This is a genomic window from Cohnella terricola, from assembly GCF_007786475.1.
GTDB classification, from domain to species: Bacteria; Bacillota; Bacilli; order Paenibacillales; family Paenibacillaceae; genus Cohnella; species Cohnella terricola.
Genome location: NZ_VNJJ01000022.1, coordinates 1 through 55,473, shown reverse-complemented (window position 1 = coordinate 55,473; position 55,473 = coordinate 1). Strand labels below are relative to the sequence as shown.

The window sequence follows — 55,473 nt, the reverse complement described above, 5'->3', positions numbered from 1 at the left end:
GCTAGAGAGAAGCTGCAGTCGACCGATCCGCTATTCGCAGCAGTGAAAGACGCCGGCATCATGTTGCGTGAATTGACGGGAACGGCGCGGGAAGCGACCGAAAGCCTATCGAATACGATTCGCAATCAAGCGGCCTCCGCGGAAACGGATAAATCGATATCGCCATGGCTGGAATGGGCGGTGCTAAGCGCGCGTCTCGTCATGAATATTCGGAAAGGGAGGAACTCCAACAACGAAAATTCCCGAATTCAAACCCGGGAGGGGATTTAAGTTGCCAAGGTGTTTCACTATCGAAGAATATGTTTAATAGGAAATAGTCTAGCACAACAAAATAGAGGGTTAGGAATTAAGCTCGGAAGCATGCGGGAATAAGGAATGAGGCGGATCCTCCGCTGCTCATTCCTTATTCGCGTTTGCTGCTCGGGCTCTGTTAAGGAGACGAGGATAGAAGATGGCCGTATTGATCGTGGACGATAATGCAATGAACGTAATGGTCATTCATGAAATCTTAAAGAGAGAAGGTTATAGCGATTTCCGGTTTGCCCATTCGGCGGAAGAAATGTTCGATTTGCTCGGAAGCGACGTCGGCCGGAATAACGCTGCCGTATCGCGGGTCGATCTGATTCTGTTAGATCTGATGATGCCGGCGATGGATGGAATCGAGGCGTGCCGAATTTTGCGAGCGACCCCGAGTTATAAAGACATTCCCGTAATCATGGTAACGGCGATCGGAGATTCCCGGAAACTTGCGGAAGCGCTCGACGCAGGAGCGATCGATTTCGTGACGAAGCCGATCAATAAAATCGAGTTGATGGCCAGAATACGCTCTGCTCTTAAACTGAAGCGGGAGTTGGACTGGCACAAAGAGAGGGATGCCCGTCTGCGCCAGGAGCTCATGCTCGCGCGCCAGGTTCAGGATTCTGTGCTTCCGGATGAAGTAAACGATTCGCGCATTTCCATCAAAGCTTATTTTCAGCCTTCGGAAGAACTTGCCGGCGATCTGTACGCTTGGCATAGAATCGACGACAATCGTTGGGCAATCGCGATTATCGACGCCATGGGGCACGGAATATCCTCTTCGCTCGTCAGCATGTTTATTGCTTCGATCCTCAAGGAGTCCATTCGAACGTTGTGGTCTCCGGAGAGAGTGTTCAAAGAGCTAAACCGAAGGCTGGCGGGGCTCCAATGGGAGAATGAGCTCATTCATTATTACTGTACCGGCATATACGCCACGATTGATCTGGACTTGAGGAAACTGGATTATGTCAATGCCGGTCATCCGCCGGGATTCGTATTCCGTTCGGAAGAGGGGCTTTCGGAGAAATTAGCCGTCAGTTGCCCGCCGCTAGGCATGTTCGACAATCTGGAAGTTGTATCCCGAAGCCTCTCGTTGTCTAAAGAAGACCGTCTCTACCTGTTTACGGACGGCATCCTCGGAGCTTTCTGCGGAGAGGACGGCGCTCGTCTCGAACAGTTGGGGGCCTTTCTCGATCGAGCATGGAGGGGCGAGACGAGCTTGGAGCAACTAGTCGGCTGCGTCCCTCTCGACGACCGCTCGGACGATCGCTGTTTAATCAAAGTCGAGTTGAATCCGGGAGGAGTCGCGCTTGAGAATTAAAACGAAACTTACCGTCGGCTATATTTTGCTGCTGCTGATCCTTGCGGGAATTACCTTGTTCGGCTATTCGCAGTTAAGTCAAATGAATCGTTCCATGAACCATTTTTACGATAACTTCTACAAGATCGATGCAGCCAAGCAACTGTATGCCGACCAGCTTAGCCCCGAACAAAGAGACGTCATTGACGGAATGGACGAGCTCGTCAACATGCAGGAGAACGCGATGAAGAAAGAGATGACGGATTCCCGCAACGCATATGATAGATCTGTTCAGATGGCAGCTTTGCTGACTTTCGTCGGCCTGCTGCTCGGACTCGCCATTGTCTTATGGATATTCCCCAGTATCACGAGAGGGTTGAATCTGCTGGGCAGAATGGCGGACCGCTTCGGCAAAGGACGCCTTAGAGGTTTTGCTCACCTGGAGATCAGGGCGAAAGACGAGCTCGGAGAATTAGGCAGAATCTTTAAGCGGATTGCGCTAGATCTTCAACACAAAAATGAGCGGGAAGCGATGTTGGCGGCTATCCAAAAGAGACAAGGGCGCATGAACGCCCAATTGGCCCGAGTGACCGAATTGCTTCAAGAGGGCTCGGACGCCAAAGCCGTCGCTCAATCGTTTATCTCGGAGTTCGCCCCGGAACTAGGGGCATCTTATGGGTTGATCTATCTGGCGGCCCCTGCCGCGGAAAACGCCCGGCTGGAGCTGTCCGGCACGTACGCTGTTCTGGGCGTCGGGGAGGAAGAGGAAAACCCGGGTGTTCGGAAGGTGATTCGGCCGGGAGAGGGCCTTGCGGGCCAGTGTTACCGCGATGCGAAGCGCATCAAGATCGAGGACGTTCCGGCCGGGTATGTCACAATCGGCTCCAGCCTCGGCTCGGCCGAAGCGAAGTCGATTATCGTTCAGCCGATCGTGTACGAGAATGCCGTCATCGGTGTGATCGAACTTGCGACCGTCTCCAGCTTCAATTCCGATAACGAGGAACTGTTGATCGCTCTGTGCGAAAAACTCGGCATGATCGTCAACAACATCCGTTCCCGTCAACGGGTAGAAGAGCTCCTGCGGGAATCCCAGGCGATGACCGAAGAACTGCGGATTCAATCCGAGGAACTCGTCTGCCAACAAGAGGAATTAAGGGAAACGAACGATAAGCTTGAGCTGCAGAACAAGCAAATCGCCCTGGCGAATGCCGAGCTGGAACGGCAAGCGTTGCAATTGGCGCTAACCACCAAATACAAATCGGAATTTCTCGCGAATATGTCCCATGAGCTTCGCACCCCTCTTAACAGCATGCTGATTCTGTCGGAGTTTCTCGCGGAAAACCGGGAAGGCAACTTAACGGAAAAGCAGCAGGAATATTCGAGGACGATTCATTCGTCTGGCAACGATCTGCTGAAAATGATCGACGAAATACTGGATCTGTCCAAGGTTGAAGCGGGAAAGATGGATATTCATCCGGAATGGTTGGTATTGGACGATATTTCCGCATTCCTCGATAACCTGTTTATGCCGCATGCAGATTCGAAGCAACTATCGTTCGTCATTAACCGTGCAGGCGATATTCCGGAATCGATTAATACGGACGGGCACCGGCTGAAACAAATTTTGCGAAATTTGCTGTCCAATGCGATTAAATTCACCGATGCGGGCTCCGTATCTCTGACGATGCGAAGGCCGCGCGCGAGCGAACTGGATCCGGACAAAGTAAGGGACGGTGCAACTTACGTTGCATTATCCGTCACGGATACCGGCATCGGCATTCCGGCAGATAAAAGGGAATTGATCTTCGAAGCATTTCGCCAAGCGGACGGAACGACAAGCCGCAAATACGGAGGAACCGGTCTGGGACTTACGATCAGCAGGGAGCTCGCGCATCTTCTCGGCGGATGGATTCTCCTGGAGACGGAGGTAGGCAAGGGAAGCGTATTTACGCTTGTCGTACCGTCATCGGTTCAAGACGGCTAGTTCGGGGTATACCTATATTGCAGGTTGATAATGGGTTATTCGAACGGAGGGACGGACATGGTCGTTGTCGGTATTTTCGATCAAGAGAGCGAAGTGTTGGAAGCGATGCGGTCGCTTCGCGAGGCCGGAGCGGCGCAGGAGGAAATTCGGGTCGTCGTCGGGAATCGGGAAGGCGCTCGGATATTGGCGTCCAGTCCGCAGGTCAATCTTGAAGAGCTGTATGAAATTCAGGAAACCCGCCAACGCGAAGAAGATAACAACTTTTTTGTCGGGAGCGCGCCGGTCGCTTTCGCCTTTTCTCCAGGCAATACGACCATGGGGAACGGAATGCCGGGCGCCATTGTGGCGGGCAACGTTTTTTTCGGGGACGGAGCGGGCAGCGAAAAGTTGCTCAAAGATATCGGAATCCCTGCGGGTTGCACCGATCTTTGCGCGAAAGCCGTCGAGAACGGGCAATATCTGCTCGTTGCCGATACGGTGTCGGAGATTGATGTGCAGTCGATGTTGGCCAAGGCCGGGGCAATCCACGTCAATTAGGCGATACAAGCTTGCGATACGCAAAAAGGAACTATTAACGAAAGACCTCCGATTCCACCGTTAGGCGGGATTGGAGGTTTTTATCGTGTGTGGATTTTCCGATCGGGGCGAACGATTTCGGCAACGGGATTGTCCGCTCCGAGCAAGCGATCGCGGATAAGCTCAGCTCCGATCAGGCTGTATATCGTGCCGTTGCCCCCATAGCCCAAGCAATAATACTGTCCCTGACGATCGGGGTCCTCGCCGATCCAGGGAAGACCGTCGGGAGACTCGCCGAACGTCGCGCACCATTCGTAACCGATTCGGGGGGCATATTCGGGAAACAACATGCGCAATTCCGTTAGCAGCCTCATGGAACGAGTATGCAGTTCGCTTTTCGTCAGAACGGGCTGCCGCACGTTCTCGTCCAGACCGCCCATGATGATCCGATTATCTGTCGTTGTCCTCAAGTACAAATACGGCCTTGCGGTCTCCCACAGAAGGAAGCGTTCATGCCAATCGGCGAGAGAAGGAACGGGCTCCGTTACGATTGCGTAGGAACGGTTTAAAGCGGCATTCACCCAACGGCCGCCGGCTTGTTCCGGAACGTATCCGACCGCGTAGATAATATGCTCGGTTTCGATTTCTCCGTCGTTCGTCTTGACCTTGTAGCCTTCCGACGTGGATTCGACGCTTAGCATTTCGGTGTTTTCGTAAATGTCCAGTCCGCTCCGGCAGGATTCCTCGGCTAACGCGTGAACGAATAAGAAGGGATTCACCTCGGCATCCCCGCGTGTGACGATCGCCGCCGCTTTTCGAAAGGGAAAAAGAGTTGCGATTTGCTCTTCCTCCAGCCACTCCGCGTCGAAGCCGTTCCTGTCCAACATCTCGTATTCCCGGCGCAGTGTAGGCACATCCCCGGGTGACGAGGCGTAATAGAGGCTGCATCGGCGTTTGAGATCCGCATTCCTGCTCAGTCCTTCGGCGATATCGCATAATTGTTCCGAGGCGTTCTTGCAGGCCCGATAGAATCGAACTGCGGCCTGTTCCCCGAGCGTGACGGCGAAATCGCTAAGCATCGCGTCATTGGAATATTGCAGCAATCCGGTGTTTGCGGAAGTGCTCCCCGAGGCAATTCTGCTCCGCTCGATCAGGATCGCGCTTATGCCGCTTTTGGCAAGCGCGAATCCGCAAGTTACGCCCGACATGCCCCCGCCGATGATGACGGCTCGGGTTGCTTTTCTCCCGCTTAAAGCCGGGTAACGCTGGGGATTCGGATAAGTGCCGGGCCAATACAACGAGCCGAAGTGTAAGGTCATGGACATCCTCCGCGATCTGCATAAATAAAGCTCCCAGGTAGAAGTCTGGAAGCTTTGGAAAGCGCGATATCAAATAGGATACCGCCATTAAGGAGCGGTTATGCGCCATGCGGTTGCAGATTATTTGTTTCAATCTCCCGGAAAAGGGGTTATAACAAGATTGGAGAGCGAATAAGGGATTCAAGATACGAGGGGAGACTTGTTATGGACGAAAACAAACTGACGTTACGCACGGAAAATCGAGACGATCAGACGATCGTATTTGTCGGGGGAGAATTCGACCTGGAGGTCGCCAGCCGGATTCGGTCGGCGCTGGAGCCTTTGATCGAAATGACCGATCGCAGATTAACTCTGAATTTACAGGATTTGAAATATATCGACAGCACGGGCATCGGAATTCTCATTTCCGTAGTGAAGGCTCGCCATTCGCGCAATGCTCCTTTCGATGTCGAACAAATTCCGTCGCATATACGCAAGCTGTTCGAAATGACGGGGATATCTCCGTTTCTGAAGTCGGATTCGCCATTATGAAGAGAGGATGAGAGAGAAAACCGATGCTAAAAGATAGAAATATAACGCTGACCGTTCCCGCAATGCCGGAGTACGTCGATCTGGTCCGCCTGACCCTTTACGGAATCGCGAGTAAAATGAAGTTTACGTTCGAGGATATCGAGGATATGAAGGTAGCGGTATCCGAAGCGTGCAACAATGCTGTTCTCCATGCTTACGATAAGGATGACGGGACGATCGAAGTAAGGTTTGCCTTCGTTAAAGACGAGCTTTCGATAACGGTACGAGATTACGGCAGCAGCTTTACGATTGAAGAGAACAAGGAAACGCCTGCGATGCACGGAAAGTCGATTGACGAAATCCAGTCGGGCGGATTGGGTCTCTACTTGATGCAGGCGCTAATGGATCGCGTGGAAGTCGAGCATGGGGGCGGAACCGCGGTTACATTAACGAAGAAAAGGCAGAGAACAGAAGAACCGGCATGAGTTTTTCTCATTCCGAGCGTTTGCCCGACGACGCGGTTGCGATATTGCTTGAATATCAGAGGACGCCGAGCGATGAATTGGCCGATTGGCTCATTCGGAACTACGAACCTATGGTGAGAATGGCCGCAGCCAAAATGTCGCGAAATCGGCCGGATTTGCACGATGATCTGTACCAAGTAGGGCAGATGTCATTGTTCCGTCTGTTGAAACAATTCGATCCGGGACTTGGGATGCCTTTCGAGCCCTACGCGATGAAGAGTATCATCGGTCACATGAAAAACCACTTAAGGGATAAATCATGGTACATTCAGGTTCCGCGGAGGATCAAGGAAAAAGGATTCGCCGTTCAGCAAGCCATCGACGAACTGACGTACAAGTTGGAGCGTTCCCCGAATGTTGAGGAAATTTCCAGCCATTTGGGGATAGAGGAGGAAGAGACGCTCGAGATTTTGGCAGGGCGGGATTTATACCATTACGTTTCGTTGGATACTCCGGTAGCGGATGACGATCATTCAGCCACATTAGGAGAGCTCATCGGTTCTCCGGAAGACGATTATGCGAATCTGGTTCTCAAGCTCGATCTTCAAGAAGCCATGGGCCAGCTAAAATGCGAGGAACGGGAGGTTCTGCGGATGGTATTCGAGAGCGGCTTGTCCCAGAGATCGATCGCGGACGAGTTGGGCGTTTCTCAGATGAGCATCTCGCGCATTCAGAAACGAGCGATCGACAAGCTTAAACGGTTCATCCGGAATACCGACGAGCCGACTTAATCGCTATTTCCATATCGCGGCACACGAAAGGACCTCGAATTCCACTGAAAAGTGGAGAATGAGGTCCTTTTCTCGCAGAAATCACAATTCAATATTGGATCGGATCGTCCACCAGTCCTTCCTCGTTCAACTCCTGACCGGTTTTCATGCGATCCATGTCGCGGCCGAGCCGCTGCATGTCCGCGAAGTCCTGCACCATGGACCCGTTCATGGCGGTGCACAATGGCTTGGAGCGAATAGGCGCAGACGGTATGCGATCGCCTCCTTGTTCAGGGGAGTAAAGCTGAGTTTTTGCATGGTCTATATCCGTTTTCATCCATTCATTCTCCCTTCACGATCGACATTAGCCGTCACCGGCAAAATGATGCCGGGACGGCCCGTCGTTCTTGCAGGATTAGCGAAGAATTCGTTCAACTACTGGGCGACTTGCTCGGTATCGTCCTTCATCTCGGCTTTTGCGTCGGTTTTCCAAGACTGTCCGACATGTTTGGCCATCTCCCGTGTCCTGTTGCCGGCTTCGGATAAGAGCTGTTTCGTGCGATCCTGCATGGAAGAGTAGCGGTCCCGAATGTCTCCTCGCAATTCCTTTCCCGACTTCGGCGCCAACAGGAGAGCCGCGGCAGCCCCGATGACTCCGCCGATCAGAGCTCCTTTAATGGTTCCGCGTGTTTCTGGCATAGTCATTCCTCCTTAGCAATCGATTACGTCCTTCTCGGAGAATTACCCGATTTCCATAAAATGAAACCGCCCTTTCCAGAGGGCGGCTGTTCGACTACAATAGGGACAGGTAAAAAAGCGTACAACAGGCGAAAGCGAGGACGGACATGGATTATAGAGAGAGTTACAGATCCAGTCCGGTTCGATGGGGAACTAGTTCCTACGATAACCGGGAAAATAGGCGATGGGGACCGTTGGATATTCTGTTGGTCCTTGTATTGACAACGATTTCGGCACTGATAACGTTTCATGATCTTGGCAACCGTTCGGCGCCCCAGACCTTCTGGATGCCGGCCAAAGCCGGCGATACCTTAACGGTCGATTTCGGAGAGGCGATGCAAGTCGACCGCGTCAATCTATATGAGGGACCCGGGGCCAAAGGCGATACGAAAATCGAATCGTCGAAAGACGGGCAAAATTGGGAACTCTATGTAGAGGTAGAGCATAAGACGAATCGCGTCTTTACTTGGAAAACGGAAGAGAAGACGGTAGAGGCGCGCTTCATGCGATTTACGACGGTTAAAACGGGATACCGGCTTTACGAGGCGGCCTTTTTCACGAAAGGCAACTCCAATCCGATTCCGGTCGCGGAGGTTGTATCCGGAAACCATAATTCGGCGGATTCGCAAGGAAGCGGATTAAACGTATTCGACGAACAGGATCTAGCTCCTTATCGCCCGGACTACCGGAACGGCATGTATTTCGACGAGATCTACCACGGGCGAACGGCATACGAATTCGTCGAATTAATGGAGCCTTACGAGAATACGCACCCTCCGCTGGGCAAAGTCATTCTGGCGATCGGCGTTAAAATGTTCGATATGACGCCTTACGGCTGGCGCTTCATGGCCGGCGTGGTCGGAACGCTGATGGTGCCGATATTCTACGCAGCGGCCAGAGGCATGTTCCAACGGACGAGATATGCATTCATCGCGGCGCTATTGCTCGTGCTTGAGGGCTTCCATCTTGTGCATTCCCGTTCGGCGAACGTGGATATTATCGGAGTCACGTTTACGATCGTGATGTTCTATGCGATGTATCGTTACGGCGAGACAAAGTGGGGCAACGGAGGGTTTAAGCGAAGTCTTGGATATCTCGCACTTAGCGGCGCGTTCTTCGGAGCGGCTGCCGCTGTTAAATGGAATTACCTATACGGCGGGGCGGGGCTGGCGATATTGCTGCTCTTCGCGCTTGTTCGCAGATGGAGGGAAGGACGCCTGTCCGGCGATTACGACACTTTGCGCCGGCTCGTTCTCACGCTGATGGCTTGCGTCGTCTTGTTCGTCGCAGTTCCTGCCGGAATCTACACGGCTTCTTACGAACCTTTCCTCAAAGCGACAAAAGCGGACGACAGCTACAAGGACTTGTGGAAGTACCAGAAAGATATGTACGAGTACCATAAAGGCGTCAAAGAAGAACATCCTTACGCCTCCAAATGGTATACGTGGCCTCTGATGCTCAGACCGGTCTGGTACTATGGCGGCAAGGATCTGGAGCAAGGCGAGGCCCAGAGCATCGCGGCGATCGGCAATCCGCTGATCTGGTGGGGAGGACTCGTGGCGATGCTCGCATCTTGGTGGATCGGATGGAGAAAAAGGGATAGGGTCGTGCTGACGCTGGCGGTCGCCTATCTGTCGTTCTACGTGCCGTGGATGATCGCGCCGCGAAGCATCACGTTCCTGTATCACTATTTCCCGATGGTGCCGCTGATTATTTTATCGATCGTATGGATGCTTCGCTGGTTAGAGGAGCGAAGCTATGAGGGCAGACGAATTACGCTTGCGTTTACGGTCGCGGCAGCAGCGCTGTTCATATGGTTTTATCCGATCTATACGGGAGTGACTATCAGCCGCGAATGGATGAACTTCGCGATTCGATGGCTTCCGAGCTGGGGTTTTTAGAAGGGAGATCATTTTGTGCGCAAGAGTTGCTTTCTTTCCGTTGTCGTGCCGATGTACAACGAGGAAGAAGTCATTGAAGTTACTTATCGCCGGTTGAAGGCGGTGCTGGACAAGCTTGGGGAAACTTACGAGATCGTATTCGTGAACGACGGCAGCCGAGACAAAACGTCGGACATCGTACGCTCCTTCTGCGAGGCGGACCGCAACGTGAAATTGGTGGAGTTCGCGCGCAATTTCGGGCATCAGATCGCGGTAACCGCCGGAATGGATCATTCGAGCGGCAGAACCGTCGTGCTGATCGATGCGGACTTGCAAGATCCGCCTGAGCTCATTGCAGATATGGTAGCCAAATGGCGGGAAGGTTACGATGTCGTCTACGGCAAACGGATCGAACGCAAAGGGGAGTCCTGGTTCAAGAAAACGACGGCGGCTATGTTCTATCGGCTTCTGCGTTCGATGACCTCCGTCAACATTCCGGTGGATACGGGCGACTTCCGATTGATGGACCGCAAGGTATGCGACGCATTGACTTCAATGCGGGAGCGCAGCCGGTTCATTCGCGGAATGGTGAGTTGGGTCGGTTTCAAGCAGACGTCGGTCGATTACGTGCGCGACGAACGGTTTGCGGGGGAGACGAAATACCCGCTTCGCAAAATGATCCGCTTGTCGCTCGACGCGATGACTTCATTCTCGACCAAACCGCTGAAGATCGCGGGCATTCTCGGCTTTATTTTGTCCGCTGTCGGATTCGTGTATCTGTTCGTCGTTCTCTATCAGCGGCTGTTCACGGATACGACAACGCAGGGATGGACGTCGATGATCGCGATTAGCCTGCTGTTCCACGGGATCACGTTATCTCTGCTTGGCGTACTCGGAGAGTACATCGGCCGGATTTACGAGGAAGCGAAGGGGCGCCCTTTATACCTCGTCTCGGAAGCGGTCAATTTCTCCGAAGAGAAGGAAGCGTCACGGGAGCCCGTCGTGCAGGGTATATTGTAAATAAGGATCTTGGCGGAAATCCAGACGGCGACGTCTGGATTTTTGTCGGATCGTCCATGACTCGGACGATAAACGGCAACGACCTCAACAAGAAGGAGTTCAGATGAACATGAATACGATAACGATGCCTGCGGACGTTCCATTGATTGCGATGAAAAGGGGCGGACAGATGGAAAACGTGCACAGGGGACGGATTAGCGTAGTTTCGGCGAAAGACGGCGAGCTTGTTTATGCTTGCGGGGACGTTCAAACTCCGGCGTACGTTCGTTCTACGGCTAAACCCGTTCAGGCGATTGCGTCGCTGCTTGACGGAACGGCGGAAACTTACGGCTTCGAAGACCGGCATCTGGCTTTGCTTGCGGCGTCCCATCGCGGGAGTCGGGAGCAGCTTGAAACGTTGGAAGATATTTTGCGGCTGACGGGCCTGGATGAGGACGCGCTTGCGATCCATCCGACTTTGCCGGTCGGACGGCGGGCTAGGGATGAATGGGTCGCAGCAGGGGGCAAGCCGCGCAAGCTGTTTCATACGTGCGCGGGCAAGCATCTCGGAGTGCTCGCTTGGAGCAAGCTGAAGGGGTGGCCTTTGGAAGGTTACATCCATCCGGATCACCCGGCGCAGCAGGAAATCTTCCGCCGGATTAAGCGATGGGCCGAAGCGGAGAACGAGCAAGTGACGCTGGGCAAAGACGGTTGCGGTTTCCCTGTCGCGGCGATGCCTCTGCGAAGACTTGCGTTGATGTACGGACGCCTGGCGAATCCGGAATTCGCCCAAGACCGGGAAGCCGCGCGAGTTGCCGAACGGATCGCATCGGCGATGAACGCGTATCCCGATCGTGTGGAAGGAAAACACCGGTTAGCCAGCATCCTGCTTGAAGACCCTAACGTGGTAGCCAAAAGCGGAGCGCACGGCGTATTCGCGCTCGGATTGCGAAGCGAGAAGCTGGGCGTCTCGATCGCGGTAACGGACGGTACCGAAGTCGCATGGCCCTACGTCATCAAGGCGATCTTAAAGCAAACCGGGGGGGTCTCCGCGGAGACGATGCGCAAGCTCGACCTCGTTTTCCCGGACGAATTCCTGAACGATGCCGGAGAGACGGCAGGCAGTTGGGAAGCCATATTTAAGCTTGACGCGATTTAGTCGGTTTTTGCCGGACTACAGGAGCTCATAACCCGATATCGCAAGATGTAACTCGGTTTCGCCGGACTACAGAAGCTCGTACCTCGATATCGCACGATGTAACTCGGTTTCGCCGGACTACAGGAGCTCGTACCTCGATATCGCACGAATTAACTCGGTTTCGCCGGACTACAGAATTGTAATGAGCATAAAAGAGGGTTCAACTGATTTAAGGTTACTTCAGCGCGTTCCCGACACTGGTTCGATAGTCGGTCGGCGATTGGCCGTACCAGCGTCGGAACTGCTTGGAGAAGTACAGCGCGTCTTGAAACCCGACGGACGAAGCGATCTGTTCCACGGTAAGCTCGGGCCGTTCGCGCAGCAACCGCCTGCCGTGGTCGACGCGCAGTTTCGTTAGGAACGTCGCCGGGGAAATCCCGGTCTGCCGTTTGAACTGCCGCGACAGATAGGCGCGGTTATAACCGAGCGCTTCCGCCATCCCTTCGATGGTGACGGGTTCGGCGTATTGCGTTGACAAATATCCGGCGACCTGTCGCGCCAGCTCTTCCAGATGCGATTCCGCTCGAGGCAAAGACGCCGCTTCGGTAACCGCGACTTCATGCAGGCATGCGAACAGCAGATGCAGATGTCCCGAAGCCGCGAGCGAAGCGGAGTTATCTCGCGTTTTGAACGCTTCGAATATCGAACGGCACCGTTCTCCCGGCGTACGGTTAGTCCCCGTATGCACAATCGGCCGTTCGAGGATAAGCCCCGCCTCATTCACCAAACTCCCCGAACCGTTCCCGGCAAAGGCGACCCAGCGATAACGCCAAGGGTCACCCTCGTCCGCGACATAATGAAATAACTGGCCGGGATGGATCAGGAAGCTGTCCCCCGGCCTTATTTCGGCTTCGAACTCCCCCATGCGGAACGTACCTTTTCCCGATAGCACATGGTGAAGCAAATAATAATCGACGACTTTCGGCCCAATTCGGTGCAAAGGATTCGTCTGGCTCTCTCCCGCGAACAAAACCGTCAGCTCGCGCGCTTGAAAACGGGTCGGGTTGGATGCGACGCGATAAGTAGCGATTTTGTTCATGGCGCAAACCCTCCAATACCGGCGATTTTCTATTATTATAGCACGTTGTCCCGTAATGCAATCTTCGAAAAGTCACATTTGTCCATACGAAAAGCATATCAAGCCATTACAAGGCTTGGTTTGTTTTCGTTATAATAAGGTCAAATACCGTTTATTCCAAGGAGAGAAGATTCCAGATGGCACAGCTTATAGAGTTGAAACAGCGGTTCGTTAAGCAATACGGTGGAACCGGGAGCGATATTTCCGTTTTTCAGGCTCCAGGCCGGGTGAATCTGATCGGAGAGCATACGGATTATAACGGCGGAGCGGTATTCCCCGCGGCTCTTACGTTCGGCACGACACTTCTCGTCGCTCCGCGCGAAGACCGGAAGTTGGGATTCGCTTCGACGAATTTTACGGAAACGTTCGAAATTCCGCTGGATAACGTCGCGTTCTCCGAGGGGGACGATTGGGCGAATTATCCGAAAGGCGTCGTATGGGAACTGAAACAAAGAGGAATCGATCTGAGCCGCGGGTATAACTTTCTGTACCATGGCGAAATTCCGAACGGTGCGGGTTTGTCCTCCTCCGCGTCCATTGAAGTCGTTACGGCATTTGCCCTTCTTACCTTGGAAGGAAAGCCCGTGGATACGGTGCAGATCGCGTTATGGTCGCAGCATGCGGAAAATGAATTCATCGGTGTCAAATGCGGCATTATGGATCAGTTCGCGGTCGCCAACGGGCGCAAAAACCACGCCATCCATTTAGATTGCGATTCTTTGAAATATGAGCTTGTTCCTTTCCGCTCGGGAGAATACAAGTTGGTTATCGGCAACACGAACAAACGCCGGGGTCTCGTGGATTCCAAATACAACGAGCGGCGTTCCGAATGCGAGCAAGCGGTTCGGGATCTCAAGGCCGCATACCCAGATCTTACTTTGCTCGGCCAACTGTCCTTGCAGCAGTTCGAAGAGAACGAAGGGCTTATCTCGGACGAAACGGTTCGTCGCCGCGCGCGTCACGTCGTGGAAGAGATCGATCGCGTCGAACGTTCCGTCGAAGTGCTGAAGAGCGACGATCTGGTCGCGTTCGGACAATTGATGAACGGATCCCATGATTCGCTGCGGGATCTGTACGAAGTTACCGGGGCCGAACTGGATGCGATGGTGGACGCAGCGCGTTCCGTACCGGGCGTTCTCGGTTCCCGCATGACAGGGGCCGGCTTCGGAGGGTGTACGGTGTCGCTCGTGCATGGGGATTCTGTCGAACGTTTCATCGAGGAAGTCGGAAGCAAATACGAATCGGCAACCGGATTAAAGCCGGCGTTCTATGTATGCGATATCGGCGACGGCGTCGGCGCGATTAAAGAGGAGGCGTAACTCATGGCGGTATTGGTTACGGGCGGTGCAGGTTATATCGGTTCTCACGCGGTAGCGGCACTGCTTGAAAAAGGCGAGCAGGTTGTCATCGTAGATAATCTATATCAAGGACATCGGGAAGCGTTGCTCGGAGGCAAGCTGTACGAGGGAGATCTGCGAGACGCGGATTTCCTGTCCAAGGTGTTTCAAGAAAACGAGATCGACGGCGTCATTCATTTCGCGGCGAACTCCCTTGTCGGCGAGAGCATGAAGGATCCGGGCAAGTACTATCATAACAACGTGTACGGAACGTTATGCCTGCTGGAAGAGATGAAGAAGGCGGGCGTGTCGCGCATCGTATTCTCCTCGACGGCGGCGACTTACGGCGAGCCGGAGCGGGTGCCGATCGACGAGTTCGACCGGACGGTGCCGACGAACGCTTACGGGGAAACGAAGCTGTCCATGGAGAAAATGATCCGTTGGTTCGACGTCGCCCACGGGATCAAATTCGTCTCTCTCCGTTACTTCAACGCGGCGGGAGCGCACGAATCCGGAAGCATAGGCGAAGACCACGCCCCGGAGACGCATCTGGTTCCGCTCGTGTTGCAGGTTGCGCTGGGACAGCGCGAACATATTTCCGTGTTCGGAGACGACTATTCGACGGAAGACGGGACTTGCATCCGCGATTACGTTCACGTCAGCGATTTGGCGGACGCTCACATTCTGGCCCTCGAGAAGCTTCGTCAAGGCGGGGAGAGCGCGGTATACAATCTCGGCAGCGGCAACGGCTACTCCGTGAAACAAGTGATCGACGTCTCCCGCGCGGTGACGGGACACCCGATTTCGGCGAAGATCGAACCTCGCCGGGCAGGAGATCCCGCCGTATTAATCGCGTCTTCGGAGCGCGCCCGCCGCGAGCTCGGATGGACGCCGCGCCGCGAGAAACTGGAAGACATCGTCAAGAGCGCTTGGGCGTGGCACAGCGCGAATCCGAACGGTTATCAGAAGTAACGGGAGGTTAGACAAGATGACAACGGCATCGTTCCCAACCTCCGGAACATCCGAACAATCGATTGCGGAGGCCATAGATCAATTGCTGGCGTTCGCGCTTCATAACGGGCTCATCGATGAGCTTGATTACGATGACTCGCGCAACGCTCTGCTCGACTTATACTCACTGAAAGAACCCGCCGAAGGGAATCGCCCGGCAGCGTGTGATCTCCCGGACAGCCCGGTTCCGCTGCTCGAGCCACTTCTCGACGCGGCCGTATCCGCCGGTCTAGTGCCGGACGACACGCTGACTTACCGGGATTTGTTCGATGCGAGAATCATGGGCGTTCTAATGCCGAGGCCGTCGGAAACGAACCGCCTTTTCGCCGAACTGGCAGAGAAGGGCGGCATCGCATCGGCGACGGATTGGTTCTATAAGCTGAATATCGATTCCAATTATATTCGCATGGATCGAATCAAGAAAAACGGGTACTGGAAACACCGCACTCCGGACGGAGAACTGGAAATCACAGTGAACCTGTCCAAACCCGAGAAAGATCCGAAGGAAATCGCGTTGCTCAGGTCGCTGCCACAGTCTCATTATCCAAATTGCCTGCTATGCAAAGAAAACGTCGGGTACGCGGGACGGCCGGATCATCCGGCAAGGCAGAACTTGAGGGTGCTGCCCGTTGCATTGCAAGGCGAAAAGTGGTTTTTCCAATACTCGCCTTACGTCTATTACAACGAGCACAGTATCGTTTTCCGCGGCGAACATGTCCCGATGAAAATCTCTCCGGCAACGTTCGCCCGTCTGCTCGATTTCGTCGAACGGTTTCCGCATTATTTCGTCGGGTCCAATGCCGATCTGCCGATCGTGGGCGGTTCGATTCTAAGCCACGACCATTTCCAGGCCGGGCGCCACGTCTTCCCGATGGAGACGGCTCAGGTGCTCGAATGGCTGGTTTGCGCGTCGGAACCGGAAGTTCGTTTCGGAATCGTGCAATGGCCAATGTCCGTGCTCCGCTTGCGTTCAGGCAATCGAGAGGCCCTCTTGAACGCGGCCGCCGATATTCTGGCCAAGTGGCGCGATTACAGCGATCTGTCGGCGGACATTGCCGCTTTCAGCGAGAAAGACGGCATAAGGATTGCGCATAATACGATCACGCCGATCGCGAGATTAAATAATGGAGAATACGAGCTGGATCTGGTGCTTCGGAACAACCGGACGAGCTCGGAGCATCCGGACGGTATTTTCCACCCTCACAAGGAGCTTCATCATATCAAAAAGGAAAATATCGGACTCATCGAAGTGATGGGGCTTGCGGTTTTACCGGGGCGGCTGCAGAACGAGATCGGCCAGATCGCCGATCTGCTCTCCGGACGATCTCAATACGACGAGGCGGCGCTTGCGTCCGCCGATCACCCGCTGCACATGCACGCCGACTGGATCGCGAAACTCGTCGACCTGTACGGCACGGACGGCTCCGACGAAGCAGTCCAATTGCTGTTGCAAGCGGAAGTCGGAGACATCTTTTACGCGGTGCTGCAGGATGCGGGCGTGTATAAGGCCGACTTGGAAGGCCGTGCGGCTTTCGGACGGTTCTTGTCGGCATCCGGGCTTGCGTGACGGATTTGAATTGAAATAGGAAAAAAGGCAGTTGAAGGGAAATCCCTTCGCTGCCTTTTCTCTTTGGGAACGTGATGCGAGAGCAAATCGCGTCAAAGTCGCTTTTTGCGACAATGGGAGCATGGTGCGCGAGCAGAACGCCGTCAAAGTCGCTTTTTGCGACAATGGGAGCATGGTGCGCGAGCAGAACGCCGCCAAAGTCGCTTTTTGCGACAATGAGAGCATGGTGCGAGAGCGAATCGCCGTCAAAGTCGCTTTATGCGACAATGAGGGCTGGAATGCGTTCGGTCATCGGCTTTTTGTCTACCCGCGCAATTTGCCAAGTTCGGACACGAGCGCTTCGACTTCGCTGATGCTGAACTTTTCTTTGGACTGAACCATATCGTAGATGTCTTTCAAGTCCTCATATTTATCGACCTTGAAGCTCGACGCTTGCATCGCCGATCCGGTTGCCATGCGGAGCTTCGTTTTAATTGTCTCGATCATATATTCCACGTTTTGCTGCGTCGGTTGGGTCAAGTCCATCGTATAACTTCCTCTCCTGCGGAATTAAACTGTTGTTATTGTACCACAGGGAGAAGCGCTCCGCTTGAAAACAAAACCGTCTGAGGTGGAATTCCGCTACCGGGAGTGGTAACCTGAGAGAAACGGGCATGCCGGAACTTAGCGAAAGAATAGGAGAGAACCGGATTGATGATCGACCGATTGCCGCAACAGGCGGAGAGGGTGGACGCCGCGGGACTAGAGGTTTTCTTGAGCCGAATTTTCGATACGCTGGCGATGGAAAAGATTACGTTTCTTTGCATCGGAACCGACCGGTCGACGGGAGATAGCCTGGGACCGTTGGTCGGAACGCTGCTGGAGGAACGGGGCGTCGGCCGCGTGATCGGTACGTTGCAAAATCCGTGCGACGCGAATCGATTGCCGCAGCTCATCCCGACGTTGCCGGAATTGGGGGCCGTTCTGGCCATCGATGCGTGTCTGGGCAAGCCTGAGAACGTAGGAACGTTTCTCGTGAGACACGGGCCGCTTATCCCGGCGCAATCGGTTGGCCGGGGATTTGGTGACGTCGGCGCCTACAGCATTGCGGGAGTCGTTAACGCGAACAGCTTAAAGCCTTATTGGACGTTGCAATCGACCTCGCTCTATCGCGTCATGGGCATGGCGGAAGAAATCGCGGGCGCAATTGTCCGGCAACGGCGCACACCGATCGAAAGGATGAAAGGGCATGAATAAAAAACAACTATCTACGGGATTGACCCTAGCATACAAGGAAGCCGGACAAGGAGAACCGATCGTGCTGCTCCATGGTTATTGCGGCAGCAGCGGCTATTGGGATGAACTGATGCCGTTGCTGGCGGTACATGGCAGAGTCATCGCCCCGGATGCGAGAGGACACGGAGCGTCTTCCGCCGCCGAAGGGGACGGCGTTTATTCCATGGAAGCGATGGCGGATGACGTCGCCTCTTTGTTGGACGAACTGGGCTTGAAAAAAGCGAGTCTCTTCGGTCATTCCATGGGAGGATACGCGGGACTTGCCTTTGCCGAGAAATATCCGGAGCGCCTGCAAGCGCTTGGGCTCATTCATTCAACCGCCTATCCGGATACCGAACAGGCCAAAGAAAATCGTTTGAAGGCGGCGGAAGCGATCCGTTCCCGAGGAGTCGCCGAGTTCGTCGACGGATTGGTGCCCAAGCTGTTCGCTCCCGAACATCGCGAGAGCAAGCGAGAACTGGTCGACAAAGCGAAGGAAATCGGCTGCGGCACTTCGCTCAGCGGAGCGGCAGGCTGCGCCTTGGGGATGAGAGAGAGACCTGATCGCATACCGGTCCTGGAACGGTTGGGCGTTCCCGTGCTCCTGCTTGCGGGAGAGTCCGATGAAGTCATTCCTCCGGAGAAGAGGTTCCCGGTCGCTAAAGACAACGTAACCCAAGTCACGCTAGCCGGCGTCGGCCATATGGGAATGATGGAAAATCCGCGGGCGATGGCGGAGAGCATAGGCGCCTTTCTGGAACGGAATCGGGGTGCCGAACGTGTTTGAACGGGACTATCTCATTCGCCTGCTGGCGCAAGCCGGGCTCGCGCTGGGCAAGGCGATGGGGCTGCGTCAGCAGCAGAAGCACAAGGAAGCGCTCGACCTGATCGATGAATTTCTCGGCAGGGAGTTGCGATTGCGTTCCCGACTCGCGTTGGGCCTCACCGATGAGGATTTATTAAACATGCTGTCGGTCACGGGTACTCCGAACGCGGAATCCGTAGCCGTAGTCGCCGCATTCCTGCAACAGGAAGCGGATTTGTTGTCCGATCTTGGACGAACGGAGGAGAGCTTGCCCAGATATGCGAAAGCTTTGCGGCTGAATTTGTATATTCTCCGCAACCGGATGGAGATCGAAGGCTGGGACGTGCGCCCTCGCATCGATGAAATCTTGGCGGCGTTAGCTCCTTACGAGCATGACGCGGAAACGAAGAAGGCGCTGTGGTTGTGGCACGAATCGGAAGGCAGGCTGGCGGAAGCGGAAGATTTGCTCTATGAGCTGCAAGAAGAGAATGCCGTCACCGCAGCGGAGGGCGAAGATTTCTATGACAGGCTGTCCAAGCTGGACGACTCTGCGCTTGAAGAGGGAGATCTGTCGCGGGACGAACTGGAAGAAGGCCGGCGGCAGTGGGCGGCGTTAACGAAGGAGAATGCATCATGAGCGTAAAGACAACGAGAGAGGAATGGCTGGCGTACCTTGAACGCATCGCGTCTGGAAACAGCCTCGCGCAGGCTTCTTTCAGCATCCCTCGCCGCAAGGACGAGGAGACGGCGCGCAAGCTAAGCGTCCGGCCGATCAAGCTGAAGAGCGGATTATTTTATCAATTCGAACGGCATTTGAACAATAAAGTATTTCATGAGAACGTCGCAGCCGAACAGTTGCCGGAAAAACTGGCCGACGCGATGAATAGCTACAAGCAGGCCTTGTTCAAAACCGCCGACGCCGACGTGCAGGTTCTCGCGAACAAGAAAGGCGAGCTGACGATGATTTCCCGCGCGAAAACGGTAAAAGAAGAGGCTGTCCCACGGGAGCATAACCGCAGCAAGCAATACGTACTTCCGGAAGGGGAGCCTGTGCCGTTCTTGGCGGCGCTTGGCGTGATGACGGTCGAGGGCAAAGTCGTGAAAGCCAAGTACGATAAATTCCGCCAAATCAATCGTTTTCTCGAGATGGTCGCCGACGTCGTATCCGAATTGCCGCGTGACAGAACGCTGAGAATCGTCGATTTCGGCTGCGGCAAATCGTATCTGACTTTTGCGTTGTACCATTTTCTCGCGATTAAAGAGGGGCTGCCCGTACGGATTATCGGACTCGATCTGAAGAAAGACGTCATCGAGGCTTGCTCGAAGCTGGCTTCCGAGCTGGAATGGGACAACCTGTCGTTCTCCGTAGGAGACATCGCGGATTACGAAGACCGTTCCCCGATCGATATGGTCGTTACGCTGCACGCTTGCGATACCGCGACGGATGCGGCGCTGCTCAAAGCGATCGGCTGGGAAGCGAGCGTCATCTTGTCCGTTCCTTGCTGCCAGCACGAGCTGTTTCGGCAGATTTCTCAGCCCATCCTTCAGCCGCTGTTGAAGCATGGAATCCTGAAGGAACGTTTATCCGCGCTCGTCACCGACGCGATTCGCGCCAACCTGCTAGAGCTCGCCGGATATCGCACGCAACTGCTGGAGTTTATCGATCTGGAGCATACGCCCAAAAACATTTTAATCCGCGCGGTTAAAAGCCGTAAATCGGACCACGCGCAGCTAAAAGCCGAGTATGAGCAGTTCAGAGACTTTCTTTCCGTGTCTCCCTATATGGATAAAAACATGAACTCTTGCGTCTAAAGTCTCAAAAAACAAGATATCAAGTCTCTAAAAACTTCATAAAAACAGAAGAAATAAAGTCTTTCGACGGATATGCGGTTGTCGTTAAAAGCGGCGATATGGTAGAATCAAACATGCCCGGCCGCAATTTAATACTAAAGTCCTTTTGTGAAAAGGTGAATGCCTTGGGTATCCATTGGACAGATTTATACCTATTTATCATGCTATTTATCTTATTCGTTAGCGTAATCGCTGTGAATAGGATAACGATGACACATAAAGTGTATTTGGCTTTTCATTTTATCATGATGTTATGGCCGCTCGGGCACTTCGCCATCAAGCTGACGGATTTTCCGGACGTCCAACTCTTTTTCATCAATTTATCGTTCGTGGCGCTGGGAATGTTAGGCCCGGGATGGCTGTTCTTTGTGTTTTTCCTTACGAATAGATCCATTCAATTAAAATGGAGCCGCATCGCGTTATACATATCGCCGGCCGTCTTATGCGTGGCAGCCGCTCTCTGGAACCCCGACAGATTGTTCATGTCTTCGGTCCGGGACAATTACATGGATCGATTGTACGGCCCCTTGTTCTGGGTGCTCGTCCTGGTACAGTTCGCCTATTTGTTCATCGCCATGATGAACATGTTCCATGCGCTTAAAACGGTCAATTCCGTTAATCAGAAGAAGCAGCTTGCAACCGCTTTAATCGGCATGTTCGTGCTGACGGGATTCGGCTTACTTGACGTGCTCGTTAACGTACTGCTGTCAGAGTGGATACCGATCATTCCCGGGTTGCTCTCCTCGGGTATTCTTCTCTCGGATCTATGTTTCGTGTTCGCGATCTATCGGTACGGGGTATTCGATATTCTCAGCATGGCGCAGAGAGATATTATCGAGCATATGACGACGGGAGTAATTGTCGTAGATGAGAACGATAAAGTACTAGAGGTCAATAGAGGGGCTACTCCGCTCGTTCAAGTGACGAAGGGCGATACATTCGAGATGGAGAAGTTTCTGGCCCCGCTGCAGGTGCAGGGCGAAGTGTACGAATTCTTGTACCGTTATAATCATCATCCATACGAGAGGCTGCAGATGGAATTCTCCTTGCAGGAAAATTCAGGCCGCCATGTTTCCATTCAGATTTCTCCCGTGCTGGACAATCGCAGAACGCTGCTCGGAAGAATCATCACGTTCCACGACGTTAGTGAATTGCGAAAGCTTGTCGTGGAGATGAATCGAAAGAACGAAGCGTTGCACGAACGCAACCTGGAACTGATCAGCATTCAGGAGGAACTGTTCCGCGTCAATCAGAAGCTTGAGCAGATGGCGGTCACGGACGGGCTCACCGGATGCTACAATCGGAGATACTTGATGCAGCAGCTCGAGCATGAAGTGCTGCTGAATATGAGATACCAGATTCCTTTCGCGATATTCCTGTTCGATATCGATCATTTCAAACAGATCAACGATAAATACGGACACTTGGTCGGCGACGAGGTGATTCGGAGCACGGCCAACATCGTTCGCTCCATGCTAAGAAGAACGGACATCCTGGCCAGGTATGGCGGAGAAGAGTTCACGGTTTACTTGCCGCATACGAATCGGGAGCAGTCGGAGCTATTAGCGGAGAAGATCATGCTCGCCGTAGGAGAAAACCTGGTCGATGCGGGTTTGGACAAAGTCCATATCACGATCAGTATGGGCGTATTGTCGGAATCTAGCGAAAACTTGAAAATCAACGATCCGAAAGAGTATTTAAGAGAAGTGTTCGCGAGCGCGGACTCCGCGCTCTACAAGGCGAAGAACGGCGGACGGAACCGCGTGGTCATGGCACGCTGACGAAGCGTTCCCGCTACAAAAATGGGTTACTGTGATGGCGAATTATGGTACAATCTTTCCGATGGATTAGCAATGGGCAAACTTGCTGAAAAGCAAGGACGCAAAGCTAAAGGGTCTAAGGTCCTTCTGGACGATGACAGCCTGGCTGCCGATAGTCCGTAGTGGGATCATCAGGCGAATCAGGCTGCTCTTAGGAGTAAGCCTGTTTTTTTATAAAGAAAGGTGGTTTGGCGTGATGACTCAAGCTAACGACAATCATTCAGTATTGTCCGAACTGGAAAAGGATTTACTTCCGTTAAACGTGTTGCTGCATTGCCGAACCGTCGTAGAAGGCAAAAATTTCGTGTCCACCGGAGTGATGACGCACGTCGAAGGCGAGCTCTTCGAAGTCGAACTTCACGAGTTCGATCAGTTCGATCTAGGCGAGACGGCCAAGCTGACCGTATATTCTCCGGCCGGTATACAGACGATCTCTTCCGTCGTATTCGCGAAATACGAAGGAGCCATCGCGTTGCTGCAACCGCCGGATCTGCATAAACGCTTCAAGGAGAGACGGGAACACCCGCGGGTTGAGATCGAAGGCACCGCGCAGATCGTGAGCATACTGACCGGACCCGCCGAGAAGGCGGGCGAGGAAAGTCTACCGGAAATGCAAATCCACGATATCAGCATATCCGGAATCAGTTTCTCCGGACAGGATGCTCCCTTTTTCGCGACGAAGTCGCGGCTCAAGGCTAAAGTGAACATCGGATTTTCGTTTGAATGCGAGTTTGACATCGTGAGGCGCGATCGCCATGAGGGTCTGCTCCATTGCGGCGCCAAAATGCATGTGCTTGAGCCGGAAATGCTTCGTCCGCTTCGGGCTTTGATTCTGCGCCAGCAGGTTCAGAAAAATGCGAAAAACCGCGAAAATCTGATGAAGAAACGCGCGGAAAAAGGAAATGCATAAGTTAGGCTAACATAAAGCGGTATACAAAAACCGGTTGCTCGTAAGATTTACGCGCAACCGGTTTTTTTTGCATGCGTTCAACCTCCGAATGCGGCGCGAAACGCCCGTTGCAACTGCTCCCTGTCGACTTCCCATAATTCGGCGATGTCTGCGCTGACTTCCTCGTCCCACCAATCGGCAAGCAATCTGCGGTTGCTTTTGTTTTCCGCGATCCAGATCAGATTTCCTATGACCCGTTTGAAGTATAACTCTTCGGCTTGCCGAACGAGCGGAGCGGGGATATGGCGTCTCAATCTTTTGACGGTCCGATACAGTTCGTTGGAGCATGCCCGGCGAATGCCGCGGGGCGTGGGCAGCGGAGAAGCGTGCTTCTCCGGGAATTTGTTCATTAAGGTCACCCGATCTCTTTTTCAATACCCTATGCATAGAAAAAGAGAGTGGTCACTTCGGGCTACTGAATGACCAGGTAACCGACCATCGGACCGCCGGATTTCGAATCGGTGTGCGTCTGGCAGACGATGGTGTAAATTCCGGCTTCCTTGGGCGTGAAGCGGACGACGGCCGTTTTGCCTTTATGAATCTTGCCGGAGACGTTCAGCCCTTCGATCACGAATGGATGGGATTGGCCGTTAATTCCGGTAATGCGCAACTCGACGGGAACATTTTTCTTGGCGACGACGGTACCCGGATAGAACAAATACGTCTCGAGATTTTTCCCGTTATCGGCCTTTGCCGTGAATTCCCCGGTCGTAAGCAGTAGGACTTGCTTTTCCTGCCCGTCTGCCGCCGGAGCCATTGCGGGTCTGGATTGTTGCCAGCCGATGTAGGCGCCGGCGAGGATGACGATCGCCGCGATGACCGCGTACAACTGAATTTTCTTTCGGTTCAGGATCACGATTTTACTCATTCCGCTCTCTCCTCTTCAACTTTGTCCACCTACCGCAGTCTATGCATAGGCCCGTCCGGTCATGACAAGCCTGCATCGATTTCCGGCAAACTTCGTATAACTGGAAGGAGGCACGGGCTCTATGCTAGAATAGAGACGGTTAATAAGGGGAGAAAGCAGGTAACATGCGATGATGGATACGTTGCACGATTGGCTCGCCCAGATTCTGGCATGGATTGAAAGTCTAGGATTCTGGGGCATTATTATCGGTCTAGCGATCGAAGTCATACCTAGCGAGATCGTGTTGGGTTTCGCGGGCTATTTGGTCTATAAGGGAACGGTTTCCTTCGAAGTCGCCGTTATATGTGGTGTGATCGGTGCCATTTTGCAGCAATGGCTGCTCTATGCGATCGGCCGTTACGGGGGCAGGCCTTTTCTGGACAAGTTCGGAAAATTTCTGCACTTGAAGTCCAAGCATATCGATATCGCGGAAAAATGGTTCGACAAGTACGGCCCGATGATCGTGTTTACGGGAAGATTCGTGCCGGTCATGCGTCAGGTCGTATCCATTCCGGCAGGGATGGCGAGGATGAATCTGTGGAAGTTTACGTGGCTGACGGTATTGGCATCCATCCCATGGTCGATTCTATTCGTGTGGCTGGGCCGATCTTTGGGGGATAACTGGGAGGACATCAAAGGCGAAGCCTCCAAGTACGTTCAACCGATCATTCTAATCGCGATTGCCGTCCTGGTCGTCTTTTTCCTGGTTCAATATTTGCGCAAACGGGGCAAAACCATCTAAAATAAACATGAGTACGCTACGAGAGAGGGGATATCCGCATGAGTCAATTGATCGCAAGTAAGCTGCATAAAGGGCTGACGCCGCAGCAGTTCGTAGAGGCCATGACCAAGAACCAAGACAAGTTCCAATCCTGGTACGATCGCTTCCAATGGAACGATGCCGAGCTTGAGGAATTCTACGAATCGTTGAACAACCGCGACGATCTGCGCTGCCTGATTATCGCCGCGGATTGGTGCGGAGACGTCGTCCGCAACGTTCCCGTCGTGTTCAAAGCGATGGACAAAGCGGGGATTCCGACGGAAGTTTTGATTATGGAAGAACATCTCGATCTGATGGACCAGCATCTGACGATGGGGGGCCGCGCGATTCCGGTCGTATTGTTCACGGATACCGGAGGGCATCTGCTCGGCAAATGGGGCGCCCGTCCGAAATACGTCCAAGAAGTCATGAATGCTTTCAAAGCGGAGAACCCGGATCGCGAAGCGCCGGATTATCAAGAGAAAATCGCGGTTGCTAGACAAGAGATGATGCGCCGGTATGGCGAAGATACCGAGTATCAAACGGTTATCTTGCAAGAGATGCGCGAGATTTTATCCGGTGTGTGAGGTAGGGTAAAGGATGCTGACATTTCAAAGATTTGCGCTGGGAGCTTTGCAGACGAACGCATATGTCGTCGTTAACGCGGACAGAACGAGTGCCGTGGTCATCGACCCGGGAACGGCGGACGGCGCGCTGATGCGCAAGCTCGACGGCTTGAAGGTCGAGGCGATTCTGCTTACTCACGCTCACTTCGATCATATCGGAGGGGTAGATCACTTGCGCCGGAAATACGGCTGCCCCGTCTATTTGCATTCCGCCGAGAAAGACTGGCTGACCGATGCGGGCAAGAACGGTTCGGCGCGTTGGGCTGACGTGACTCCGCCGATTACGACGGACCTTCCGGATCATGAACTGGCCGACGGGCAGGAGTTGACGTTCGTCGGAGAGACTTTTCTGGTGAAGCATACACCCGGACATTCGCCGGGGAGCGTAAGCTTCCTGGTCGGGGATCTGCTGTTCGCCGGAGACGCTTTATTCCGCAGGTCGATCGGGCGCACGGATCTTCCGGGAGGCAGCCAGGATCAGCTTAGCCGATCGATTAGGGAGAAGCTCTATTCGTTGCCGGACGAAGTGCTCGTGCTTCCAGGTCACGGGCCGGAAACGACGATCGGAGAAGAACGGCGCGAAAATCCCTACGTCAGGTAAAATGCAAATGCCGTCGATGCCTGTAAAAAAAAGGCTTTACATAAAGCGAGCCTTTTGCTATATTGAGCCTACTAGCAAGTCTATATGATTGATAACTTACGCTGCGAAGAACGCAAGCGATAGAGGGTACCCTCTATCCTTGCGTTTTTTTATTACCGAAAAGAGGTGCGGATATGAACAGAAGAAGGCAGGCGGCCATCAGTTTGACGGCGGCCGTGTTATCGGGAATGCTGGTGTACGCCGTGTATTTGCTGCAGGTACGGCAGATCGAAATGCAGGAGATGTCCGAGGTCGTCGTGCCCAAGAAATTTATCTCCACAGGGACGAAACTGGAAGCGGCGCATTTGACGACGGCCTTCTTGCCTCGTTCCGCGATCACGCCGGAGATGATCACGAGCGTGTCGGAAGCGATCGGGATGGAGACTTCGATACCGCTTGGAAGCAATGAACCGCTGCTTCGTTGGAAAGTGGATAAATACCGTCTGCTCCCAGGCAAGGGGCAATCTACGTTCCAGATTCCCCGGGAATACGTGAAGTCGATCTCCAACGGCATCCGGGCGGGCGATGAAGTCGTCGTGTACTTGTCGGACGAAGCGACGCTATCCCGCAAGCTTTTCCCGGATGCGATCCGGGTCGCGGGAGTCAAGACGGCGGCTAATCTGGAGATCGACAATCCGAAAAATCCGAATCTGCTTTCCATGGCCAATGACGACAAGGAAAGCATGTACGCATCAAGGCGGGATGCGAATGGGACGATTGACGCGATCAATTTGAATCTGACCGACGCGCAATGGCTCGAGCTCGATACCGCTTGCAAGGGAGGGACGGCCAAGCTGATTATCGCGTTCCAAGCTTCGTCGATCCAAGAGGAGGAATATCGATGACGGGAATGTTAGCCGCTTTCGCGGGTTCGACGCCGAATATCGGCACTTCGCTGACGGCGTTCGGTACCGGGTATCGCATCGCTTCGCTAACGGGACGTAAAGTTGGATTTCTATGCCTGAATTTGAAAAGCGCGAAGACGCATCTGTATTTGGGAATCGATAAGCCGGACGTGACCTTGGACGGGGTCAGACCGGAACTGCGGGCGGGCACGATGACGGGGGACAAGCTCCGACAATACGCTTTTCAATCCCCGAAGCTGGGAGGGATGCATGTTCTTTTCGGCAATATGTCCAGGGAGCAGGCGGAATATTACGAACCCGAAGATATGCGCAAGCTGCTCGCGGCTGCCCGGGAAGCGTTCGATCTGACGATCGCGGATGTCAGCGCTTATTGGGATAATGCCGCTACGATATGCGCGATGCGGGAGGCGGACGATCGGTTTTTGATCACGACCGAGCATTTAAGTCATTTTCAAGAAGATGTCCATCGCTGGACCGGGCAAGTCGGATCGCAATTCGGGATGAAGCCGGAACAATTTCAATTGGTCTTGCTGCAAGGCCATCATCGAATGGGGGGATATCGGGTGAAGGAAATTCGCAAGGAAACCGGTTGTACCGAATTTGCGGAGCTCCGCTTGCTGGAAAGCGTTCATCTTCAACTGGACAGCGGGAGATTGGATGAATGGCTTGCGGCGGAAGAAAAGAACGCGGCGGCATTCGACGCGGTGGCTAAGCCGCTGCTCAGTCGGCTGAATTGGGCGCAGAGGCTGCAGAAGACGGACAGACCTTGGATGCGCCGGCTGATGATGCATCGCAGGAGGGGCGTATGACGGCAGATCGTTCCGGGAAGAAGTTCTCGCCTGCCGCTTATGCGGCGGATATGCAAGCGGATGTTTCTGTTACGACATCCGTTGCGACTGAGGATAGTGCCGATGGGATAAACCGGCTGCGGGCATATACCGAAGAAGTCAGGCAGATGCTGTCGACGCCGAGGGGATGGAGCGAAGAAGAGCGGAGGAAATACGCGGAGAAGCTGAACCGCGCCATTATCGGATTTCCGCAGGAAAGGGCGGAGATGCTCGCGATCATTTCGGATTGGATTATTCGCAAACGGCTGCAGCACGTTTCCTTCGGCAACCTGCCGTATGGAACTCTCGCGGAAGCGCTGTTCGCGGAAGTGATCGGCATGAACGTGCTCGAGCTGGTCCTTCGCGATCGGGAGGGACTTGAGGAAGTTCAGGTTGTCGGAACCCGCATATTCGAAGTACGGGACGGCAAGGCCGCGATTTCTTCATACCGGTTCCAGGAAGTAAGCCAGGTGGAAAGGATTCAGCAAAATCTGGTGCTGTTCAATAACGACAGAATCAATCCCCGCAAGAGGTGGGCAGAGGTGCTTCTGCTCGACGGTTCTCGAGTAACGTTGACGGGGTTCGGGTTTACCGCCCAGCCGACGCTGACGATCCGATTGTATACGGTGAAACGGTTTAACCTCGAAACACTTTGCAGGCCGGAGTTCGAAACGATGGACAACCGGGTGCGCGAGCTGCTTCTCGTAATCGTCAGAAGCCGCTTTAATATGGTGGTCATCGGAGCGACGAATACCGGGAAAACCCATCTGATCAAGGCGCTGATCGCAGCTATGCCGGATGAGGAGAGGCTCGTGACGATCGAGGGCCGGTTCGAACTGATGCTGGGCAGGGACTTCCCGAACAAGAACGTCGTGGAGTACGAAGCGGAAGAGGATGATCCGCTGCACGGCCCCAGGCAGGCTTTTAAGCTGGCGTTAAGGCAATCGCCGCAACGGATATGCCATGCGGAGATTCGTGACGAGGATGCGAATATATATGTTCGGGCTTGCACGCGCGGCCATGAAGGGAGCATTACATCCGTGCACGCCAGCGGGCTGGAAGACGTGCCGGATACGATAACGGATATGTGCATGCTCGACGGGCGGGGGATGAATCCGGCATCTTTGATTCGACGCATCACGGAGCACGTGACCCATATCGGATTCGAAATGCGCATGATCGGCGGAGTACGGAAGCTGGCTAGGGTGGGCGAATTCGAATGGCACAACGGAGTCGTCAAGATCAGGGATTTGGTTCGTTACGAAGAAACGAGCGGTCGGTGGACGTTCCCTGAGCCGTTCTCGGAGAAAGCGTTGCGAAGAATTTCCCGAGTCGACCCGGAGAGTTATCGCCTGCTTATGGGAATGGGAACGTATGGAGATTCGGGGAGCGCGGAATCATGTCGATGATATGGATAGCATCACTGATCGGGGTTCTCTTTCTAATGCTGTTCGTTAGTGTCCGATACGGATTGTCGGCGTGGTGGGACGGCCAGTCGCGGAAGCGGCGCTTAAAAACTTACAAAGTGGAAAAGCGGAATCGGGACGAAACGCCGAAATGGGCGCGCATTGGCAAATCTTATCAGCATGTGTCCGATCTGCTGCTCGCATTAGGGTGGCGGCTAAGTCCGTCCGGCTTTGCGGCATGTTCATTGGCGCTGGGGCTGCTTGGTATCGCGACGGGCACGCTCGTTTTTCAAACATTCCGATCCGCGGTCATTTTATTGTTTATGTTGAGCTGCTTGCCTTATGTGCTGCTGCGCATGTCGCTAATGAACCGGCAAATGGCGACAAGGCTGGAATTTCTGCCTGCGGTTGAATTGTTCTATCAAAGTTATCTCGTAACCGGATGCCGACATATCCGCATTGCCCTGCAGAAAGCGGTGGAAGAACGACGTCTACCTGGAGAAGTGCAAGCCGTATTCGAGCAGTTGTATCGGAACCTGTCTGTAAAAGGAGACGATGAGGGGAGTTTGCGCCGCTTCTCTTTGTCGTTCGGGAGCATGTGGGCCGAATATTTCTCCAACATTCTGAAGGTCGCGCTAGAGGAGGGGAATAATGTCTCGGACAATCTCAAAGAATTGATCTCCGATATGCGCAAAGCTCAATTGGCCAACCAGGTCGAGCGCCACCGGCTGCTCGAAATCCGCATGGCCAACTATACTCCGGTATTGTTCCTGGGGTTGTTCATGGGCGTAAACTTCCGATTGAATCCCGCGGGCAGCTATCAATATTATCTGCTGGATCCGGGAGGAAGGGGCATGCTGCTGAACGCAGTCGTCCTGCTTTTCGGCTCGTTCATGATGGGGCTTTACTTGTCCAGAAAAAAACTGTAGGGGGGGGGCTTTATGTCGGAGTACATGAAGACGCTGATGATCGGGTTAAGCTGGCTTTTTCAATTCGCTCTCCTCTTTGCAGTTTTGTTTATGATCTTAAGACTGGTTTTCGCTCCCCGTACACGGTGGCGAATCCATCTCCGGGGATGGCGAACTCGGCAGCCTCCCCGCTGGTGGTTCAGACTATGGGGCACCGATAAGGAGAGCGTCGCCTTGCAAGAAAGGAGAATGCTGCTTGCCGGGTGCGGCATACGCTATTCCGCCGAAATGTACTTGGCCGTTCGAAGGTGCCTGATGTCCGTTCTTCCGGCAGCTTGTGCAATCGTATACGCGCTGCAAGATCAGGGGATTCTTCCGCGGATTCCAAGCTGGAATATCATGATCGGTTTTGCGATCGTGATTACGGTCGTATCGCTGGACCGATCTTGGCTCCGCTCCTTGCGCAGATACCGTACCGATCGAATACGGCGCGAGATCGTGGCCGTGATCAGCCAATTGCTGTATTACGCGGGTTCCAGACTGCACCTTCACGGAAAGCTGATGAAATGTTTGTCGTTAACGCGGCATATTCGAGGCGAGATGTCACTTCTTCTGAACGAGTGGTACCATGACGCCGACGCGGCGCTGAGGCGGTTCAAGGAACGGCTTGGAACGGAAGAAGCTTACGGCTTTGCCGAGAGCATCCGTTCCTTGCGGTTGAACGAAAGCGACGAAATCTACGATCTGATGAGGGAGATCGTGAGAGATTATAAGTCGCAGATCGAACTGGCCAAAGAAAGCCGCAAGGAGACGACTTCCTATTTGCTGTTCGTGCTCGCGGGATTTCCTATTTTATATACTTTTCAAATCTTTCTTTATCCCTGGGTCCAAGAGGCGGCCAAGCTGTTCGATGCTTTAAATCCATAGGAAGGAGGTTTCGGAATGAGAAATATTCTGATCACCGTCATGATGCTGATCGTCGTCGCTTTTTTGTTTAATTCGATTATTGCGCAAGACAATACGGGAACGCGCGCACGTATTGAGTCGCATGGAGATACGGCGAATACGACGCTGGGAAATCTTCAGCCGTAAAGAAAGGGGAAGAGAAGACGTGAGACAGTTGCTCATGACGATGCTGCTGGTATTAACCGTCGTGTTGCTATACTCATCGATAGTCCAAGGCGACGAAGGAACGAAAGCGCGAATTACCGCGTCGGGCGACCGAATGGCCGATCAGATTTCCCGGATCAGCCCGTGAAGCAGCTTCTTGTATTTGTTTTGTTCGCCGCGCTGTTCTGCTGGCTGATGTTCTCTCCTATCTATAAGCACGTGCTCGTCATTCGCCAAGCGTTGTTGCAGCAGGAGGCGGATTACATGTTGGAAATCGGGGCAAGCGGACGGTACGGCTATGTCGACGGCGGGATGGTGCAGGAATCGCGGATTCGTCTGTCGCAATACGGTTTTAACGAAGCGTATCTTGAGTACGATATCAACTCCACATCGGGAGCCGAAAGCAACAATCCGGCAGCCCCATTGCCGAGAGGGACGGGACTGCGTTTGCGAATTTCGTATCCGTATGAAAACCTGCTGGACATCGATCGGCTGATCGGACTGAACTCACCATCGGCGAATGCGCGCATATCCGGGGGAGGCATGAAAATGAGCGAATATGTCCCCGATTAGCGAGACGAGGAGTAGGCACAGTTATGGGTAAACTTGTATTCAGCGTCTTAATGATCGTCATCTGGTGGATGCTCCATGCCCTTCAGATGGATGAAGAGGTAGCGATGCAGACAGTTCACGAGGCCAAGCGAGCGGTCGACCGCGCGGCGCACGCGGCTGCTCAGCAGGTCGATAGAGATAAGCTGGAGATGGGTATTATCTCGATTGATCCCGCGTTGGCGGAGGTGGCGACGTTATCCTATTTGCGGAACAACCTTTCGTTGGATACACAACTCGCCCCTCTGCCTGGCAGCTTCCTTAGAGATCAGGTGGAGGTTAAGGCGTTTGCAATCATCAACGAAGATGAATCGTTTCCTTATACATACCGCAATCCTCTTTACGACTATGAGGTAACACTTCGTCGGCCGGGCGTCGTCTTGATCGCCCATGTGAAATATCCGCGTCTCTTTGGCGTGATCGCCCCCGTTGAATGGGACTTGAAGGGGAGCGCGGAGCTGGTGTATTAGTGGGCTGGTTCTGGCTGGATTTGAAAAACGATCGTGTGCGTCATGGACGCTCACGGTCGTTATTTTTTGATCAATCAGAAAGTATAAGTTTTGCATGTCCCTATTCCCTATTACCTATCTGATTGCTCCGTATACCAACGTCAAAGGACGGCGAAGCCGGTTTACTTGGCCATCGGGTTGAGTAGTGGTGAAAAACATCATACTTCTTCCTTAAGGGGTGTTGGTGGGGTGCAAGTACGATGAAAAACATCGCTAAGAGGAGTGAGCCGCTACTTTTTGTTCGCCTCCGGGTTGATTAGTGGTGAAAAACATCGTACTTCTGCCTTGAGGGGTGTTGGTGGGGTGCAAGTACGATGAAAAACATCGCTATAGGGAGCGCACCCCACTCGAAAGGACCGTCAGGGCGAACTCCCCTGACGGTTTTTCTTGCAACCTCTTTTCGGTAAAAATATATCGTATGCCAATCTGTGAAAAGTATCATTTTTAGTTGATTGCTCCCGTAGTAAAAGCGCTTTCAATCCGTTATGATCTGACTAAATGAATGTCAGTCGGAGGGGGATCGCGTTTGTCGAAAATTATCGCAAACAACAATATCGTACCGAAACAACGCACTCGAACCGGCGCTATTACTTATTTTTTTAGACAATGGGAACTCCAGCTTATGGTGATTCCCGCGATTTTCTTCATTTTCATTTTCAGCTATGTTCCGATGTACGGCACGTTGATGGCATTCCAAAACTACAATATTTTCAAGGGCTTTTGGCAGAGTCCATGGACTGGATTTGATCACTTTCAACTCTTCTTTCACTCCCGCGATTTCTGGCCGGTTATGCGGAATACGCTGGTGATCAGCATTCTCAAGCTGGCCATCGGTTTTCCTGCCCCGATCCTGCTCGCTTTGATGCTGAACGAAGTACGGAAAATGATGTTCAAACGGGTAGTCCAAACGATTACTTACTTGCCGCACTTTATGTCATGGGTTATCGTGGCGGGCTTTACGATCTCGATTCTCTCAACCGATAACGGCAGCTTCAATATTTTGCTTCATAAGCTGAACATCATCGACGAGCCGGTCAACTGGCTGTCGACTTCGGAATATTTTTGGACCATTCTCGTGAGCGCGAACGTTTGGAAGGATATCGGATTCTCCTCGATCATATACCTGGCAGCCATTGCCGGAGTCAACCAGGATATGTACGAAGCGGCCGCGATCGACGGCGCCAGTCGGTTGAAACAAATGTTTCTGATCACGCTTCCGTCGATATTGCCAGTTATCATCATCTTCATGATCTTGGCCATCGGCAACCTGCTTAACGCCGGATTCGAAGACATTTTGCTGCTTGCCACGAACCCGGCTCTCCGAGACGTGTCCGACGTACTCGATACCTACGTCTATCGGATGGGCATTCAGACTTCCCGCTTCTCCTACGCGACGGCTGTCGGCCTGTTCAAAGCGGTGATCAGCGTCACGCTGCTCACCATTGCGAATCTGCTAGCCCGCAGGAGCGGAAACAGCTTATGGTAATCCATGCGCACAAGAAAGCGGGGGCTGTAGATGCGTTACTACACATTCGGTGACCGTGTAATGTCCATAACGATTTATTGTCTGCTCACTCTGCTGGCGTTCACGACATTCTATCCGTTCTGGAATGCGCTAGTCATCTCGTTTAATAACGGCTTGGACACATCGCTTGGCGGCATCACGTTCTGGCCAAGAAAGTTTACGCTTGAAAATTATGGCATCGTGTTTCAGGACAAACGGCTTTTGAACGGCTTTATGGTTGCGTTGCTCAGAACGGCCGTCGGGACTGTAATATCTATTCTTTGTACAGCTATTTTCGCTTACGGCATGACGAAACGCGAGCTGGTCGGACGGAAATTTTATATGGTGGTCGGCATCGTTACGTTGTACTTCAACGGAGGCTTGATCCCCTATTATCTGCTTATTAAAGATCTCGGTTTGCGCGACACCTTTTGGGTGATGGTGATTCCCGGTGCCATCAGCGTCTGGAATATGATCATCTTCCGCACCTTCTTCATGGGACTACCCGCAGGTTTGGACGAGTCGGCCAAAATCGACGGCTGCGGCCACTGGGGCACGTTTTTCCGGATCGTACTGCCGCTCTCCGGTCCGGTTATCGCGACTCTGTCGCTGTTCACCGCCGTTTACCATTGGAATGACTGGTTTACCCCCGGTATTTTCATTACCAAACAGAACCTGCTTCCCATTCAGACGATGCTGAAGCAGATTCTGAATTCCAATATCATGACCGAGCAAATGGCCCAGCTTGATTCCGCGGCACAAGGAGTGGTGAGCCGAATGAGAAGCGTCACGACGAAATCGCTCTCCATGGCCACGATGATGGTGGCTACGTTGCCAATCGTTATGGTGTATCCATTCGTGCAGAAGTATTTCGTCAAAGGCGTATTGGTCGGCTCTCTGAAAGAGTAGAACAAAGCTTGGTGTTAGAGGTTTTCGAGCCTTTACACATATATCAATTACGTAAAAGAGAGGGGAATGGAAGCATGAAGAAGCTGCTTTTGACCTCGGTCGTAGCAGTCATGGTGAGTGCAACGGCACTGGCCGGCTGTTCATCTAACAAGAATGCGAATTCGGGCTCGGACGGTGGTGCATCGGGAACACCTGTCAACACTGCAAGTGCATCAGACAACAAAGCTGCTGCAGGAAACATTTTCGAACTGGGATCCAAACCGTTGGAATTCACCTTCTACGGCAACTACGATTGGTATACGATGCCGAATTGGGGAGATGATCTGGCTACCCAGTGGATCAAGGAAAATAAAAAGGTGAACGTCATTCCGGTTCAGTCGGGTGGCGACGCGAAGACGAAATTCAACACCATGATCGTCTCCAGTGACCTCCCTGACGTGATATGGATGGATCGCGGACCGGACGTGGAGAAGCTGCGTGCAGCCGATTTACTGGTGCCGTTCGACGATTATTTGGATAAGTACCCGAACCTGAAAACCTGGTTGGGCGATGCCGGCATCAATATGCTTCGTTCCGAAGACGGCAAGCTATACCAGTTCCCGAACTGGTATACGAACCAGCCGAACGGCAACTCAGGTTATGTCGTGAACAAGAAAATTTACGAAGAGCTGGGCTCGCCTTCATTGGAAACGACCGACGATTTGTACAACTATCTGAAGCGTGTAAAAGAGAAATATCCGAAGGTCGTTCCGTTCGAATCCGGTCTTGCTAAAGACGGAGCAGCGCTCGACGTACTCTATTCAGCTTTTGGCGAAGACCATCTGGCCACTTTCGTCGCGATTCGCGGCGTTCCTCAAGACGGCAAGCTGACCTCGATCTTCACAGATCCGGTATTCCGCGAGTCGACGCAATACGCAAGCAGGCTGTACCGCGAAAAGTTGATGACGCAGGACGCTTTGACCCAAACGAGAGATCAGTACAAAGAGAAAGTGTTGAATGGCCAAGTTGCCGTATTCGCAGACTCTAGCCCGACTGAATTCGGTGATATCGGAACCGTGACGCTGAAAGCAAAAGATCCGTCAGCCGGTTATATTATGGTATGGCCGATTCACAAACCAGGCTTGGACAAAAACAAAATTTGGCCGGGCACTTATGGCCAGCTCGGTTGGAACGTAAGTGTCATCACGAAGTCCGCCAAAGATCCGGAAGCTGTTTTCGCATTTCTTGATTGGTTCACTGGGCCTGAAGGCCAACGGACCATCTTCTGGGGACCTCCTGGACTTTACCAAGATGGCGCGAATGAAGACGGATTCGCCAAGTTCACGGAAAAGTATGTTACAGATCATGAAAACCGTGACAAGTTGATGAGCATTACGAACAACTTCCAATGGAACGGAAACACCGTTTACATCGATAAGTCTAAAGCGGCGTTTGAAGCGTCGTTGCCGGAAGAGAGCAAAAACTGGGCAACGAAATGGCAAGCGGAGATTACGTGGAAAACGCAGGCAAACGCGACGGAATACGTTAACCTGCTGCCGGCTCCGGACAGCGAGGAAGGTATTATCTGGACGCAACTAGATGATATGTTCAAACAAGTACGCGCGAAAGCGTTGATGGCGAAGAGCGATGCGGAAGTCCTGTCCATTCTGGATAAGGCGGAATCTGACGCACAGGCAATGGGTTATGAGAAGCTGCAAACCTTCATGACCACCAAATGGCAGGAAAACGTGAAGAAAATGAAAGGCAACTAAATCCTTATTTTCCATTAAGGGAGCAAAGGGTATACTTAACGTATACCTTTTGCTCTACTCTATTATCGGGGGTGATGAATATCTACAAGGTATTGATTGCCGATGACGAGAGACTGGATCTCGAAGGCATGCGCCGGTTTGTGCCCTGGCAGGATCTGGGGCTCGAAGTCGTGGGCGCCGTGAACAGCGGCTTTGCCGCGTTAGACGTCATGGAGAGGGAGAAAGTAGATATTCTGGTGACTGACGTCCAAATGCCGAATATGACCGGACTTGAACTTGCCGGCAAGGCTAGGGATCGCTGGGCGGAGCTTGAGGTTATTTTTGTAAGCGGTTACCAAGACTTTCAATATGCCAAACAGGCGATCTCTATGAATGCCGCCAGCTATATCTTGAAACCGATGGATGATCGCGAGCTGATCGATTCCTTGCGGAAGATTACGAAGGAATTGGATCAGAAACGGACGCGGCGAGACAAGGAAGCTGCCTACCGGCAAATGGTTCCGATGGTCAAAAACGAACTGCTGCTACAATTGCTGGAAGGATCGTATACGAATGGCACACTTGAAGTGCTTAGCGATCAATACGGTCTTGCAGAAATTAAATGGCCTGCCCAAGTCGCCGTACTAGAGACTGACGATTTGTCGTGGAAATTCAGCCCCGGTACAGATAAAGATAAGTCCTCGCTGCTAAGCGAATATTCTGTTGATATCGTCCATTATACCGAAGAGCGGAATATTCCTTTCATAATGAGAATTGCCAAGCACCGCTGGGCACTCATTCTGAGCCAAGCTGTCCCGTCGAACTTATTGGAAGAGTTGATATCTTACACCAAAGAACGATATCCATTCAGCATTACGATCGGCTTGGGAGACTCGGCAGAAGAAGCAGAGAACGTCCAAGAATCGTATGCCCAAGCTCTGCAAGCGCTGGACTGCAAGATGTTCCAAGGCAAAGGGAAAGTGATCGACTTTCGGGACGTACGTTTCGCAGAAACGGAGCAAACAGAAAATCTCAATGTTCAATTGGACATTTTGTTCGAAGCGATGGCAGGTTATGAGCTGGTTAGAATTCACGATGAGATCGACGGGTTGTTCCGGCTAGGCGTCAATCTCAAGTCGAAGTGGACGGTTCATAATTTCGCGATGTATATTATTTTGAAATTGGAAGAAAATTTGCGGAAGCAGAACGAAGACTTATTCAAACTTACGGGTATGGAGTTCAAGAACCTGGATATCATTCAGCAATTCGAGACGGTGGACGATATCCGTTCATGGTTTCTGCTTCGAACCTATGAAATATCGGAAACGCTTTACCGTAAAAAGCAGAACAAGAACTGGAAGCTTATTCACGAAGTCGTCGCTTTTATCCAGAAACGAATCTGCGAATCGATTACAATGCGTGAAGTAGCGGAGCATTTCAATTTCTCTCCGAACTACCTGGGTCATCTGCTCAAAAAAGAAACGGGAAAAGGCTTTGCCGAATACGTTATCTCGCTGCGGATGGAAACAGCCGCTCAACTGTTGCGGGATACCAAACTCAAAATATATGAAGTAGCCGAGCAAGTCGGTTACCGCTATATGCCGTATTTCAGCAAACAGTTCCGAGAGACTTTCGGCATGACGCCGGTCGAGTACAAAAGGAGACATTAACTGTGGGGAGATTGTTTCAATTCGGCTACAAGCTGATGTTCTCCTATGTCGTATTCATCACGATTCCCGTTCTCATCATCGGGTATTTTTCCTATTCGATCTTTAATGATTCGATTCGAAATCAAACCCGCGTCAACATCCAAGGCACGCTTAAGCAAATGAAAGATAATATCGCTTCTCAGCGGGGGGAGCTAGAGCGGGTTGCGGATGTGCTGTACCAGGATGCGACGCTAGCGAAGCACTTGAACAGCTATCAGCCGGGTTGGGAAAAGTACTTTGCGCTAACGGAATATTCATTGCCTAAGTTTCGTACAGCCATCGAGACGACAACACAAAATATTTGGTTGTCCATTTACATCCATAACGAATTAATGCCGGAAATCTATCATGTTTACGGTGGTGCGGATCCGCTTCTAAGAGAGCCTCAGTTGCTCGATATATATAATATTCGGCGCATTACCGACAAGACTTGGTACATAGATCTTCCCAAAGAAGAGTATGGGATGACCAAACAGTGGATGCAGATTGAAGACGATGAGCCGTTTCGGAGAATCTCCTTCGTGCGTCGGTTGGTGGATATGCCGTTTCCTCCTCATATTAGGGAGGTCGGTTTAATGCGCGTAAGCGTACACTTATCCGAGCTATTTCGCAGCGTCAATTATCAAGAAATCGGCAATAACAGCGCTCTGATTGTCGCAGATGCCGGTGGCCGAGTGATTTATTCATCTGGAGATATCTCAGATTTGCAAGGATTGGATTGGAGCGAGAGCTCGGCTGGTGACCGGTTAATCATTCGTCAACCGCTTCCGGGATTGCCTTATGAGCTTATCGCGGCAGTATCGGCAGACATCTTGGACAAAGATGCCAAGAAAGTGACGACGCTCACCGCGGTCGTCTGTTCTATTTGTTTTCTTGTGTTTTCCTTTGTGGCCGCCTTGGTTTCCAGTTATTTTACGAAACGAGTCATGAAAATCGTGGCAGTGCTGAAAGCTTTCCGCGAAGGAGATTTTCACAAAAGGCTGTATCTGAAAGGGAACGACGAGTTCTATCAGATTGCTCAGGCACTGAACGAGTTGGGGCAGAATACTCATCAATTGATCGAAAAAGTGTACGTGACCAACCTTAAAAAGAAGGAAGCCGAGCTGGAATCGATGCAGGCGCAGGTCAACCCGCACTTTTTATATAACACACTCTCTTCGATCAGCAGGCTGGCGAAATTCGGAGAGGTAGAAAAGCAGCATCAAATGATTATGAACTTGGCCACGTTCTACCGCTTGTCATTGAATGACGGCCGAATGATCATCTCGGTACGCAAAGAACTGGAGCAGGTGCAGGCGTATCTGGATATTCAGAAGGTCAAATACGAAGAGCGGTTGAGCGTCAAGTTCGACGTGAGCCCGGACGTGATCCGATATGATACAATGAAGCTGATATTGCAGCCTTTCGTTGAAAATGTGTTAAAACATGCGTGGTGCGCGGATCGGATCCACATCCGGATTACCGGAGAGCTGTCGAAGGATATGATTGTATTCTGTGTAATCGATGACGGTGTTGGCATGACGGCACAGCGAATCAAGGAGATATTGGATCCGGAGGATACGGGCGGATCAGGCTATGGCGTACGAAATGTAGATCAACGGATCAAACTTCATTATGGCAAAGATTACGGCGTATATATTTATAGCAGGCCTGGAATCGGGACGACCGTCAGGATTACGATCCCGGCCATGTAACTGAGAATAAGCTTGAAACAGACGACAACATTACTTAATCGTGGGAGCTCCTAACATGCAAAAAGAACCGTCGTTAGATGAATGGATACACCGCAGAGTTCGGTTGCAATCAAAGCTTGCTAAGGCCGACATGGACGGCTGCCTGATTACCCAGAATGTCGGAATATACTATTACACAGGTTCGATGCAGTCAGGGTATTTGTTCGTGCCAGCTGAAGGTGAACCGACTTATTATGTTAGAAGAAGTTATGTTCGCGCGCTTGAGGAATCCAAGGTTAGGACGGTGGAATTGGGATCGTTTCGCGTTTTCGGCGAGCAATTGAAGGCGGATTATCCCGAACGATTCACGGAAGCGGGACAACCTGTGCGGATCGGTGCCGATCTTGACGTGATGCCCGCCCAGCTATACATGAGATTGGGACAAGCGATCCCTTCCGCGCAATTGTTAGATGTTTCGTCGATTCTACGCAGCGAGCGAAGCGTGAAGTCCGCTTATGAGATCGGGCGGATTTCGCATGCGGCGGAAGTTGTCGCAGCCGCGCTGGAAGAGGGCCTCGCAAGCTTGAGGGAAGGGATGACGGAGCTGGAACTGATGGCCGTCATCGAGAATGGTACTCGCAGGAGAGGTCACATCGGACTGATGAGAATGCGTGGCTATAACCAGGAGATTATGACGGGCATCGTATCTGCGGGCGAAGCGGCGGCCGAGCCCTCGTATTTTGACGGACCTGCGGGCGGAAGAGGGCTATCTCCGGCTGCTCCGAAGAGCGTCAGTCTACGCCCGATCGGCCGAAACGAGCCGATCCTACTCGATCTCGGCTGCTGCATCGACGGCTATGTCATCGATCAAACCCGCACAGCGGTGATCGGCAAGCTTGCGCCGGAATTGATGTCCGCCTACCGGACGTCCGAAGAAATTATCCGAAGCAGCGAGCGGCTGCTTCGTCCGGGAATGGCGCCCGAGCAAATCTACGTTCAAGCGCTTGAAATGGCGGAGTCCGCAGGGCTGGCCGGCCACTTCATGGGTTATGGGAAAGATCAAGTGAAGTTCCTTGGTCATGGAATCGGTCTTGAGATCGACGAATGGCCGGTGCTTGCACGAGGTTTCAGAGAACCGCTGGAGCCTGGAATGACGATTGCGGTAGAGCCGAAATTCACGTTCCCGGGTCAAGGAGTCGTTGGCATCGAGAATACGTATCTGATCACCGAGGATGGCTGCCGGGCTTTAACCGTATCGCCGGAGAAGTTGTACGAGCTGTAACATTCAAATGGAGAAGAAGCCGAAAATCGAGAAGGTTTTCGGTTTTTTTTGTATCGCGTGAACGATCTCATGTCCTCATTCGTATAAGTGGCGATATACGTTACATCCTATTTCGATAGATGTTGAGGAGGCGGGTGCTAAACAATATGGTTCAATTGGGCACTAACTCCCATGCGGGACGGCTATCGGATGCGGAGTTGGCAAACTTGCTGCGCGAGCACTATGCTTTCGTTTTTCATTATTTATTAAAAGTTACGATGGACCGTTCCGTCGCCGAAGATATGACCCAAGAAACGATGATCCGGGCGATTGAGAAAATCGATCGATACGACGGCAGCTCCAAGTTTTCCACATGGCTCATTACGATCGGTACGAGGTTATTTCTAGATGCCGTTCGCAGGAAGAAAAGGGAAACGGCCATATTGAAAGAAGAAGGCCGCATGTCCGCTTTTCAATGGGAAACGATGTACCGGGGCGCCGAATGGACGGAACTGATGGCGTGTTTGGAGAAGATGGAACGGGAAGAAAGAATGCCGCTCGTGCTGAAACACTACTATGGATATACCTACGAGGAAATCGGAGAAATGATGGCTCTTCCCGTTGGCACGGTCAAATCGAGAATTCATAACAGCATTCGAAAAATTCGAGAGGAGTGGGGAGACGATGACGCGATCCGGCCGAGAAACCGAGGATGAAATCAATCTGGCGCTTAAGCAGGCTTGGGACGATCTTGAGGCTGTGTATCCGGTAGCTCCCGCACGGCCTGAAGTTTGGAATACCCTCGTCCGGGAACGGCGAAAAACCGTCAGAAGAAAGTTATGGAGAGAACTGATTCTATTTTGGGCGGTCGCTCTTCCGGTCGTTACGGGATTGATGCTGCTGGGAAGAGGGCTGTCGGGAATTCCCGTCGCCTTCTGGGCTTTTCAGGTTCTCTCCGCAGGAATAGGTATCCCGGTGCTTTTCAGCGAAATAAGAGGGGCTCGACGCAAGGAGCCGGACGCTTATGAATGAACTTGCGAAGGTGGATTGGCGATTATGGTTAGGTATCGGAATACTGCTATTCGCGCAGAGTACGGGATTGTTCCTGCATGCCAGATCCCGAGGCAGGAAAGCTTGGTTTTGGGGACTATGGGGATTGACGCATTTTCCCTCGCCGTTGATGACCTATTTGTTATTGCAAGTTTGGAAGAACTATAAGAAGAAACGACAGACGAAAGCGGCGGAAAATAACCTTAAAGGAGCGAAGAAAGATGGATAATTCCCAGCTCGTGCTCATTTTGATTCCGGTAGCCATCATTCAGCTGATTTTGATGGTCACCGCGCTCATTTATTTATTTCGCGCCCATGCCGTCCGGGGGAACAAGTGGATGTGGGTTGCGATTATCGTTTTGCTTAATATCGTGGGGCCGATCCTGTTTTTCGCGTTCGGTAGAAAGGATACGTGATGAACAACATTGTGGTCGCCGAAAATCTGTCGCGAAGCTTCGGCAGAACGGAGGCGCTTAAAGAGGCCAGCTTCGCGATCGGGGAGAAGCGCTGCATTGCGTTGCTCGGACCTAATGGAGCCGGAAAAACGACGACCCTCTCCATTCTAGCCGGTCTGTTGGAGCCGTCGTCAGGCAATCTTAAGACAAGCGGAGAGTTGTCTGGGGACCGAAGACAGTGGATGGGCTTTCTGCCACAGCAGCCGGCGTTTTTCGGATGGATGACCGGGCGCGAAACGGTGATGACGGCCGGTCGACTCTGCGGCTTGTCCGCGACCGAAGCGGCTAGACGAAGCGAAGAGCTTCTTGAAGCCGCCGGCTTGAAGGATGCGGCCCACCGCCCGGTCGCGGGGTATTCCGGGGGCATGAAGCAGAGGCTGGGTCTCGCGCAGGCGGTCATTCATCGACCCCGCCTTCTATTGCTAGACGAACCCGTATCCGCGCTGGACCCGATCGGCAGGCGGGACGTTCTTGAGATGCTTGCCGTGTGGAAACAAGAGATGACGATCTTGCTGTCTACTCACGTCCTGCATGATGCCGAACAGATCTGCGACGAATTGATCTTGATGAACAAAGGACAAGTCGTCATGCAAGGCGAGATGGAACAGCTTCGCCAAGCCGCGGGCAAGCCTTTCTTGAGAGTTGTCGCGGAGGAGAGCGAGAATGCGAGCCGATGGATTGCCGGATTGCGGGATTTGCCTGAGGCGTTAAAAGTTGAGGAAGAGCGAAACCAATGCCGAATCGAGACGGACGATATGGATGCTTTGCGCGATAAGGTGCTTAGAAGCGCTTTGGACCAAGGGGTCAAGCTGAGAACGTTCGAGGTCGGACGCAAATCGTTGGAGATCTGGTTCATGGAGGCGCTACGGACATGAAAGTATACGGGGTATTACTCGTCAAAGAGCTGCGGGAGGCGCTGCGGACAGGTAAGTTGATCTGGCTGCCGGCGGTCTTCGTCCTGCTCGGCCTTATCCAGCCGATAAGCGCAAAATTTATGCCGGACATTATCGCTGCCGCGGGAAGTCTGCCGGAAGGCGCAATGATTCAAATCCCGATTCCGAAGCCCGGCGAAGTGTTAGGGCAGACTTTAAGCCAATTTGGAACGATCGGCGTGCTCGCGATATGCCTGGCGTACATGGGGACGATATCCGGCGAGAAGAGGAACGGGACTGCTGCTTGGATTCTGGTGAAACCGGTCGCTCGCCTGGCTTATGTCGCATCCAAATGGACCGCTTTGTGTTTGATCGTCGGCTTTGCTTTCCTCTTGGGCTATGGCGGCGCTTGGTATTATACAAATCTGCTGATCGGCGTCGCGGATGCGGCGACAGTCGCGGTCTCGGGGTTCCTATACTTCGCTTGGCTGGTATTCGTCGGAACGGTCACCATAGCGGCCAGCGCATGGATTCGTTCTCCCGCCGGAGCGGCATTCTCCGCTTTCGGGTTTGCGATCGTTCTTCAAATCGTCAGAGGCTTGTTCGAAAACCGGCTTTCGTGGCTCCCCTCCGGACTGAATAACGCGGCGATTGCCGGATTAGCGGCTGGAGAAACCCCCTCGTGGGCAGTTGCGGCTTCCGTGACGGCCGTATGCGTCATGGCGCTAATCACGATAGCGGTCAAAGGAGCGAATGCGGCTAGACTTTAAATTTTCCCTTCACTAGAATGACAGTATTTGCATAAGGTCATACTTTTCTAGTAGGATAGTAGTATTACCGGGAAATTAGGGGGGAGAATCGGTATGCTGCAACTGGGGGAAAGAATCGTCATCGTGGACGACCGGTTTGAACAAAATTTGCCTGTAGGCGAATACGGTTACGTCATCGCGTACGATCGCAATAACGATAGCGCGTTCGATTATATTATTCGGGTTCCGAAAGCAAATAGACAATTTTACGTTCCTAGCGAGGATATCGAATTGGAAAGAACTTTGCTAGAGCTCGAAGCGGAGCGGATCGAGAGGGAAGCTCTGATCGATTACGCGCTCGTTACGCGCAACGAGGATTTATTCAAGCGGATCATGAACGGCGGCAAAGAGGAGGAGCAATCCACCGACGAGTCGAGCAATGACGTGCTCAGCCGGGATGAGTTCATCCGTCAAGTCAACCTGAAAGCTTGGATCTAAGCGGCGACCCCGCATAAACACGCAAACGCACCGAAACGCTCGGCTAGGCCGAAGTCGTTCGGTGCGTTTTGTTTGTTACAATACCGCCGCCGGAGCGGGGATGGGAACGGGCGCGGCCCGGCCGAAGAGATATCCCTGAAACAACGGCACGCCGGCTTGCTTTAAGTAGTTCCATTCCTCTAGCCGCTCTACGCCTTCAGCCAATACAACGCCATTGAACCGAGATACCCGTTCGAGCAAACGGTCGATATAGCGTTGTTTGTCGGTATCTTGATCGCACCGGCTAACCCATCTTCGATCCATTTTCACATAGTCGGGCTGAAGCCTTTCGACGACGTCCAGAGTCGCGAAGCCGCTGCCGACATCGTCAAGCGCGACCCTGACGCCTTCCTTGCGATAGACGGAGAACACGTCGGGCAGCCTCGGATCGTCCAACGGTTCGGACTCCATGACCTCGAAGACGCAGTCCCGTGGATCGGTTCCGGTTTCTCGCATCGCGTCGAAAATACATTTCAAGCACGCATCCGGCTGATGCAGGGAGGAAGGGAGAAAGTTAACGAAACGGAGCATCCCCGGAGCAAGATGAGCGGCGCCCATACGAACGGCCAGCAGCCGCGCCGCACGGTCCAAGAAAGAATGCTGGCCGATTTTGCGTGCGGTCTCGAACAGCTCTGCCGGACGGAATGGAGCCTGTTCAGGCAAAGACCGCGTCAGAAATTCGTATCCGACGATGCTCCCGTTCGTTTGAACGATCGGTTGCAAGTACAGCGTATATGCCCGGTGCAAAATATAATCGGCAATGCTCGTTCCGCCCACTTCTCCGAACAGCTCCGCGAGCGGAATCCAGCCGTCCTTCTCGGCTTCTCCGGAGGAATCCTCCTTGGAATCATATCCGATACGGCATCTTGCTCTGAGAGCGGCTTCCGACGGAAGTCGACGTTGCAGCTTGCTCATCAGGTTCAGAAGCTTCCTGTCCTCGTCGTAGCGCATGGCAAGCGGCGAAGCGTCGGACGCGGAAAATTCCGCGAGAGCTTCTGTCAGGACCGCGAGAGTATCCTGATCCTCCGCGGCGAATTCCACCAATCCGGCATCCTTTAGCGGCATGGAAGATGACGCTCTATGGTAACTGCGCATCGCGGCTTTCACTCCCTTTTGTTCAGGTTGTATTAACCTTGTTGATAGCTGCTTAAAGCTTCCCGGACTCATTGAGTTCCCTTAGTTTGTCCGATATAATGAAAAGAATGAGCGGATATGCGGAAATTAAGGAGGGTTACGGAATATGAGCATAACGATCAAGGATGTCGAGCATGTGGCGAATTTGGCGCGACTCGATCTGTCCGACGCGGAGAAGGAACAATTCGCGGGACAGTTGAACGCGATTCTTAAATATGCCGAGAAATTAAATGAATTGGATGCGGACGGCATTGAGCCGACCAGCCACGTACTGCCTCTGGCCAACGTGATGAGAGAAGACGAAGTCAAACCGTCTTGGCCGATCGAGAAAGTACTTCGCAACGCTCCGGAAGAAGAAGAAGGGCAGTTCAAGGTGCCTGCGGTTCTGGAATAACGATTAGGAGGAGCATAGCATGTCGGTTTTTGAACTTAAACTGTCCGAATTACATAATCGGCTTAAAAACAAACAATTATCCGTAACCGAGCTGGTGGATCATTCTTTTAAGCGGATATCCGATACAGACGGCAAGATCGGCGCGTTCTTGGCGCTGAACGAAGAGGGAGCGCGCCAGCAAGCGCAAGCGCTGGATGCTCAGCTCGCCGCGGGCGGAGAACGCGGATTATTGTTCGGAGTCCCTGCCGGGATCAAGGACAACATCGTCACCGAGGGACTTCGCACGACTTGCGGAAGCAAGTTCCTGGAAAATCACGATCCGATCTATGATGCGACCGTCGTTACCAAACTACGGGCGGCGCAAGCCGTTACGATCGGGAAGCTCAATATGGATGAATTCGCGATGGGCGGCTCCAACGAGAATTCGGCCTACGGTCCGGTTCGCAACCCGTGGGATACGGAACGCGTTCCCGGCGGATCGAGCGGCGGTTCTGCGGCATCGGTCGCGGCAGGACAAGTCTATTTTTCGCTCGGTTCGGATACGGGCGGTTCGATTCGTCAACCCGCGGCTTATTGCGGCGTAGTAGGACTCAAGCCCACTTACGGACTCGTATCCCGTTTCGGCTTAGTGGCGTTCGCGTCTTCGCTCGATCAGATCGGGCCGATCACGAAAAACGTGGAAGATTCGGCTTACGTTCTGCAAGCGATCGCAGGTCATGACGAGCGGGATACGACTTCCGCCAACGTGAACGTTCCGGATTACTTGTCGGCATTAACCGGCGACGTCAAGGGACTGCGCATCGGCGTGGCTAAAGAATATTTGGGCCAAGGCATCGATCCGCAAGTGAAAGAGCGCGTGTTGGAAGCACTTAAAGTATTCGAGTCGATGGGCGCTACATGGGAAGAAGTATCGCTTCCGCACACCGATTACGCCATAGCGACTTATTATTTGCTCGCTTCGTCCGAAGCTTCCTCCAATCTGGCCCGTTTCGACGGCGTCCGTTACGGCGTGCGCGCGGACAATCCGGCCAATCTGCTCGATCTCTATCGCCGTTCCCGCAGCGAAGGCTTCGGACCGGAAGTTAAGCGCAGGATCATGTTAGGTACCTATGCGCTGAGCTCGGGCTATTATGACGCTTATTATAAAAAAGCCCAACAAGTGCGGACTTTGATCAAGAGAGATTTCGACCAAGCGTTCGAGAAGTTCGATCTGATCATCGGACCGACGGCGCCAACGCCCGCGTTTAAGCTTGGCGAGCAAGTCGGCGATCCGCTCACGATGTATTTGAACGATATTTGCACGATTCCCGTCAGCCTGGCGGGAGTGCCGGCGATCAGCATCCCTTGCGGGATGGCGGACGGACTGCCCGTAGGCTTGCAGATTATTGGCAAGCCGTTCGACGAATCGACCGTACTGAGAGCGGCGCACGCATTCGAAAGCCAAACCGGGTTTCACGACCTGCGTCCGGCACTGTCTTAGGAGGAGCATAACATGTCCAAATATGAAACGGTCGTCGGCCTCGAAGTGCATGTCGAGTTGCATACGAAATCGAAAATATTCTGCGGATGCTCGACGTCTTTCGGAGCCCCGCCTAATACGCATACATGCCCGGTCTGCTTAGGGCATCCCGGCGTTCTGCCCGTACTGAACCGCCAAGCGGTGGAATACGCGATGAAAGCGGCGATGGCGATCAACTGCGAGATCGCGGAATGGTGCAAATTCGACCGCAAAAACTATTTTTATCCCGATTCGCCGAAAGCTTACCAAATTTCGCAATACGATCAGCCGATCGGACAGAACGGTTGGATCGATATCGAAGTGAACGGCCAGACGAAACGGATCGGCATTACCCGCCTTCACTTAGAAGAAGATGCGGGCAAGCTGACGCACATCGACGGAGGCTACGGCTCGCTCGTCGACTTGAACCGCGTAGGTACGCCGCTCGTGGAGATCGTATCGGAGCCGGACATTCGTTCTCCGGAAGAGGCGAAAGCATATTTGGAGAAACTTCGGGCGATCATGCAATACTGCGACGTCTCCGACGTCAAGATGGAGGAAGGCAGCCTGCGCTGCGACGCCAACATCAGCATTCGTCCGTACGGACAGAAGGAATTCGGCACACGCGCGGAGCTGAAGAACATGAACTCCTTCCGCGGTGTTCAGCGCGGATTGGAATACGAGGAACTGCGCCAAGCGGACGTACTGGACGGCGGAGGTAAAGTCGTTCAGGAAACGCGCCGTTGGGACGAAAACCAAGGCAAAACGATCAGCATGCGCGGTAAGGAAGAAGCGCACGACTATCGTTATTTTCCTGATCCGGATTTGGTGCGCCTGCATATCGACGACGAATGGAAAGCTCGCGTTCTGGCTTCGATTCCGGAGCTGCCGGATGCCCGTCAAGCCCGTTACATCCAAGAATACGGGCTATCCTCCTATGACGCGGGCGTGTTGACGGCATCGATGAAACTCGCCGATTTCTTCGAAGAGAGCTTGAAGCATACGAGCGATGCCAAAGCGTCGGCGAACTGGATTATGGGCGAACTGCTCGGCTACTTGAACGCGAACAATCTGGAGCTTGACGGCGTTAAGATAACCGGCCAAGGCTTGGGCGAGATGATCCAATTGATCGAGAAGGGCACGATCAGCAACAAAATCGCCAAAACCGTGTTCAAAGGCTTGATCGAAACGGGCAAATCCCCGCAACAGATCGTCGAAGAACAAGGTCTCGTGCAAATCAGCGACGAAGGGGCGATTCTGGCGATCGTCGACGCGGTGATCGCGGCGAACCCGCAGTCCGTTGAAGATTTCCGCAACGGTAAAGAGAAGGCGATCGGATTCCTCGTCGGGCAAATCATGAAAGAAACGAAAGGCAAAGCGAACCCGGGGCTTGTCAACAAGCTGCTCGTGGATCGCTTGAACGCATAGCACGAAGTCGAAACGGCAAGCTTGCTTAATGGCGAGTTTGCCGTTTTGCTCGATTCATGAGGAGGCAACGCATGAATATTGTTCGGCTGGATATTCGCGATCGCGGAACCGCAGAAGAAATATGGGCGCTGCAGCATCCCGCTTACCGTCTGGAAGCGGCATTGATCGGCGTCTCGGACCTCCCCCCGCTGCGGGACACTGCGGAATCGCTTCAAGCTTGCGGCGAGAACTTTCTAGGATGCTTGAACGATGAGGATGAGATTGTCGGAGCGGTATCCTACGAACGGGAACGGGAAGAATTCTGCACGATCTGCAGATTAATGGTTCATCCGGATTATTTGCGCCGAGGCATCGGGTCGATGCTGCTTGAGCGTTTGCTGTCCGAGGAGCCGCAATCTCTTGTCTGGGAAGTTACCGCGGAAATCCGGAATTATCCCGCTCTTGCCTTATATGAACGATTCGGATTCGAGCGCCAAGATACGCTAAAGCCGATACCGGAAATCGAAATGGTTCGTCTCGTTCGTCTCGCCGTTCCAGAGAACGGCAAGTTATCTTCTCCGACTTAAGCCTAGGTATCGCCCCGTCCGAAAACCGTTGTTCGGTCAAAAACGAGCATGCTAGAATAAATAAACAGGATCATGCGGTTCACGGAAAGGATATACCCAAGATCGTGGACACGGAATACACAGTCGGAGGGATTAGTCATGAAAGAATCGGACAATTGGAATCGCCCGGACGAATATCCGCCGCCCCCTAGGCCGGATGCGGGCGAACCAATGCACAAGGGACCCTGGCAGGGGTACGGAGTTCCCCAAGGTTATCCACAGACGCAGCACAGCGGAACGGCAAAAAGAAAATTCGTCGCGGGGTTGCTGGCCTTCTTTGTTCCGGGAACCGGGCATATGTATCTAGGACTGATGGTGAAAGGTATCGTCCTGATGCTGCTCATCGCGTTGGATATTACGGCGATCGTACATGTCGCAGAGGGCGAAAACATTTTATCCGTCGTACTGCTCAGTTTGCTGCTCCCGATTATTTATTTCTATAACTTGTTCGATGCGATTCAAAGTACGGAAGTCGTTAACGACTTCCGCGCATCCCGCGCCATGAATCCTCAAATATGGGGGAACGGGACCGGCGGTCAAATGCCATCTCCTGCGGGAAATGAGCAACTGCCCCGCAACATGCCGCCCGTCGCGATTCTCGTTCTTGCGGCAGCTGGCGTCGTCATTTTGCTGATGTCGGGATTCAACTGGCGGAACTGGTTGTTTGATTCCGTCGGCTCCGCCCTGGGGGCTCTCGTGCTGATTGGGGCGGGCGTCGCTTTGTGGTTCTGGGAAGGACGCGGGCGTTCGCATAAACGGAATTAGGGCGGCTCATAAGGATCGGGATGTATCTTCCATTGACAATGGTCGAATGCTAAACGTAGAATAAGGCTATATACGCAGAAGTTATACGAAAGGCTGTGAGGAGCATGGAATCCAAGGTTGAGCATGCCGTGGACCAGCTCAAATCCGGAGGCATCCGGATGACCCCGCAACGTTATGCCATTTTGCAATATCTAATGGAATCCTATACGCATCCGACCGCTGACGATATTTTTCGCGCGCTGTCTCCGCAGTATCCGAGCCTAAGTGTTGCGACGGTTTATAACAATCTAAAGGTATTCGTCGATGCCGGTCTCGTTCGTGAGTTGACCTACGGCGATGATTCAAGTCGTTTTGATGCCGATATGTCAGACCATTATCATGTGACCTGCACGAACTGCGGTACGATCGTCGATTTCGATCACCCGCCGGTCAGGGAAGTGGAACAGGCCGCTGCCGCATCGACCGGGTTCAGTGTTTTCGGCCATAGGCTGGAAATATACGGGCTGTGTCCAACTTGCAAGGGCATGCATTCTTAAGCGATTTCCGATACATTATCAAGCACGCGGGGTTAAAGCCTTAGCGTGCTTTTTCATTACGGTGGCTGTGACTGTTCCGAAACTAGAAACCTATCGATCGTTCGGTTCGTATTTTTAATAGGACAAGCGTTGCATCCAGATGATCAGAAACGGAGAGTGAAGGGATTTGAATACCGAATTACCGATCGGACCGCGCCGAGCGCGCAGAAGATCCGGCGGATGGCTGTTCTTGTTGCTGCTCTTCGTTGCGGCTGCTGCCGTCACGATATGGTGGAAAACAAGCCATTCGGCCAATAATTCTTTCGTGACACCCGAATATATGGCGAAAACGGGTCCGATCATGCTTCAAGGAAAATGGACGAAAGGTTATGCCCAAGGAAATGATCAAGGGCTTCTCATTCCCATCGAAATTGCCCGCCAGCTACTTGGAGATGGCGTTCGATACGAGGAGAAAACCGAATCGGTTATATTAACGACGGATACGAAGGTGCTTCATTTCAAGACCGGCGAATTGGACGCGACGCTTAACCGCAAGCCGTCCACGCTAAGATTCGCAGCGAAGAAAGCTGACGGAACATTGTTTTTGCCGATCGCTCCGCTTACGGAACTGTTCGGGATCAAGGCCGAGATCGGAGGATCAACGGGGATCGTGTCCTTGTACGTGCCGGGAGAATCCGTTCAACGCGCGGCAGTTCCGGACAAGACGACCAAGGGAATCAAAATGCGCGAAGGCCCGAATAAATCTTTTCCGATCGTTGAAGCGCTGCCTGCGGGAACCAACTTGCGGATATGGGGAGAAGAGGACGGATGGTATAAAGCCCAATCCAGTTCGGGTCATATCGGGTACGTGTCCAAAACCGGAGTCGCGTTGTTGGAGGTGGAGACGATCTCTCCGACAGACTCGCCCGCCGAACCATTCGTTGCCTGGAAAGGTATCGGCCAAAAAATCAATATGACTTGGGAAGCTGTCTATTCCGCTAATCCGGATACCCATAAGATCGGCGAGCTTCAGGGGGTTAACGTTGTCAGTCCGACTTGGTTCGAGTTGGTCGACGGGAACGGCAACGTTCAAAGCAAAGCCGATGCCGGCTATTCCGCTTGGGCCCGTTCCAAGGGCATGCAAGTGTGGGGACTGTTCAGCAACGGATTCGAACCGGATCGTACGCATGAAGCTCTTTCTTCTTATGAGTCGCGTTATACAATGATCCAGCAGATGCTTGCCTATGCGAAAACGTTCAAGCTTCAAGGCATTAATATCGATTTTGAAAATGTGCATACGAAAGATAAAGATAATCTCGTACAATTCATGCGGGAGTTAGCGCCTCTAATGCACGAGCAAAATCTGGTGTTGTCGATCGACGTGACGCCGAAGTCGGGGAGCGAATTTTGGTCGGCGTTCCTAGATCGCCCTAGGCTAGCTGCAAGCGTTGATTTTATGATGGTGATGGCTTATGACGAGCATTGGGCATCCAGCCCGGTTGCCGGGTCGGTATCCTCGTTGCCGTGGGCGGACAGATCGGTAGAGCGAATCTTGAACGAAGACGGAGTTCCCGCCAGCAAGCTGATATTGGGTGTGCCTTATTACACCCGGATATGGACGGAACAGCCGGATGACAAAGGCGGCGTTAAAGTTTCATCCAAGACGATGAGCATGGACGCCGTCAAGAAATTAATCCAGGACAAAAAGCTTAAACCTGTTTTCGACGAAGAGTCGGGGCAGAACTACGTGGAATTCAATGAAGAGAAGGCGGTCAAGAAGATCTGGATCGAAGATGCGGTGTCCATGAAAGCCAGAGCCGAGCTCGCCAAGAAACACAACTTGGCGGGAATCGCTTCGTGGCGGCGCGGGTTCGAATCGAACGAGATCTGGGGCACGCTGGATGAAGCGCTGCAAACCCGTCCGTAAAGTTAAATGGAAAGGGGATGTCTATTGATTTCCGTCCGGAAATCGAATAGGCATCCCCTTTTTGCACGTGATCATACGATTATTTACGGCTGCGGTTGCAAGGGCGCTTCTTTTGAAGCTTCGGAATTGCCGGCCGCTTGGTCCGTCGCTTTCTCTGGATCCCAAGTCAGAATCGTATGGCAATACATACAGCGATCTGTCGTTCCGAGCATTTTCGTTCTCTTACCGCACTCGGGGCATTCAAGCACCGGCGCGCTAGTAGATAACATGCCTACCCAGAAGTAAATGCCCATGCTGACAAAGCAACTGATCATCCCCAGCACCATGAATACGGCGGCGATAATTTTGCCGACTTCCCCGAACAAGAGGATGCCGCTCGTCCCGAAAACCATGACGCCCATGCCGACCAGCACAAGCAGAAGCCCCCATGTTCGCATCGTCGATATTTTGCTGGCTTTCCATTTCATGTTGTGATCTCCCATCTTCATAAAACATTGATCAAATTTTCTCGCCTGTATCTTAGCAGGAATAAGGACTTGCGTGTAGAAATAGACCTTGATCGCAAAATCAATTATAACTTACATTTCATAGACAGACCACCTTGGTTCGATTCGGCAAGGTCTCGTCTTATTAAAGGTGCGGATAACATGATTCGGACAGAAGCCACTGCTACATACTTAGAACAATTCGGTCAAGAGGAAGGGTTGATCAGTCTTCTTCATATGGAGAATCCCTTCTCGTACCAGCCGGTCATTGACGGCTTGGACCGTCTAGTTCTCATCGTGACCGAAGCGGAAGCTTCGAAAAAGGGCATCGAGCACCGGGTTTGGAACGACATTCGAATCCAAGTCAGGCGAGTGACGCCCGAGCAGCTCGAAAGCTGGATCGTGAGCAGTTCCAACCGCGGCAGCGCATATTGGCTCATCCAAGGGGATATTATCGTCGATAGGGACGATTATTTAGCGACGCTAAGGGGGCGTCTTATGGAATGGTCGCCGCTTATTCGGGAACAGAAGCTGTTGAGCGAATTCTCCCGGTTCGTCAGAAGCGCTTTGCAAGCCAAACAAGATCTCAAGGACGGGAAAGTCCTCGACGCCTATTCGAACGTGTTATCTTCTCTTCATTATTGGGCGCATATCGTGCTCGTCGAGGAAGGCATGCATCCCGAATTGACAGTCTGGGAGCAAATGCGCCGAGTCAATCCGGGGATCTATAAGCTATTCGAAGAATTGACGACAAGCGGGGAGACGCTTGAGCAGCGGGTAGAGCTGGTGTTGCTGGCATGCGAATTCGCGATCCTGAATAAGATGGAGTCGTCGTGCGCTTTATTGATTCGGCTAATCGAAAGCCGGAAGGAAGCGTGGTCGCCTTTCGAACTGCAACGGCATCCGGATTTGTCGGGTCTACCGCTTGAGCTGTCCGTTCTTCTATATAAGTTGGTTAACCGGGGCCACATTCGCGAAGTTGCCCAAACTGCGCGACTTGCGCCAAACGGATTGATGGAATTGGAATACACTTCGGCGAAATCATAAAAACAATTCGTAAAATGTCGAAAAAACCGTTGACTTGCTCTATCGATCTATGATAAGTTATATCTCGCCGCTGAAAAAGCTACACGATGCGGACACGGTGAAAATAAAAAATGCAAACAAAATTAAAAATAATGCTTGCATTGAGAGTTCGAACTGTGGTATATTATAAAAGTCGCCGTTAGCGCGGACGACAAAAAAGAAACACCGATTGTTCTTTGAAAACTGAACATTGAGCGTAAGAAACAAAAACGTCGAAAGACGAAACCAGCAATACAGATTGAGCCTTTAGGCTCTCTATTATGGAGAGTTTGATCCTGGCTCAGGACGAACGCTGGCGGCGTGCCTAATACATGCAAGTCGAGCGGAGTTATTTAGGAGCTTGCTCCTGAATGACTTAGCGGCGGACGGGTG

General features: G+C 52.7%; 61 protein-coding genes, 1 rRNA gene and 1 riboswitch (1 of these 63 only partly in view). Of the genes, 53 read left to right on the top strand and 9 right to left on the bottom strand.

What is annotated here, in order from left to right; all coding sequences use genetic code 11:
* The 4 genes from FPZ45_RS23520 to FPZ45_RS23505 all read left to right on the top strand — a co-directional run.
* A protein-coding gene (locus FPZ45_RS23520) for a DUF948 domain-containing protein (protein ID WP_144707098.1) crosses the window boundary here: on the top strand, positions 1-270 show its 3' portion. Its footprint begins 210 nt before the window's first position; 270 of the gene's 480 nt are visible here — the last part of the coding sequence; its start codon lies off the left edge, out of view; it ends in the stop codon at positions 268-270.
* A gap of 181 nt (positions 271-451) precedes the next feature.
* Entirely contained in the window at positions 452-1,618 is a 1,167-nt protein-coding gene (locus tag FPZ45_RS23515; RefSeq protein WP_144707097.1) for a PP2C family protein-serine/threonine phosphatase, read from the top strand.
* Positions 1,608-3,581 (top strand): ATP-binding protein, encoded by a 1,974-nt coding sequence (locus tag FPZ45_RS23510; protein ID WP_144707096.1) that lies wholly within the window; start codon positions 1,608-1,610, stop codon positions 3,579-3,581. The genes FPZ45_RS23515 and FPZ45_RS23510 overlap by 11 nt, the downstream gene beginning before the upstream one ends.
* Positions 3,582-3,611: 30 nt before the next feature.
* Positions 3,612-4,118 (top strand): general stress protein, encoded by a 507-nt coding sequence (locus tag FPZ45_RS23505; RefSeq protein WP_144707095.1) that lies wholly within the window; start codon positions 3,612-3,614, stop codon positions 4,116-4,118.
* An 80-nt stretch (positions 4,119-4,198) separates the two neighbouring features.
* On the opposite strand, the gene FPZ45_RS23500 is transcribed toward FPZ45_RS23505, so the two are convergent.
* A complete protein-coding gene (locus FPZ45_RS23500; RefSeq protein WP_144707094.1) occupies positions 4,199-5,416 on the bottom strand; it encodes an NAD(P)/FAD-dependent oxidoreductase in 1,218 nt (405 codons plus the stop codon).
* A 204-nt stretch (positions 5,417-5,620) separates the two neighbouring features.
* Here FPZ45_RS23500 and FPZ45_RS23495 point away from each other — a divergent pair, with 204 nt between their 5' ends.
* The 3 genes from FPZ45_RS23495 to FPZ45_RS23485 are packed head-to-tail and all read left to right on the top strand — an operon-like array spanning position 5,621 to position 7,181.
* Positions 5,621-5,947 carry an STAS domain-containing protein gene (locus FPZ45_RS23495; protein WP_144707093.1) on the top strand — a complete coding sequence of 109 codons (327 nt, stop codon included), beginning with the start codon at positions 5,621-5,623 and terminating at the stop codon, positions 5,945-5,947.
* 23 nt (positions 5,948-5,970) lie between these two features.
* Positions 5,971-6,411 carry an anti-sigma B factor RsbW gene (gene rsbW / locus FPZ45_RS23490; protein WP_144707092.1) on the top strand — a complete coding sequence of 147 codons (441 nt, stop codon included), beginning with the start codon at positions 5,971-5,973 and terminating at the stop codon, positions 6,409-6,411.
* Positions 6,408-7,181, top strand: coding sequence for a sigma-70 family RNA polymerase sigma factor (locus FPZ45_RS23485; protein WP_144707091.1), 774 nt, complete (start codon positions 6,408-6,410; stop codon positions 7,179-7,181). The genes rsbW and FPZ45_RS23485 overlap by 4 nt, the downstream gene beginning before the upstream one ends.
* A gap of 88 nt (positions 7,182-7,269) precedes the next feature.
* Here the strand turns inward: FPZ45_RS23485 and FPZ45_RS23480 are convergent, their stop codons facing one another.
* Together FPZ45_RS23480 and FPZ45_RS23475 are read right to left on the bottom strand one after the other, a co-directional pair.
* Positions 7,270-7,497, bottom strand: a complete 228-nt coding sequence (locus FPZ45_RS23480; protein WP_144707090.1) for a hypothetical protein — start codon at positions 7,495-7,497, stop codon at positions 7,270-7,272.
* A gap of 98 nt (positions 7,498-7,595) precedes the next feature.
* The gene (locus tag FPZ45_RS23475; RefSeq protein ID WP_186438537.1) at positions 7,596-7,859 is read right to left on the bottom strand and encodes a YtxH domain-containing protein; all 264 of its coding nucleotides are present in this window, start codon (positions 7,857-7,859) and stop codon (positions 7,596-7,598) included.
* Between the two features lie 233 nt (positions 7,860-8,092).
* Between FPZ45_RS23475 and FPZ45_RS23470 the strand changes: the two genes are divergently transcribed.
* The 3 genes from FPZ45_RS23470 to FPZ45_RS23460 all read left to right on the top strand — a co-directional run bounded on the left by FPZ45_RS23470 (position 8,093) and on the right by FPZ45_RS23460 (position 11,936).
* Complete coding sequence (locus FPZ45_RS23470; RefSeq protein ID WP_186438536.1) at positions 8,093-9,799, top strand: glycosyltransferase family 39 protein; 1,707 nt, start codon at positions 8,093-8,095, stop codon at positions 9,797-9,799.
* Positions 9,800-9,814: 15 nt separating this feature from the next.
* Positions 9,815-10,798, top strand: coding sequence for a glycosyltransferase family 2 protein (locus FPZ45_RS23465; protein WP_144707087.1), 984 nt, complete (start codon positions 9,815-9,817; stop codon positions 10,796-10,798).
* A 109-nt stretch (positions 10,799-10,907) separates the two neighbouring features.
* Positions 10,908-11,936, top strand: a complete 1,029-nt coding sequence (locus FPZ45_RS23460; protein ID WP_186438535.1) for an asparaginase — start codon at positions 10,908-10,910, stop codon at positions 11,934-11,936.
* Between the two features lie 214 nt (positions 11,937-12,150).
* On the opposite strand, the gene FPZ45_RS23455 is transcribed toward FPZ45_RS23460, so the two are convergent.
* Positions 12,151-13,014 carry an AraC family transcriptional regulator gene (locus tag FPZ45_RS23455; RefSeq protein ID WP_144707085.1) on the bottom strand — a complete coding sequence of 288 codons (864 nt, stop codon included), beginning with the start codon at positions 13,012-13,014 and terminating at the stop codon, positions 12,151-12,153.
* 176 nt (positions 13,015-13,190) lie between these two features.
* Between FPZ45_RS23455 and FPZ45_RS23450 the strand changes: the two genes are divergently transcribed.
* From FPZ45_RS23450 to FPZ45_RS23440, 3 genes are read left to right on the top strand one after another with little or no spacing between them, the layout of a single operon-like run.
* Positions 13,191-14,372, top strand: coding sequence for a galactokinase (locus tag FPZ45_RS23450; protein WP_144707084.1), 1,182 nt, complete (start codon positions 13,191-13,193; stop codon positions 14,370-14,372).
* Positions 14,373-14,375: 3 nt separating this feature from the next.
* Entirely contained in the window at positions 14,376-15,362 is a 987-nt protein-coding gene (gene galE / locus FPZ45_RS23445; RefSeq protein ID WP_144707083.1) for a UDP-glucose 4-epimerase GalE, read from the top strand.
* 16 nt (positions 15,363-15,378) lie between these two features.
* Entirely contained in the window at positions 15,379-16,968 is a 1,590-nt protein-coding gene (locus FPZ45_RS23440) for a UDP-glucose--hexose-1-phosphate uridylyltransferase (protein ID WP_144707081.1), read from the top strand.
* A gap of 303 nt (positions 16,969-17,271) precedes the next feature.
* On the opposite strand, the gene FPZ45_RS23430 is transcribed toward FPZ45_RS23440, so the two are convergent.
* Positions 17,272-17,493: a DUF1128 domain-containing protein gene (locus FPZ45_RS23430; protein WP_144707077.1), complete on the bottom strand. Its 222-nt coding sequence runs from the start codon at positions 17,491-17,493 to the stop codon at positions 17,272-17,274.
* 168 nt (positions 17,494-17,661) lie between these two features.
* Here FPZ45_RS23430 and yyaC point away from each other — a divergent pair, with 168 nt between their 5' ends.
* The 6 genes from yyaC (at position 17,662) to FPZ45_RS23400 (ending at position 23,608) form a co-directional block, all read left to right on the top strand.
* A complete protein-coding gene (gene yyaC, locus FPZ45_RS23425) occupies positions 17,662-18,204 on the top strand; it encodes a spore protease YyaC (RefSeq protein WP_144707109.1) in 543 nt (180 codons plus the stop codon).
* Entirely contained in the window at positions 18,197-19,009 is an 813-nt protein-coding gene (locus tag FPZ45_RS23420; protein WP_144707075.1) for an alpha/beta fold hydrolase, read from the top strand. Before yyaC ends, FPZ45_RS23420 begins: the two co-directional genes overlap by 8 nt.
* Positions 19,002-19,664 (top strand): DUF6483 family protein, encoded by a 663-nt coding sequence (locus tag FPZ45_RS23415; RefSeq protein ID WP_144707073.1) that lies wholly within the window; start codon positions 19,002-19,004, stop codon positions 19,662-19,664. The genes FPZ45_RS23420 and FPZ45_RS23415 overlap by 8 nt, the downstream gene beginning before the upstream one ends.
* Positions 19,661-20,839, top strand: a complete 1,179-nt coding sequence (locus FPZ45_RS23410; protein WP_144707071.1) for a class I SAM-dependent methyltransferase — start codon at positions 19,661-19,663, stop codon at positions 20,837-20,839. The genes FPZ45_RS23415 and FPZ45_RS23410 overlap by 4 nt, the downstream gene beginning before the upstream one ends.
* Positions 20,840-20,937: 98 nt before the next feature.
* Positions 20,938-22,659, top strand: a complete 1,722-nt coding sequence (locus FPZ45_RS23405) for a histidine kinase N-terminal 7TM domain-containing diguanylate cyclase (protein ID WP_342780092.1) — start codon at positions 20,938-20,940, stop codon at positions 22,657-22,659.
* A gap of 65 nt (positions 22,660-22,724) precedes the next feature.
* A riboswitch (cyclic di-GMP riboswitch) is annotated at positions 22,725-22,812 on the top strand.
* An 82-nt stretch (positions 22,813-22,894) separates the two neighbouring features.
* Positions 22,895-23,608, top strand: coding sequence for a PilZ domain-containing protein (locus FPZ45_RS23400; RefSeq protein WP_144707069.1), 714 nt, complete (start codon positions 22,895-22,897; stop codon positions 23,606-23,608).
* Positions 23,609-23,685: 77 nt separating this feature from the next.
* Here FPZ45_RS23400 and FPZ45_RS23395 read toward each other — a convergent pair whose 3' ends face one another.
* Entirely contained in the window at positions 23,686-23,997 is a 312-nt protein-coding gene (locus FPZ45_RS23395) for a dehydrogenase (protein ID WP_144707067.1), read from the bottom strand.
* A gap of 62 nt (positions 23,998-24,059) precedes the next feature.
* A complete protein-coding gene (locus FPZ45_RS23390) occupies positions 24,060-24,515 on the bottom strand; it encodes a cupredoxin domain-containing protein (protein WP_144707065.1) in 456 nt (151 codons plus the stop codon).
* 169 nt (positions 24,516-24,684) lie between these two features.
* Between FPZ45_RS23390 and uptA the strand changes: the two genes are divergently transcribed.
* From uptA to FPZ45_RS23275, 25 genes are all read left to right on the top strand, one after another.
* Positions 24,685-25,296: an undecaprenyl phosphate transporter UptA gene (uptA, locus tag FPZ45_RS23385; protein WP_144707063.1), complete on the top strand. Its 612-nt coding sequence runs from the start codon at positions 24,685-24,687 to the stop codon at positions 25,294-25,296.
* A gap of 38 nt (positions 25,297-25,334) precedes the next feature.
* Positions 25,335-25,901 (top strand): thioredoxin family protein, encoded by a 567-nt coding sequence (locus FPZ45_RS23380; protein ID WP_144707061.1) that lies wholly within the window; start codon positions 25,335-25,337, stop codon positions 25,899-25,901.
* A gap of 13 nt (positions 25,902-25,914) precedes the next feature.
* Positions 25,915-26,541: an MBL fold metallo-hydrolase gene (locus FPZ45_RS23375; RefSeq protein WP_144707059.1), complete on the top strand. Its 627-nt coding sequence runs from the start codon at positions 25,915-25,917 to the stop codon at positions 26,539-26,541.
* A 173-nt stretch (positions 26,542-26,714) separates the two neighbouring features.
* Positions 26,715-27,425, top strand: coding sequence for an SAF domain-containing protein (locus tag FPZ45_RS23370; protein ID WP_144707057.1), 711 nt, complete (start codon positions 26,715-26,717; stop codon positions 27,423-27,425).
* Positions 27,422-28,255 (top strand): CpaE/TadZ family protein, encoded by an 834-nt coding sequence (locus FPZ45_RS23365; RefSeq protein ID WP_144707055.1) that lies wholly within the window; start codon positions 27,422-27,424, stop codon positions 28,253-28,255. Before FPZ45_RS23370 ends, FPZ45_RS23365 begins: the two co-directional genes overlap by 4 nt.
* A complete protein-coding gene (locus tag FPZ45_RS23360) occupies positions 28,252-29,682 on the top strand; it encodes an ATPase, T2SS/T4P/T4SS family (RefSeq protein ID WP_144707053.1) in 1,431 nt (476 codons plus the stop codon). Before FPZ45_RS23365 ends, FPZ45_RS23360 begins: the two co-directional genes overlap by 4 nt.
* Positions 29,673-30,608: a hypothetical protein gene (locus tag FPZ45_RS23355; protein ID WP_144707051.1), complete on the top strand. Its 936-nt coding sequence runs from the start codon at positions 29,673-29,675 to the stop codon at positions 30,606-30,608. The genes FPZ45_RS23360 and FPZ45_RS23355 overlap by 10 nt, the downstream gene beginning before the upstream one ends.
* A 12-nt stretch (positions 30,609-30,620) precedes the next feature.
* Positions 30,621-31,514 carry a hypothetical protein gene (locus FPZ45_RS23350; protein ID WP_144707049.1) on the top strand — a complete coding sequence of 298 codons (894 nt, stop codon included), beginning with the start codon at positions 30,621-30,623 and terminating at the stop codon, positions 31,512-31,514.
* A gap of 15 nt (positions 31,515-31,529) precedes the next feature.
* Positions 31,530-31,679: a hypothetical protein gene (locus tag FPZ45_RS25460; RefSeq protein ID WP_186438534.1), complete on the top strand. Its 150-nt coding sequence runs from the start codon at positions 31,530-31,532 to the stop codon at positions 31,677-31,679.
* A gap of 19 nt (positions 31,680-31,698) precedes the next feature.
* Positions 31,699-31,845 (top strand): hypothetical protein, encoded by a 147-nt coding sequence (locus tag FPZ45_RS25455; protein ID WP_186438533.1) that lies wholly within the window; start codon positions 31,699-31,701, stop codon positions 31,843-31,845.
* Entirely contained in the window at positions 31,842-32,270 is a 429-nt protein-coding gene (locus tag FPZ45_RS23345; protein ID WP_144707047.1) for a hypothetical protein, read from the top strand. Before FPZ45_RS25455 ends, FPZ45_RS23345 begins: the two co-directional genes overlap by 4 nt.
* A gap of 23 nt (positions 32,271-32,293) precedes the next feature.
* A complete protein-coding gene (locus tag FPZ45_RS23340) occupies positions 32,294-32,776 on the top strand; it encodes a hypothetical protein (protein WP_144707045.1) in 483 nt (160 codons plus the stop codon).
* Positions 32,777-33,437: 661 nt separating this feature from the next.
* The gene (locus tag FPZ45_RS23335) at positions 33,438-34,301 is read left to right on the top strand and encodes an ABC transporter permease (RefSeq protein ID WP_246120561.1); all 864 of its coding nucleotides are present in this window, start codon (positions 33,438-33,440) and stop codon (positions 34,299-34,301) included.
* 60 nt (positions 34,302-34,361) lie between these two features.
* On the top strand, positions 34,362-35,228 hold the full coding sequence (locus FPZ45_RS23330; protein ID WP_425457046.1) for a carbohydrate ABC transporter permease: 867 nt from the start codon (positions 34,362-34,364) through the stop codon (positions 35,226-35,228).
* Positions 35,229-35,302: 74 nt separating this feature from the next.
* Positions 35,303-36,979, top strand: coding sequence for an extracellular solute-binding protein (locus FPZ45_RS23325; RefSeq protein ID WP_144707039.1), 1,677 nt, complete (start codon positions 35,303-35,305; stop codon positions 36,977-36,979).
* A gap of 74 nt (positions 36,980-37,053) precedes the next feature.
* Entirely contained in the window at positions 37,054-38,628 is a 1,575-nt protein-coding gene (locus FPZ45_RS23320) for a response regulator (RefSeq protein WP_246120558.1), read from the top strand.
* A gap of 2 nt (positions 38,629-38,630) precedes the next feature.
* Positions 38,631-40,361, top strand: coding sequence for a cache domain-containing sensor histidine kinase (locus FPZ45_RS23315; RefSeq protein WP_342780091.1), 1,731 nt, complete (start codon positions 38,631-38,633; stop codon positions 40,359-40,361).
* 55 nt (positions 40,362-40,416) lie between these two features.
* Entirely contained in the window at positions 40,417-41,622 is a 1,206-nt protein-coding gene (locus FPZ45_RS23310; protein ID WP_144707037.1) for a M24 family metallopeptidase, read from the top strand.
* Between the two features lie 134 nt (positions 41,623-41,756).
* A complete protein-coding gene (sigY, locus tag FPZ45_RS23305; RefSeq protein ID WP_246120557.1) occupies positions 41,757-42,317 on the top strand; it encodes an RNA polymerase sigma factor SigY in 561 nt (186 codons plus the stop codon).
* On the top strand, positions 42,286-42,633 hold the full coding sequence (locus tag FPZ45_RS23300) for a YxlC family protein (protein WP_144707035.1): 348 nt from the start codon (positions 42,286-42,288) through the stop codon (positions 42,631-42,633). Before sigY ends, FPZ45_RS23300 begins: the two co-directional genes overlap by 32 nt.
* Positions 42,626-42,880, top strand: a complete 255-nt coding sequence (locus FPZ45_RS23295; RefSeq protein WP_144707033.1) for a hypothetical protein — start codon at positions 42,626-42,628, stop codon at positions 42,878-42,880. Before FPZ45_RS23300 ends, FPZ45_RS23295 begins: the two co-directional genes overlap by 8 nt.
* A complete protein-coding gene (locus FPZ45_RS23290) occupies positions 42,873-43,067 on the top strand; it encodes a PLD nuclease N-terminal domain-containing protein (RefSeq protein ID WP_144707031.1) in 195 nt (64 codons plus the stop codon). Before FPZ45_RS23295 ends, FPZ45_RS23290 begins: the two co-directional genes overlap by 8 nt.
* Positions 43,067-43,981 (top strand): ABC transporter ATP-binding protein, encoded by a 915-nt coding sequence (locus tag FPZ45_RS23285; RefSeq protein ID WP_144707029.1) that lies wholly within the window; start codon positions 43,067-43,069, stop codon positions 43,979-43,981. Before FPZ45_RS23290 ends, FPZ45_RS23285 begins: the two co-directional genes overlap by 1 nt.
* Positions 43,978-44,748, top strand: a complete 771-nt coding sequence (locus FPZ45_RS23280; RefSeq protein WP_144707027.1) for an ABC transporter permease — start codon at positions 43,978-43,980, stop codon at positions 44,746-44,748. Before FPZ45_RS23285 ends, FPZ45_RS23280 begins: the two co-directional genes overlap by 4 nt.
* A gap of 93 nt (positions 44,749-44,841) precedes the next feature.
* Positions 44,842-45,225: an ATPase gene (locus FPZ45_RS23275; protein WP_144707025.1), complete on the top strand. Its 384-nt coding sequence runs from the start codon at positions 44,842-44,844 to the stop codon at positions 45,223-45,225.
* A gap of 75 nt (positions 45,226-45,300) precedes the next feature.
* On the opposite strand, the gene FPZ45_RS23270 is transcribed toward FPZ45_RS23275, so the two are convergent.
* Positions 45,301-46,359 (bottom strand): EAL domain-containing protein, encoded by a 1,059-nt coding sequence (locus FPZ45_RS23270; RefSeq protein ID WP_186438532.1) that lies wholly within the window; start codon positions 46,357-46,359, stop codon positions 45,301-45,303.
* A 145-nt stretch (positions 46,360-46,504) separates the two neighbouring features.
* Here FPZ45_RS23270 and gatC point away from each other — a divergent pair, with 145 nt between their 5' ends.
* The 7 genes from gatC to FPZ45_RS23235 all read left to right on the top strand — a co-directional run bounded on the left by gatC (position 46,505) and on the right by FPZ45_RS23235 (position 53,530).
* Complete coding sequence (gene gatC / locus FPZ45_RS23265; protein ID WP_144707021.1) at positions 46,505-46,792, top strand: Asp-tRNA(Asn)/Glu-tRNA(Gln) amidotransferase subunit GatC; 288 nt, start codon at positions 46,505-46,507, stop codon at positions 46,790-46,792.
* A 19-nt stretch (positions 46,793-46,811) separates the two neighbouring features.
* Positions 46,812-48,272: an Asp-tRNA(Asn)/Glu-tRNA(Gln) amidotransferase subunit GatA gene (gatA, locus tag FPZ45_RS23260; RefSeq protein ID WP_144707019.1), complete on the top strand. Its 1,461-nt coding sequence runs from the start codon at positions 46,812-46,814 to the stop codon at positions 48,270-48,272.
* A gap of 12 nt (positions 48,273-48,284) precedes the next feature.
* Positions 48,285-49,718 (top strand): Asp-tRNA(Asn)/Glu-tRNA(Gln) amidotransferase subunit GatB, encoded by a 1,434-nt coding sequence (gene gatB, locus FPZ45_RS23255; protein WP_144707017.1) that lies wholly within the window; start codon positions 48,285-48,287, stop codon positions 49,716-49,718.
* Between the two features lie 71 nt (positions 49,719-49,789).
* Positions 49,790-50,284 carry a GNAT family N-acetyltransferase gene (locus FPZ45_RS23250; RefSeq protein WP_186438531.1) on the top strand — a complete coding sequence of 165 codons (495 nt, stop codon included), beginning with the start codon at positions 49,790-49,792 and terminating at the stop codon, positions 50,282-50,284.
* Between the two features lie 138 nt (positions 50,285-50,422).
* Entirely contained in the window at positions 50,423-51,088 is a 666-nt protein-coding gene (locus FPZ45_RS23245) for a DUF6677 family protein (RefSeq protein WP_144707013.1), read from the top strand.
* Positions 51,089-51,192: 104 nt separating this feature from the next.
* Positions 51,193-51,624, top strand: coding sequence for a Fur family transcriptional regulator (locus FPZ45_RS23240; RefSeq protein WP_144707011.1), 432 nt, complete (start codon positions 51,193-51,195; stop codon positions 51,622-51,624).
* Positions 51,625-51,790: 166 nt separating this feature from the next.
* Positions 51,791-53,530 (top strand): glycosyl hydrolase family 18 protein, encoded by a 1,740-nt coding sequence (locus FPZ45_RS23235; RefSeq protein ID WP_144707009.1) that lies wholly within the window; start codon positions 51,791-51,793, stop codon positions 53,528-53,530.
* A gap of 83 nt (positions 53,531-53,613) precedes the next feature.
* On the opposite strand, the gene FPZ45_RS23230 is transcribed toward FPZ45_RS23235, so the two are convergent.
* Complete coding sequence (locus FPZ45_RS23230) at positions 53,614-53,997, bottom strand: DUF2614 family zinc ribbon-containing protein (protein WP_144707007.1); 384 nt, start codon at positions 53,995-53,997, stop codon at positions 53,614-53,616.
* A gap of 180 nt (positions 53,998-54,177) precedes the next feature.
* Here FPZ45_RS23230 and FPZ45_RS23225 point away from each other — a divergent pair, with 180 nt between their 5' ends.
* Both FPZ45_RS23225 and FPZ45_RS23220 read left to right on the top strand, forming a co-directional pair.
* The gene (locus FPZ45_RS23225; protein WP_144707005.1) at positions 54,178-55,062 is read left to right on the top strand and encodes a nucleotidyltransferase-like protein; all 885 of its coding nucleotides are present in this window, start codon (positions 54,178-54,180) and stop codon (positions 55,060-55,062) included.
* 296 nt (positions 55,063-55,358) lie between these two features.
* A 16S ribosomal RNA gene (locus FPZ45_RS23220) occupies positions 55,359-55,473 on the top strand; the annotation flags it as partial.

What these genes read in the sequence shown, in the direction of transcription:
- FPZ45_RS23480 (WP_144707090.1), bottom strand. Translation starts at nt 7,497, where the DNA reads ATGAAAACGGATATAGACCATGCAAAAACTCAGCTTTACTCCCCTGAA.
- FPZ45_RS23270 (WP_186438532.1), bottom strand. Translation starts at nt 46,359, where the DNA reads ATGCGCAGTTACCATAGAGCGTCATCTTCCATGCCGCTAAAGGATGCC.
- FPZ45_RS23455 (WP_144707085.1), bottom strand. Translation starts at nt 13,014, where the DNA reads ATGAACAAAATCGCTACTTATCGCGTCGCATCCAACCCGACCCGTTTT.
- FPZ45_RS23500 (WP_144707094.1), bottom strand. Translation starts at nt 5,416, where the DNA reads ATGACCTTACACTTCGGCTCGTTGTATTGGCCCGGCACTTATCCGAAT.
- FPZ45_RS23460 (WP_186438535.1), top strand. Translation starts at nt 10,908, where the DNA reads ATGAATACGATAACGATGCCTGCGGACGTTCCATTGATTGCGATGAAA.
- FPZ45_RS23515 (WP_144707097.1), top strand. Translation starts at nt 452, where the DNA reads ATGGCCGTATTGATCGTGGACGATAATGCAATGAACGTAATGGTCATT.
- FPZ45_RS23275 (WP_144707025.1), top strand. Translation starts at nt 44,842, where the DNA reads ATGCTGCAACTGGGGGAAAGAATCGTCATCGTGGACGACCGGTTTGAA.
- FPZ45_RS23225 (WP_144707005.1), top strand. Translation starts at nt 54,178, where the DNA reads ATGATTCGGACAGAAGCCACTGCTACATACTTAGAACAATTCGGTCAA.
- uptA (WP_144707063.1), top strand. Translation starts at nt 24,685, where the DNA reads ATGATGGATACGTTGCACGATTGGCTCGCCCAGATTCTGGCATGGATT.
- FPZ45_RS23405 (WP_342780092.1), top strand. Translation starts at nt 20,938, where the DNA reads ATGGTAGAATCAAACATGCCCGGCCGCAATTTAATACTAAAGTCCTTT.
- FPZ45_RS23430 (WP_144707077.1), bottom strand. Translation starts at nt 17,493, where the DNA reads ATGGACTTGACCCAACCGACGCAGCAAAACGTGGAATATATGATCGAG.
- gatB (WP_144707017.1), top strand. Translation starts at nt 48,285, where the DNA reads ATGTCCAAATATGAAACGGTCGTCGGCCTCGAAGTGCATGTCGAGTTG.
- FPZ45_RS23450 (WP_144707084.1), top strand. Translation starts at nt 13,191, where the DNA reads ATGGCACAGCTTATAGAGTTGAAACAGCGGTTCGTTAAGCAATACGGT.
- FPZ45_RS23285 (WP_144707029.1), top strand. Translation starts at nt 43,067, where the DNA reads ATGAACAACATTGTGGTCGCCGAAAATCTGTCGCGAAGCTTCGGCAGA.
- FPZ45_RS23240 (WP_144707011.1), top strand. Translation starts at nt 51,193, where the DNA reads ATGGAATCCAAGGTTGAGCATGCCGTGGACCAGCTCAAATCCGGAGGC.
- FPZ45_RS23475 (WP_186438537.1), bottom strand. Translation starts at nt 7,859, where the DNA reads ATGCCAGAAACACGCGGAACCATTAAAGGAGCTCTGATCGGCGGAGTC.
- FPZ45_RS23230 (WP_144707007.1), bottom strand. Translation starts at nt 53,997, where the DNA reads ATGAAATGGAAAGCCAGCAAAATATCGACGATGCGAACATGGGGGCTT.
- FPZ45_RS23355 (WP_144707051.1), top strand. Translation starts at nt 29,673, where the DNA reads ATGTCGATGATATGGATAGCATCACTGATCGGGGTTCTCTTTCTAATG.
- FPZ45_RS23390 (WP_144707065.1), bottom strand. Translation starts at nt 24,515, where the DNA reads ATGAGTAAAATCGTGATCCTGAACCGAAAGAAAATTCAGTTGTACGCG.
- FPZ45_RS23340 (WP_144707045.1), top strand. Translation starts at nt 32,294, where the DNA reads ATGGGTAAACTTGTATTCAGCGTCTTAATGATCGTCATCTGGTGGATG.
- FPZ45_RS23245 (WP_144707013.1), top strand. Translation starts at nt 50,423, where the DNA reads ATGAAAGAATCGGACAATTGGAATCGCCCGGACGAATATCCGCCGCCC.
- FPZ45_RS23395 (WP_144707067.1), bottom strand. Translation starts at nt 23,997, where the DNA reads ATGAACAAATTCCCGGAGAAGCACGCTTCTCCGCTGCCCACGCCCCGC.
- FPZ45_RS23400 (WP_144707069.1), top strand. Translation starts at nt 22,895, where the DNA reads ATGACTCAAGCTAACGACAATCATTCAGTATTGTCCGAACTGGAAAAG.
- FPZ45_RS23365 (WP_144707055.1), top strand. Translation starts at nt 27,422, where the DNA reads ATGACGGGAATGTTAGCCGCTTTCGCGGGTTCGACGCCGAATATCGGC.
- FPZ45_RS23335 (WP_246120561.1), top strand. Translation starts at nt 33,438, where the DNA reads ATGGTGATTCCCGCGATTTTCTTCATTTTCATTTTCAGCTATGTTCCG.
- FPZ45_RS23320 (WP_246120558.1), top strand. Translation starts at nt 37,054, where the DNA reads ATGAATATCTACAAGGTATTGATTGCCGATGACGAGAGACTGGATCTC.
- FPZ45_RS23380 (WP_144707061.1), top strand. Translation starts at nt 25,335, where the DNA reads ATGAGTCAATTGATCGCAAGTAAGCTGCATAAAGGGCTGACGCCGCAG.
- FPZ45_RS23290 (WP_144707031.1), top strand. Translation starts at nt 42,873, where the DNA reads ATGGATAATTCCCAGCTCGTGCTCATTTTGATTCCGGTAGCCATCATT.
- FPZ45_RS25460 (WP_186438534.1), top strand. Translation starts at nt 31,530, where the DNA reads ATGAGAAATATTCTGATCACCGTCATGATGCTGATCGTCGTCGCTTTT.
- FPZ45_RS23410 (WP_144707071.1), top strand. Translation starts at nt 19,661, where the DNA reads ATGAGCGTAAAGACAACGAGAGAGGAATGGCTGGCGTACCTTGAACGC.
- FPZ45_RS23495 (WP_144707093.1), top strand. Translation starts at nt 5,621, where the DNA reads ATGGACGAAAACAAACTGACGTTACGCACGGAAAATCGAGACGATCAG.
- yyaC (WP_144707109.1), top strand. Translation starts at nt 17,662, where the DNA reads ATGATCGACCGATTGCCGCAACAGGCGGAGAGGGTGGACGCCGCGGGA.
- FPZ45_RS23350 (WP_144707049.1), top strand. Translation starts at nt 30,621, where the DNA reads ATGTCGGAGTACATGAAGACGCTGATGATCGGGTTAAGCTGGCTTTTT.
- FPZ45_RS23325 (WP_144707039.1), top strand. Translation starts at nt 35,303, where the DNA reads ATGAAGAAGCTGCTTTTGACCTCGGTCGTAGCAGTCATGGTGAGTGCA.
- FPZ45_RS23420 (WP_144707075.1), top strand. Translation starts at nt 18,197, where the DNA reads ATGAATAAAAAACAACTATCTACGGGATTGACCCTAGCATACAAGGAA.
- FPZ45_RS23440 (WP_144707081.1), top strand. Translation starts at nt 15,379, where the DNA reads ATGACAACGGCATCGTTCCCAACCTCCGGAACATCCGAACAATCGATT.
- FPZ45_RS23310 (WP_144707037.1), top strand. Translation starts at nt 40,417, where the DNA reads ATGCAAAAAGAACCGTCGTTAGATGAATGGATACACCGCAGAGTTCGG.
- FPZ45_RS23330 (WP_425457046.1), top strand. Translation starts at nt 34,362, where the DNA reads ATGTCCATAACGATTTATTGTCTGCTCACTCTGCTGGCGTTCACGACA.
- gatC (WP_144707021.1), top strand. Translation starts at nt 46,505, where the DNA reads ATGAGCATAACGATCAAGGATGTCGAGCATGTGGCGAATTTGGCGCGA.
- FPZ45_RS23375 (WP_144707059.1), top strand. Translation starts at nt 25,915, where the DNA reads ATGCTGACATTTCAAAGATTTGCGCTGGGAGCTTTGCAGACGAACGCA.
- FPZ45_RS23505 (WP_144707095.1), top strand. Translation starts at nt 3,612, where the DNA reads ATGGGTTATTCGAACGGAGGGACGGACATGGTCGTTGTCGGTATTTTC.
- rsbW (WP_144707092.1), top strand. Translation starts at nt 5,971, where the DNA reads ATGCTAAAAGATAGAAATATAACGCTGACCGTTCCCGCAATGCCGGAG.
- FPZ45_RS23485 (WP_144707091.1), top strand. Translation starts at nt 6,408, where the DNA reads ATGAGTTTTTCTCATTCCGAGCGTTTGCCCGACGACGCGGTTGCGATA.
- FPZ45_RS23370 (WP_144707057.1), top strand. Translation starts at nt 26,715, where the DNA reads ATGAACAGAAGAAGGCAGGCGGCCATCAGTTTGACGGCGGCCGTGTTA.
- FPZ45_RS23280 (WP_144707027.1), top strand. Translation starts at nt 43,978, where the DNA reads ATGAAAGTATACGGGGTATTACTCGTCAAAGAGCTGCGGGAGGCGCTG.
- FPZ45_RS23250 (WP_186438531.1), top strand. Translation starts at nt 49,790, where the DNA reads ATGAATATTGTTCGGCTGGATATTCGCGATCGCGGAACCGCAGAAGAA.
- FPZ45_RS23360 (WP_144707053.1), top strand. Translation starts at nt 28,252, where the DNA reads ATGACGGCAGATCGTTCCGGGAAGAAGTTCTCGCCTGCCGCTTATGCG.
- FPZ45_RS23295 (WP_144707033.1), top strand. Translation starts at nt 42,626, where the DNA reads ATGAATGAACTTGCGAAGGTGGATTGGCGATTATGGTTAGGTATCGGA.
- FPZ45_RS23300 (WP_144707035.1), top strand. Translation starts at nt 42,286, where the DNA reads ATGACGCGATCCGGCCGAGAAACCGAGGATGAAATCAATCTGGCGCTT.
- galE (WP_144707083.1), top strand. Translation starts at nt 14,376, where the DNA reads ATGGCGGTATTGGTTACGGGCGGTGCAGGTTATATCGGTTCTCACGCG.
- gatA (WP_144707019.1), top strand. Translation starts at nt 46,812, where the DNA reads ATGTCGGTTTTTGAACTTAAACTGTCCGAATTACATAATCGGCTTAAA.